At 65.7% G+C, this 56,469-nt stretch carries 46 protein-coding genes and 2 pseudogenes (1 of these 48 cut by a window edge); 28 read left to right on the plus strand and 20 right to left on the minus strand.

The annotated features are described in order from the left end of the window. The 3 genes from ACVWYQ_RS30250 to ACVWYQ_RS30260 form a co-directional block, all read right to left on the minus strand. On the minus strand, positions 1 to 106 hold the start of the coding sequence (locus ACVWYQ_RS30250; RefSeq protein WP_036009608.1) for an aminoacyl-tRNA deacylase. Its footprint begins 365 nt before the window's first position; the window shows 106 of its 471 coding nt (coding positions 1-106); it begins with the start codon at positions 104 to 106; its stop codon lies beyond the left edge, outside the window. A gap of 195 nt (positions 107 to 301) precedes the next feature. After that, on the minus strand, positions 302 to 1,327 hold the full coding sequence (locus ACVWYQ_RS30255) for an alpha/beta hydrolase (RefSeq protein WP_404543821.1): 1,026 nt from the start codon (positions 1,325 to 1,327) through the stop codon (positions 302 to 304). Positions 1,328 to 1,518: 191 nt separating this feature from the next. Further along, entirely contained in the window at positions 1,519 to 2,676 is a 1,158-nt protein-coding gene (locus ACVWYQ_RS30260) for a hypothetical protein (RefSeq protein WP_404543819.1), read from the minus strand. Positions 2,677 to 3,034: 358 nt separating this feature from the next. On the opposite strand from ACVWYQ_RS30260, the gene ACVWYQ_RS30265 reads away from it, so the two are divergent. The 3 genes and pseudogenes from ACVWYQ_RS30265 (at position 3,035) to ACVWYQ_RS30275 (ending at position 6,405) form a co-directional block, all read left to right on the plus strand. Then, positions 3,035 to 4,525: an amidohydrolase family protein gene (locus ACVWYQ_RS30265; protein ID WP_404543817.1), complete on the plus strand. Its 1,491-nt coding sequence runs from the start codon at positions 3,035 to 3,037 to the stop codon at positions 4,523 to 4,525. Between the two features lie 3 nt (positions 4,526 to 4,528). Then, a pseudogene (locus ACVWYQ_RS30270) lies at positions 4,529 to 5,459 on the plus strand (CobW family GTP-binding protein). Positions 5,460 to 5,535: 76 nt separating this feature from the next. Continuing rightward, entirely contained in the window at positions 5,536 to 6,405 is an 870-nt protein-coding gene (locus ACVWYQ_RS30275; RefSeq protein WP_271541368.1) for an urea carboxylase-associated family protein, read from the plus strand. 37 nt (positions 6,406 to 6,442) lie between these two features. On the opposite strand, the gene ACVWYQ_RS30280 is transcribed toward ACVWYQ_RS30275, so the two are convergent. Continuing rightward, positions 6,443 to 6,820: a tautomerase family protein gene (locus tag ACVWYQ_RS30280; protein ID WP_109145972.1), complete on the minus strand. Its 378-nt coding sequence runs from the start codon at positions 6,818 to 6,820 to the stop codon at positions 6,443 to 6,445. A gap of 159 nt (positions 6,821 to 6,979) precedes the next feature. Here ACVWYQ_RS30280 and ACVWYQ_RS30285 point away from each other — a divergent pair, with 159 nt between their 5' ends. Then, a complete protein-coding gene (locus ACVWYQ_RS30285; RefSeq protein WP_404543814.1) occupies positions 6,980 to 7,579 on the plus strand; it encodes a TetR/AcrR family transcriptional regulator in 600 nt (199 codons plus the stop codon). 3 nt (positions 7,580 to 7,582) lie between these two features. Here the strand turns inward: ACVWYQ_RS30285 and ACVWYQ_RS30290 are convergent, their stop codons facing one another. Together ACVWYQ_RS30290 and ACVWYQ_RS30295 are read right to left on the minus strand one after the other, a co-directional pair. Further along, positions 7,583 to 8,050: a hypothetical protein gene (locus ACVWYQ_RS30290; RefSeq protein ID WP_271541371.1), complete on the minus strand. Its 468-nt coding sequence runs from the start codon at positions 8,048 to 8,050 to the stop codon at positions 7,583 to 7,585. A gap of 14 nt (positions 8,051 to 8,064) precedes the next feature. After that, the gene (locus ACVWYQ_RS30295) at positions 8,065 to 8,565 is read right to left on the minus strand and encodes a hypothetical protein (protein ID WP_157285002.1); all 501 of its coding nucleotides are present in this window, start codon (positions 8,563 to 8,565) and stop codon (positions 8,065 to 8,067) included. A gap of 293 nt (positions 8,566 to 8,858) precedes the next feature. Here ACVWYQ_RS30295 and ACVWYQ_RS30300 point away from each other — a divergent pair, with 293 nt between their 5' ends. The 5 genes from ACVWYQ_RS30300 (at position 8,859) to ACVWYQ_RS30320 (ending at position 18,496) form a co-directional block, all read left to right on the plus strand. Next, positions 8,859 to 10,541 (plus strand): methyl-accepting chemotaxis protein, encoded by a 1,683-nt coding sequence (locus ACVWYQ_RS30300; protein WP_157285001.1) that lies wholly within the window; start codon positions 8,859 to 8,861, stop codon positions 10,539 to 10,541. 12 nt (positions 10,542 to 10,553) lie between these two features. After that, positions 10,554 to 11,225 carry an aspartate/glutamate racemase family protein gene (locus ACVWYQ_RS30305; RefSeq protein WP_271541375.1) on the plus strand — a complete coding sequence of 224 codons (672 nt, stop codon included), beginning with the start codon at positions 10,554 to 10,556 and terminating at the stop codon, positions 11,223 to 11,225. Positions 11,226 to 11,372: 147 nt separating this feature from the next. Further along, positions 11,373 to 13,094: an AMP-binding protein gene (locus ACVWYQ_RS30310; RefSeq protein WP_271541376.1), complete on the plus strand. Its 1,722-nt coding sequence runs from the start codon at positions 11,373 to 11,375 to the stop codon at positions 13,092 to 13,094. Between the two features lie 8 nt (positions 13,095 to 13,102). Beyond that, positions 13,103 to 16,408 (plus strand): acetyl-CoA carboxylase family protein, encoded by a 3,306-nt coding sequence (locus ACVWYQ_RS30315; RefSeq protein ID WP_271541378.1) that lies wholly within the window; start codon positions 13,103 to 13,105, stop codon positions 16,406 to 16,408. 234 nt (positions 16,409 to 16,642) lie between these two features. Next, a complete protein-coding gene (locus tag ACVWYQ_RS30320; protein ID WP_456726658.1) occupies positions 16,643 to 18,496 on the plus strand; it encodes a sigma-54-dependent Fis family transcriptional regulator in 1,854 nt (617 codons plus the stop codon). A gap of 165 nt (positions 18,497 to 18,661) precedes the next feature. Here ACVWYQ_RS30320 and ACVWYQ_RS30325 read toward each other — a convergent pair whose 3' ends face one another. Both ACVWYQ_RS30325 and ACVWYQ_RS30330 read right to left on the minus strand, forming a co-directional pair. Further along, on the minus strand, positions 18,662 to 19,216 hold the full coding sequence (locus tag ACVWYQ_RS30325) for a flavin reductase family protein (RefSeq protein WP_271541382.1): 555 nt from the start codon (positions 19,214 to 19,216) through the stop codon (positions 18,662 to 18,664). Positions 19,217 to 19,274: 58 nt separating this feature from the next. Next, the gene (locus ACVWYQ_RS30330) at positions 19,275 to 20,372 is read right to left on the minus strand and encodes an LLM class flavin-dependent oxidoreductase (protein ID WP_128264029.1); all 1,098 of its coding nucleotides are present in this window, start codon (positions 20,370 to 20,372) and stop codon (positions 19,275 to 19,277) included. Positions 20,373 to 20,607: 235 nt separating this feature from the next. On the opposite strand from ACVWYQ_RS30330, the gene ACVWYQ_RS30335 reads away from it, so the two are divergent. From ACVWYQ_RS30335 to poxB, 3 genes are all read left to right on the plus strand, one after another. Continuing rightward, positions 20,608 to 21,522: a 2-dehydro-3-deoxygalactonokinase gene (locus tag ACVWYQ_RS30335; RefSeq protein ID WP_456726659.1), complete on the plus strand. Its 915-nt coding sequence runs from the start codon at positions 20,608 to 20,610 to the stop codon at positions 21,520 to 21,522. A 14-nt stretch (positions 21,523 to 21,536) separates the two neighbouring features. Then, entirely contained in the window at positions 21,537 to 22,169 is a 633-nt protein-coding gene (locus ACVWYQ_RS30340; protein WP_271541388.1) for a 2-dehydro-3-deoxy-6-phosphogalactonate aldolase, read from the plus strand. A gap of 109 nt (positions 22,170 to 22,278) precedes the next feature. Next, positions 22,279 to 24,015 carry a ubiquinone-dependent pyruvate dehydrogenase gene (gene poxB, locus ACVWYQ_RS30345; protein WP_404543805.1) on the plus strand — a complete coding sequence of 579 codons (1,737 nt, stop codon included), beginning with the start codon at positions 22,279 to 22,281 and terminating at the stop codon, positions 24,013 to 24,015. Positions 24,016 to 24,017: 2 nt separating this feature from the next. Here poxB and ACVWYQ_RS30350 read toward each other — a convergent pair whose 3' ends face one another. Together ACVWYQ_RS30350 and ACVWYQ_RS30355 are read right to left on the minus strand one after the other, a co-directional pair. Further along, complete coding sequence (locus tag ACVWYQ_RS30350; RefSeq protein WP_198399827.1) at positions 24,018 to 24,377, minus strand: hypothetical protein; 360 nt, start codon at positions 24,375 to 24,377, stop codon at positions 24,018 to 24,020. Between the two features lie 69 nt (positions 24,378 to 24,446). Beyond that, positions 24,447 to 25,355, minus strand: coding sequence for a PaaI family thioesterase (locus ACVWYQ_RS30355; RefSeq protein ID WP_404543803.1), 909 nt, complete (start codon positions 25,353 to 25,355; stop codon positions 24,447 to 24,449). A gap of 136 nt (positions 25,356 to 25,491) precedes the next feature. Between ACVWYQ_RS30355 and ACVWYQ_RS30360 the strand changes: the two genes are divergently transcribed. Continuing rightward, positions 25,492 to 25,812, plus strand: coding sequence for a hypothetical protein (locus ACVWYQ_RS30360; protein WP_025032108.1), 321 nt, complete (start codon positions 25,492 to 25,494; stop codon positions 25,810 to 25,812). Positions 25,813 to 25,888: 76 nt separating this feature from the next. On the opposite strand, the gene ACVWYQ_RS30365 is transcribed toward ACVWYQ_RS30360, so the two are convergent. Beyond that, complete coding sequence (locus ACVWYQ_RS30365; RefSeq protein WP_404543801.1) at positions 25,889 to 27,364, minus strand: amidase; 1,476 nt, start codon at positions 27,362 to 27,364, stop codon at positions 25,889 to 25,891. Between the two features lie 116 nt (positions 27,365 to 27,480). After that, complete coding sequence (atzD, locus tag ACVWYQ_RS30370; protein ID WP_404543799.1) at positions 27,481 to 28,590, minus strand: cyanuric acid amidohydrolase; 1,110 nt, start codon at positions 28,588 to 28,590, stop codon at positions 27,481 to 27,483. 242 nt (positions 28,591 to 28,832) lie between these two features. Between atzD and ACVWYQ_RS30375 the strand changes: the two genes are divergently transcribed. The 5 genes from ACVWYQ_RS30375 to ACVWYQ_RS30395 all read left to right on the plus strand — a co-directional run bounded on the left by ACVWYQ_RS30375 (position 28,833) and on the right by ACVWYQ_RS30395 (position 34,271). Beyond that, complete coding sequence (locus tag ACVWYQ_RS30375) at positions 28,833 to 31,169, plus strand: Tex family protein (RefSeq protein ID WP_271541399.1); 2,337 nt, start codon at positions 28,833 to 28,835, stop codon at positions 31,167 to 31,169. A 283-nt stretch (positions 31,170 to 31,452) separates the two neighbouring features. Further along, on the plus strand, positions 31,453 to 31,866 hold the full coding sequence (locus ACVWYQ_RS30380) for a hypothetical protein (protein ID WP_456726660.1): 414 nt from the start codon (positions 31,453 to 31,455) through the stop codon (positions 31,864 to 31,866). 97 nt (positions 31,867 to 31,963) lie between these two features. After that, positions 31,964 to 32,656 carry a response regulator transcription factor gene (locus ACVWYQ_RS30385; protein ID WP_404543796.1) on the plus strand — a complete coding sequence of 231 codons (693 nt, stop codon included), beginning with the start codon at positions 31,964 to 31,966 and terminating at the stop codon, positions 32,654 to 32,656. After that, positions 32,643 to 33,752, plus strand: coding sequence for a sensor histidine kinase (locus ACVWYQ_RS30390; RefSeq protein WP_271541402.1), 1,110 nt, complete (start codon positions 32,643 to 32,645; stop codon positions 33,750 to 33,752). The genes ACVWYQ_RS30385 and ACVWYQ_RS30390 overlap by 14 nt, the downstream gene beginning before the upstream one ends. A 99-nt stretch (positions 33,753 to 33,851) precedes the next feature. After that, positions 33,852 to 34,271 carry a hypothetical protein gene (locus tag ACVWYQ_RS30395; protein WP_271541405.1) on the plus strand — a complete coding sequence of 140 codons (420 nt, stop codon included), beginning with the start codon at positions 33,852 to 33,854 and terminating at the stop codon, positions 34,269 to 34,271. Positions 34,272 to 34,975: 704 nt separating this feature from the next. Here the strand turns inward: ACVWYQ_RS30395 and ACVWYQ_RS30400 are convergent. After that, complete coding sequence (locus tag ACVWYQ_RS30400) at positions 34,976 to 35,347, minus strand: response regulator transcription factor (RefSeq protein ID WP_271541407.1); 372 nt, start codon at positions 35,345 to 35,347, stop codon at positions 34,976 to 34,978. Further along, entirely contained in the window at positions 35,344 to 36,210 is an 867-nt protein-coding gene (locus ACVWYQ_RS30405; RefSeq protein WP_271541409.1) for a S1C family serine protease, read from the minus strand. The genes ACVWYQ_RS30400 and ACVWYQ_RS30405 overlap by 4 nt, the downstream gene beginning before the upstream one ends. 191 nt (positions 36,211 to 36,401) lie before the next feature. Between ACVWYQ_RS30405 and ACVWYQ_RS30410 the strand changes: the two genes are divergently transcribed. From ACVWYQ_RS30410 to ACVWYQ_RS30425, 4 genes are all read left to right on the plus strand, one after another. Further along, positions 36,402 to 37,367 (plus strand): VOC family protein, encoded by a 966-nt coding sequence (locus ACVWYQ_RS30410; protein WP_271541411.1) that lies wholly within the window; start codon positions 36,402 to 36,404, stop codon positions 37,365 to 37,367. Positions 37,368 to 37,430: 63 nt separating this feature from the next. Beyond that, positions 37,431 to 38,306 carry a dihydrodipicolinate synthase family protein gene (locus ACVWYQ_RS30415; protein ID WP_157284987.1) on the plus strand — a complete coding sequence of 292 codons (876 nt, stop codon included), beginning with the start codon at positions 37,431 to 37,433 and terminating at the stop codon, positions 38,304 to 38,306. A gap of 167 nt (positions 38,307 to 38,473) precedes the next feature. Beyond that, complete coding sequence (locus tag ACVWYQ_RS30420) at positions 38,474 to 39,592, plus strand: S1C family serine protease (protein ID WP_271541413.1); 1,119 nt, start codon at positions 38,474 to 38,476, stop codon at positions 39,590 to 39,592. A gap of 126 nt (positions 39,593 to 39,718) precedes the next feature. Next, on the plus strand, positions 39,719 to 42,043 hold the full coding sequence (locus ACVWYQ_RS30425) for a xanthine dehydrogenase family protein molybdopterin-binding subunit (RefSeq protein WP_404543792.1): 2,325 nt from the start codon (positions 39,719 to 39,721) through the stop codon (positions 42,041 to 42,043). 243 nt (positions 42,044 to 42,286) lie between these two features. Here the strand turns inward: ACVWYQ_RS30425 and ACVWYQ_RS30430 are convergent, their stop codons facing one another. The 3 genes from ACVWYQ_RS30430 to ACVWYQ_RS30440 are packed head-to-tail and all read right to left on the minus strand — an operon-like array spanning position 42,287 to position 45,505. After that, entirely contained in the window at positions 42,287 to 43,483 is a 1,197-nt protein-coding gene (locus tag ACVWYQ_RS30430; protein ID WP_456726661.1) for an acyl-CoA dehydrogenase family protein, read from the minus strand. A 13-nt stretch (positions 43,484 to 43,496) separates the two neighbouring features. Further along, positions 43,497 to 44,645: an acyl-CoA dehydrogenase family protein gene (locus tag ACVWYQ_RS30435; protein WP_456726662.1), complete on the minus strand. Its 1,149-nt coding sequence runs from the start codon at positions 44,643 to 44,645 to the stop codon at positions 43,497 to 43,499. Positions 44,646 to 44,650: 5 nt separating this feature from the next. After that, complete coding sequence (locus tag ACVWYQ_RS30440; RefSeq protein WP_456726663.1) at positions 44,651 to 45,505, minus strand: enoyl-CoA hydratase; 855 nt, start codon at positions 45,503 to 45,505, stop codon at positions 44,651 to 44,653. 143 nt (positions 45,506 to 45,648) lie between these two features. Between ACVWYQ_RS30440 and ACVWYQ_RS30445 the strand changes: the two genes are divergently transcribed. From ACVWYQ_RS30445 to ACVWYQ_RS30470, 6 genes are all read left to right on the plus strand, one after another. Further along, a complete protein-coding gene (locus tag ACVWYQ_RS30445) occupies positions 45,649 to 46,257 on the plus strand; it encodes a LemA family protein (protein WP_128264016.1) in 609 nt (202 codons plus the stop codon). 201 nt (positions 46,258 to 46,458) lie between these two features. Then, complete coding sequence (locus tag ACVWYQ_RS30450) at positions 46,459 to 47,358, plus strand: TPM domain-containing protein (protein WP_456726664.1); 900 nt, start codon at positions 46,459 to 46,461, stop codon at positions 47,356 to 47,358. A gap of 5 nt (positions 47,359 to 47,363) precedes the next feature. Beyond that, the gene (locus ACVWYQ_RS30455) at positions 47,364 to 47,861 is read left to right on the plus strand and encodes a TPM domain-containing protein (protein WP_157284980.1); all 498 of its coding nucleotides are present in this window, start codon (positions 47,364 to 47,366) and stop codon (positions 47,859 to 47,861) included. Between the two features lie 314 nt (positions 47,862 to 48,175). Next, on the plus strand, positions 48,176 to 49,168 hold the full coding sequence (locus ACVWYQ_RS30460; protein WP_271541507.1) for a hypothetical protein: 993 nt from the start codon (positions 48,176 to 48,178) through the stop codon (positions 49,166 to 49,168). 93 nt (positions 49,169 to 49,261) lie between these two features. Continuing rightward, positions 49,262 to 50,800 (plus strand): hypothetical protein, encoded by a 1,539-nt coding sequence (locus ACVWYQ_RS30465; RefSeq protein WP_404655731.1) that lies wholly within the window; start codon positions 49,262 to 49,264, stop codon positions 50,798 to 50,800. A 79-nt stretch (positions 50,801 to 50,879) separates the two neighbouring features. Continuing rightward, on the plus strand, positions 50,880 to 51,044 hold the full coding sequence (locus ACVWYQ_RS30470) for a hypothetical protein (RefSeq protein ID WP_198399824.1): 165 nt from the start codon (positions 50,880 to 50,882) through the stop codon (positions 51,042 to 51,044). A 197-nt stretch (positions 51,045 to 51,241) separates the two neighbouring features. On the opposite strand, the gene ACVWYQ_RS30475 is transcribed toward ACVWYQ_RS30470, so the two are convergent. The 3 genes and pseudogenes from ACVWYQ_RS30475 to putA all read right to left on the minus strand — a co-directional run bounded on the left by ACVWYQ_RS30475 (position 51,242) and on the right by putA (position 56,362). Further along, on the minus strand, positions 51,242 to 51,889 hold the full coding sequence (locus ACVWYQ_RS30475) for a glutathione S-transferase family protein (protein WP_157284979.1): 648 nt from the start codon (positions 51,887 to 51,889) through the stop codon (positions 51,242 to 51,244). 151 nt (positions 51,890 to 52,040) lie between these two features. Beyond that, positions 52,041 to 53,246, minus strand: a complete 1,206-nt coding sequence (locus ACVWYQ_RS30480) for a CaiB/BaiF CoA transferase family protein (protein ID WP_456726665.1) — start codon at positions 53,244 to 53,246, stop codon at positions 52,041 to 52,043. Positions 53,247 to 53,361: 115 nt separating this feature from the next. Then, positions 53,362 to 56,362: pseudogene (gene putA / locus ACVWYQ_RS30485) on the minus strand (bifunctional proline dehydrogenase/L-glutamate gamma-semialdehyde dehydrogenase PutA). Positions 56,363 to 56,469: the final 107 nt, after the last annotated feature.

Here is a 56,469-nt window from a genome sequence, read left to right on the forward strand (position 1 = left end):
ATGCCTGCGCCGTTCGGGCGGACGTCATGCTGAGTTCGTGCGGGATCACCTCGTACTGGATGTTCTCGGCGGCGAGGTATTTCTGGAGGGTGGGAGCAATGGCCATGGCATCACCTCCGATGCTGAATGGAAACCATCCACCGTGAGGCCGATCCTGCAGTCTCTCGCCATACGATGGGCGGCTGCCTGACTAGAAACTCAGCATAGGTCTTCCATCCGCAAGCTGCAATGCAATTCCCCTGGGAGCCGCAACGGATGTGGGCAGGAGCAGGCTTTTCGCGTGGCCGGCGCAGGCGCTCTCCTACGCGGCCGTGCCGTCGATCGAGCGACGGATCACCCGCTGCACTTCCGTATTCGACAGGAACAGATCGTGGTTGATGATGCCCCAGCCTTCCGCCGACGCATCGACCACGCGCACGCCGAGCCCAGCGATGGCGGCCTTCTCGGCCGCGCCGACCCGGGTCATGCCGCCGGCGAGCTGTCCCGACAGCGCCAGTGCACGATCGTTGGTCGAGGCGATCACCGTGATCTTGCCGGCGAGTGGGCCGATGCGCTGGATCGTCGACGAGAACACGTCCATGTCGATGTCGGGGGCGGCAAACACCACCGCGCCGATCTTGCTCGTCACCGTGTCGCCGTATCGCCCATGGAGCTGGCGCAGGCTTTCGAGTGTCAGCATGGTTCCCATGCTGTGAGCGACGATGTGCACGCGCCCCGCCCCCGGTGCCGACACCAGCGCCGAGAGCACGCGCTCGAAATTATCGCGCGACCACATCGCGCTGTCGCGGTCATAGGCGTAGTCGAACAGTCCTGCCTTGGAAGGCCAGGAGAACGCCATGGTCCGGCCGCGGAACTTGATCCCATTGGAGAGGTGGGCTGCATCCAGCACCGCCGTCTCGAATGTCTGCTTGAAGCCGTGCACATAGATCAGCACGTCCCCGCCGCCGGCCTGCGCAGCGAGATCGCCCGCCTCGGCGGGCACCGGCTCGATCCGGTCGAGACGCCAATCCTCGAGGCCAACCGAGGCGAGGGAAAGTCGGCTCTCATCCGGCGCTGTCAGCTTCGCCCGTGCGATTGTCATGCTCGCGGCGCGCTCCGGCCCGAACCAGGGTTTCGCGCGGGCGCCGTTGACGGGCTTGCGCGTGGTGACGACAAGCAACGTGGGGTCAACGGAGAGCGACGAGGCGTCGTAGCGCGCGCCGGTCGCACCGAGGCCCGCGCATCCGCCGAGCGCGAGCGCGCTGCCTGCCGACAGGAGTCCGCCAAGGACGGCGCGGCGCGAAACGGAAGGACGGCAGTCGCGTTGCAGAAGACGTCGGACGATCACACGGAACCTCAGGGAACTTTGCCCACCGTAACGCCGCCCCGCTAGCTCCCTGAAGGAGAATGGGGGCGAGAAGACGGCAGAGTCGCATCCCGGCGGGTTGTCTTTGCGTCCGAACGAAGGCCAATCGGCTCGCAGAATGGGTGGAGCTCTGCGAGTTACCGCAATCAATCTCAGAGAGCGTCATTTCCGGCTCACAGCAACTCAAGCGCCGTGCGCGACGGCGCGACCGGCAGCCATTGCGGGATGCGCCGCTTGGCAAGCCAGTACGGCCGCCAAAGCAATGTCCAACTTTCGCGGTCGATCGGTGCCGTACCCCAGTCAAATTGCCTCATGTCGATCTGCGATAGATCGTGTTTGTGCAGCCATTGGCGAGCGACCCACCACAATTCGCGCGATACTTCAGCATTGCCGGGGCCTTGGAGCTCGACGAGGTTCGGCAGCGGATCACGGTAGCGGCGGGAGATCCGTAACGTCGCGATCCGCTCGCCGTCTTTCCGGATGCTCCAGAGTCGCGAATGATTGTGTGCGAGGCTGCTGCCAAGGGTTCTGAGGCAATTCCGCATCGCCTTTGCCTCTTCGGTGATGGCGGCAATGCAATCCAGCGGCACGAATTCGTAGCCTGCCATCCGGCCGGGCCGCAGCCACATGTCGGCGATCGGCAGGCGGCCGAGGTTGGTGTGCAAGGCAACGACCGTTCGCCAATCCTCTGCGGCCGAACGTGCGGCATCGATCCCCAGGTCCGGTGTCCACGGCCTCTCGATCAGATCGTGCCCCAATGTCGTCGGTTGAGACGAAAACCACGCCCAGAGACAGATGAACCGCAACCGCGCAGTCCTCACACGCTGCGGCTCGCGGACGAACTCGCGCGCGATCCACACAGTCATCGGCGCATGCGCGAGCTCGGCGGCCTCGGCGATGAGCTGAAGCCAGCACGGCGCGAGCTTGAGTGAGCGCGGAAGGTGGTTCGCGATCTGCCGGCGGAACAGCTCACCGTCAGGCAGGCGCGGGACCGGGCGCGCGAATGCCTCCGGCGGCAGCTTGCGCAGCCACAGGGGCAGATCGGCAGCTGCGGCGGCTTGCGCGAGGGGAGCGCCCTCGACCACGCGTGCGATCGCACGCGCGGGATCGAGCCGTGTCCGCGGAACAGCCAGCGCGAAGAGCAGCGCGGGAAAGCTCGCGGCAAGGTCGGCCAAGCGCGGGTGCTGCAGGGCCAGAGTGCGTACGGCACCCTGGAAATGCGGATGATACCGCCGAAGCCTGCGTTCGAGCAGGTCGGAGCGAGCGGTCACCCGACAAGGGGCCGGCAGGAGATTGGATGTCATGACAACAGGTTCGCGATCGCGGCCCAAGAGGCACCGCGGCACATTCGATTTGATACGGAGCGTTGTGATCTCATCCGGGACTCAATCCCGGGAGGGGCGCGTCAAATATCGCGCGTCGAACCCGGGAAGCGTGCAGTCGTAGACATGGTCGCCTCCAAGAAAGAAAGATTGCGTGCATCCAATAGCGTGGCCTTTGCCGGGATGCAACCCGAGACTGCATCCGCCAGCGCGATCCGGGCATTGGCTGAGCGGCGATATGCATGCTGCGTCGGCTTCAGTGGAGGTGGTCGTCGATCTCAAAATCTGCACTATGCGCGCCGATGCGCCTCCGAAGCTGCTGCCGGGCCTTCGGAGATTTTGGCAATTTGCTTTTCGGAGTGACGAGATGAGCGGTTTGGTGATCTCTGGCGGCCGGGTGGTGGATCCCGCGAGCGGGATGGACGCCGTTGGCGACGTGGCGGTGGTGGACGGCAAGGTTGCCGCCGTCGGCACCGGTCTCGGCGACGCCGAGCGGGTGATCGACGCCACCGGCCTCGTGGTGGCGCCCGGCTTCATCGATCTGCACGCCCATGGCCAGTCGATCCCGGCCGACCGCATGCAGGCGTTCGACGGCGTCACGACGACGCTCGATCTCGAGGCCGGCGTGCTGCCGGTCGCGTCCTGGTATGAGCGCCAGGCACGGAAGGGACGTGTGCTGAACTATGGTGCCGCCACCAACTGGGCCTTCGCCCGCATCGGCGCGATGACGGGCTCCAACGCGGAGAGCTCGCTGGAGGCGTTCGGCAACGCCATGCGCGATCGCCGCTGGATGGACAACGTCGCAACCGATGCGGAGGTCTCGGGCATCCTCGAGCGTCTCGGGCGCGGTCTCAACGAGGGCGGCATCGGCATCGGCATCCTCAACGCCTATGCGCCCGGCGCCGGCGTGCAGGAGCTGACCGCAGTGTGCCAGCTCGCCGCGAAGCAGGACGTGCCCACCTTCACCCATGTCGCCTTCATGTCGCGCATCGACCCAGAGAGCGCGGTGGAAGCCTATATCCGCCTGATCGGCTATGCCGGCGCTACCGGCGCGCATATGCACATCTGCCATTTCAACTCGTCGAGCAAGACCGATGTCGAGCGTTGCCGCGTGCTGATCGAGAAGGCGCAAGGACAGGGCCTGCCGATCACGGTCGAGGCTTATCCTTACGGCACCGGCTCGACCGTGCTGGCCGCCGCCTTCTTCAGTGATCCGGAGTTCGTCGAGCGCAACGGCACCGGTTACGATTCCGTGCAGCGCGTGACCGACGGCTACCGCTTCCACGACCGCGAGGAGCTCTTGAAGGCGCAGGCCGAGGAGCCGTCCTCGCTGGTGCTCTGGCACATCCTCGACACCGACAACAACGCGCATCACCGCGACCTGCTCGACATGTCGGTGCTGTATCCCGGCGGCGCGATCGCCTCCGACGCGATGCCGTGGACGCTGTCGGACGGCTCAACCTACACCGGCGATGCCTGGCCGCTGCCGGATGACGCGACCTCGCATCCGCGCTCGGCCGGCTGCTTCACGAAGTTCATCCGCGAATGGGTCCGCGAGCGCAAGGCCGTGTCGCTGCTGGAAGGCGTGCGCAAATGCGCGCTGATCCCGGCGGAGATCCTCTCGCAGAGCACGCCGGCGATGCGCGCCAAGGGCCGGCTGGCGAAGGACGCGGATGCCGATATCGTCGTGTTCGACTACGAGAAGCTTTCGGACCGAGCGACTTTCACGGCGATGAACCGGCCCTCTGAGGGCGTGCGGCATCTGGTCGTCAGCGGCCAGGTGCTGATCAGCGACGGTATTCTCGATGTGGCTGCGCGGCCGGGCCGGCCGGTGCGGCGCCCAATCGTCGAGAGCTGAGCCATGCCGGTCCCCATTCTCCTGGTGACCGGCTTTCTGGGGGCCGGCAAGACCACGGTCGTCAATCATCTGTTGGCGCATGCGGAGGGGCGGCGGATCGCCGCCGTCGTCAACGATTTCGGTGCGATCAACATCGATGCGGAGCTGATCGCGGGTGCGAGCGACGGCGTGGTCAGCCTTGCCAATGGCTGCATCTGCTGCTCGCTCGAGGGCGATCTGCTCCGCACGCTTTCGACGCTGCTGCGGCGTGATCCCAAGCCCGATTGTATCGTCATCGAGACCAGCGGCGTCGCCGATCCCGCCGATATCGTGCGCAACCTGATGGACCCGGTGATTCTGCGCGAGGCGCAGCTGGAGACGGTGCTTTGCGTGTTGGACGCAGGGACACCGCCTTCGGCTCTGGACGACGCGCTGATGCGGTCGCAGCTGCGCGTCGCCGATATCGTGGCATTGAGCAAGCTGGATCTGGCGGGCGCGGGCGCGGGGGTGCGGATGCGTGACGCCATCCGCGCCCAGCGCGTGCCCGCGGTGGTGGTCGATGCACACCACGGCGAGATTCCGCCCGCGCTGCTGTTTCCCGCCGACGCCGACCGCTCTCCGGCGTCGCGCGAGGTGGGACCGAAACGGCCGGCGGAGGAGCGCTTCGAGGCACTGAGCTGGACCTCGGATAAGCCGGTCTCGCTGCCGCGCCTGCAGCAGGCCATCAACCGCCTTGCGCCGAAGCTGGCGCGCGCCAAGGGCCTGTTCGAAACCATCGAGCAGCCCGGCCGCACGATGGTGTTTCAGTTCGCCGCCGGGCCGCGCGACGCTCGCGCCAGGCGATGCGCCGGCACCGGGCGCGGCGCGGTCGCGGATCGTCTTCATTGCCGAGCTTGGCGTTCTCTCGAAGGCGGAGCTCGATGAAGTCATGGAGGCGTGCGTTGCCGGCGGCTGAGCTGAGGGGGTAGGGTCAACCGCTTCCGCCATTAGCCACCACCTCTCCTCTTGCCGAGTCGATCCGAGGCCGAACTATGCCGCCAAATATCCCACTCGCCCCCGCTGATGCTGCCTCGCGCCGCGCTGCCAAGCCGGCCATCGTCTATCCGGTCGGGACGATGCCCGGGCCGGACATGGCCGCGCTCGAAATAGTCCGCCGTGCTGCGGTCAAGACGCACGAGCTTATCGTGCCCCCACGCGATGCCCGTGCCTTTCGCGTGGCGCGCGGCCAGTTCTTCCGCATCGTCAGCATCGAAGGCCCGCAGGTCGGCGACCTCAATCTCTGGAATGCAGACGATCTCTCCGAGCGCTTCTTCAGCGGCAAGACGCGGGCGCTCCATGGCACGCATGTCGGCATCGGTGACCGGCTCTGGAGCAATATGCCCTATCTTCGGCCGATGGCGACCATCAGCCACGATACGCTTGGCTGGTACGGCTTCGACGCGGACGGTGCCGGCATTCACGATGTGATCGGCACGCGCTGCGATCCCTACACAAATCTCCTGCTGAACGGCACGGCTTACGATTTTTGCTGCCACTCCAACCTGTCCCGCGCCCTCGCCACCGAATTGAAGGCGGATCCGGCCGCAGTGGAGCATGATGTCCACGACGTGCTCAACGTCTTCATGTGCACCGGCTTCACTGGGGACACGCACCAATATTTCATGAAGGCAAGTCCAGTCCGCCCCGGCGACTTCATCGAGTTCTTCGCGGAGATCGACCTGCTCGGCGCGCTGTCGGCCTGTCCGGGTGGAGACTGCAGCGCAACCCATTCCAGCGATGCCGCGGCATGCCATCCGCTCAAGATCGAAATCTTCGAGCCGGATCGAACGGCCCTGAAGGGCTGGACCTGGCCCTCGCCGAGCGCTTATCACCGTCACCACGGTGCGCATGCAGGACGCTGAATCTCAGTCCTCGACTGGCCATCCGTCGCCGTGCACCTCACGCGAACTGCGCGATGCCGTGACCGACGGACCAGTTCTCCTTGGGCGCGTCGAGCACGTTGACGAACACGTCCTCGGGCCTGATCCCCGGGTTCTCGCCGAGCAGGTCGGCGATCCGGCGATACAGCGCTTTCTTCTGCTCGGCCGTGCGCGAGGCGAACACGGTGATCTGGATCAGCAGGGCGTCTTCGCTGCGCTCGACGCCGTAAGCATTGCCGCAGCGGAAGTTGGCCGGCTCATGCTCGGTGATGGCCATGAACGCATCGCCTTCGGGCACGTTCAGGGCCTCGCGCATCGCGCGGTAAAGTCCGTCCAGAATCGCCTGCCGGTAGCTTTGCGGCTTACCAGCGCGCATCGAAATGTGGAGGAGAGGCATCACGCGGCCCTTTGCATGCGGCTCCGGCCGACACGGCGATGTGAACGCCGCCGGCTCGGCCAATTGAGAAAAAACGGACTATCAATCTCGATCGGTTTTTGACACGATGTCGAGAAAGCATGTTCTTGACGGCATGTCAAATATTTTGCGGAGCCAAGCTTGAGACCGCGCGAGTTCGATCATGACGAGGTTCTGCGCATCGCGTTCGACCAGTTCTGGCGCAAGGGCGTGCGCGGCACCTCGCTGTCCGACATTGCGCGCGATGCGGCGGTCCAGCGCGGGAGTCTCTACAATGCCTTCGGCAGCAAGGAGGCGCTATTCCTGCAGGCCTATGAACGCTACGCGGGGGATTATCTCGCCAAGGTGCAAAAGGCGCTCGGGGCAGGTTCCTTGCGCAAGCGCCTCACCGCGTTCTTCGATCTGACCATCACCAATTTCCGCTCGGGCACGCCGCCGCGCGGCTGTCCGACGACGCGCGGGCTGATGGAACTCGGCGGCGCCGAAGGCGAGGGGCTCGACGACAACGCGCGCCAGGCTTTTGCGAACCTGATCTCGCGCATCACCGCACTGCTTCAGGACACGTTGGCCGCTGGCGCGGCGCGGGGCGAGTTCGACGGCAATCCCGCGGCTGCGGCGCTGCACATCGTCACCGTGACGCGCGGCCTCGCCGTGCTCGAGCGTGCCTTCGGGGACGAGCCCCAATTGCGCAAGATCGCCGCGCACACGATCGATCTCGTGCTCGGCAGGAATGGCGGATAGGTGTCAGCACAGCGCGAGCGCGTTGACCGCGCGTGTCGCAGCATCCTCGCCGAAGTCAACGACCTGGCCAACGGTGGATTCGAGCTCGCCCGGCTGCTTGCGGCGCGCGACCGCCAGCAGTCGCATCAATTCCGCCTCGTCCTTGGAAAGGCGCCTGCAGGACGGCGGCATGAAGCACAGCTCGCAGGGCCGCTCCTTGCGCAGGATCCTGACGAGCGCGGCCGCGCGCGCGACCAGCAGCGGACTGTCGGCAATGCCGGGCGCTTCCTCGGCAAAGCGATAGGCCGCTTCCCAGCAATCCGATGCGCCGGTCGCATAGGCCGCTCCGATGAAGCGGAGCAGCGCCAGCGCGAGGCGGGAAAAATCATCGTAGCTGTCGATGTCCGGACGGGTCGCAAGCGCGGCTTGGAGTGGACAGAGCAGCCGCTCACCCGCGTCCGACGTCGCCGCAGAATCGCAACTGGCCCGCATCTTGAACGATCGCGTCAATGCAACGTGGCGCTGCCGACGAACCAGCTCTTCATCGCCGAAATTCCGTCATGCGCGACAGGCGGCTCGTGCCGGTCGGGCAGGACGAGGCCGGCCATGCGGAAGATCGTCGCAAGCCCCAGGACCGGCGCGAGCGCCCAATCGGCGCCGATCGGCGGCAGCCAGCGCTCGAACTGCTCGCGCGCGACATCGACGCGGTCCTGCTGGGCCGCGGCAATCGCGCGCAAGATTCCGCGCTCGCTGTCGGACATGCGCGGACAGGTGGGGCAGTGCACTTCGATCGCGGTATGCGCGGTGCAGGCAAAGATCTCGATGATGGAATCCAGCGACAGCACGGCATCGCCGACGCGAAAATGGTCGTACACCTGCTGGATATCGGCCGCCGTCGGGACGGCGCTTCCGCTACGCGCCTTCGCCCGAAATCCCCAGATGAAGAGCCGCTCCGCCGCACTCAGCGCAGGAAGGTCGACGGGCCTCGTGTATGTCGATCGATGCATTGTGCCTCTGGCCTCCGGCTGCGCTCACGCCAGCGCTGGCGCGGATGATCTGCGCCGATCGTTCTGCCAGAGAGCTCTCCAAGTCAACGCGCGGAGAGACGATGTCGAGGTGTTCTAGATTGGAAGAATTCGTATCTCGGGTGAGGTCGGTCTCGCTTTGTCTCGTGGCCATACGAGCGTGCCGGTCACGTTCCCCGCAAAATTTCGGAGTGTCGGAACCCGAATGCTTAAAGCTTTGCTAAGAGACGCGGGATAATCTGGCATATCAGCCCTTCCAATTCCTGTGAGCACCGATGATTTTCTCCCGCATCAGTTTCAAGCTGGTCCTGATTGTCGGCATCAGCCTCCTCGGCATGATCGCGTTGGCGCCGGTCGCCCTCTCGACCCTGCGCACGCAGATGGTCGCCGACCGTCAGGCCAAGACGCAGCAGATGGTCGATGTTGGCTACGGCATCCTGGCGCACTACCAGAAACTCGAGAGCGAAGGAAAGCTCTCGCGCGAGCAGGCGCAGGCCGGCGCGATGGCCGAGATCAAGAGTCTGCGCTACGACAAGGTCGAGTATTTCTGGATCAACGACATGACCCCCAAGATGGTCATGCATCCGATCAGGCCCGAGCTCGACGGCAAGGATCTCTCCGGGATGAAGGATCCCGCCGGCAATGCGCTCTTCATGGGCTTCGTTGACGTCGTCACCAAGCAGGGTGCGGGCTTCTACGGCTACCTCTGGCCGAAGCCCGGCTTCGACCAGCCGGTCGGGAAAATCTCCTATGTGAAGGGCTTTGCGCCCTGGGGCTGGATCATCGGCACTGGCATCTATCTGGACGACGTCGATGCCGCCTTCCGCCAGAACGCGATGACCTTCGCCTATATTTGTCTCGCTGTGCTGGTCGTGGTGCTCGGCGCCTCCTTCCTGATCGGCCGCAGCGTCACCCGGCCGCTGGCCCGGATCACCGCGCTGACCGAGCGCCTTGCCGCCGGCGACAGCGCCTTCGACGTGCCCTACACCGACCGCCGCGACGAGGTCGGCGGCCTCGCCAAGGCGCTCGCCGTGTTCAAGGACAATGCATCGGCGGTGAGCCGGATGCATGCCGAGCAGCAGGAGTTGAAGCAGAAGGCCGACGAGGAGAAGCGCAAGACCATGACCGATCTCGCCGGCAAGTTCGAGGCGAGCGTGCAGGCCGTCGTCCGCGACGTCTTCGACGAGGCCCGCGCGATGCAGCAGGCCGCGCAGGGCATGTCGGAAACCGCCAACAAGGCGAGCGACCGTGCGAGCTTCGTCGCCACCGCGTGCCAGCAGGCCTCGAGCAACGTGCAGACGGTGGCCTCCGCCGCGGGCGAATTGTCGGCCTCGATCGCCGAGATCAGCCAGCGCGTCGCGCAGGCCGCGACAGTGGCCGACAAGGCCGCCGCCGACGGCCAGCGCACCAACGACACCGTGCAGGGCCTTGCCGCCGCCGCGCACAAGATCGGCGAGGTCATCGACCTCATCAACCAGATCGCCTCGCAGACCAATCTGCTCGCGCTCAACGCCACCATCGAGGCGGCGCGCGCGGGCGAGGCCGGCAAGGGCTTTGCGGTGGTCGCGAGCGAAGTGAAGTCGCTGGCGAGCCAGACCGCGAAGGCGACCGACGAGATCGGCGCGCAGATCACCGCGATCCAGGCCGAGACCAATCAGGTCGTCGGCAACATCGAGAGCATCCGCGCCACCATCATGGAGGTCAACGAGATCTCCTCGTCGATCGCCGCGGCGGTCGAGGAGCAGGGCGCCGCGACGAAGGCGATCGCGCACAGCGTGCAGGAGGCGGCCTCCGGCACCGACCAGGTCTCGCACAACATCTCCGGCGTCACCGATGCGACGGCCGAGACCGGACAGGCCGCCGGCCTTGTACTGCAATCGAGCGGCCGGCTGACGCACAAGCTGCAATCGCTGCAGGACGAGGTCAGCGCCTTCGTTGCGGGCGTGCGGGCGGCTTAGTATAGCGGGAGGATGGGCCAAAACTCCGATCGACGCGCGCGCATCCTCCTGATCAATCCGAACAGCAACGAGGCGACCACCACGATGATGGTGGCGATCGCAAGGTCCGCTGCCGCCGATGGTTTCGATATCGTCGGCGCCACGGCAACGCGTGCGCCCACGATGATCGTCTCGGCGGACGCGCTGGAAGTGGCTGCGCTGGAGGTCGAGGAGATCGCGCGTCTCCGTGGCGGCGAGTGCGACGGCGTCATCGTGTCGGCATTCGGTGATCCCGGTCTCACCGGGATCAAGGCGGCGATGAAGCTGCCCGCCGTCGGCATCGGCGAATCCGCGATGCTGGAAGCCGCCGGGAACGGTCGCCGGTTCGGCGTGGCGACCACGACGCCGTTGCTGAAAGCGAAGATCGATGCATTGCCTGATACGCTGGGCTTGCGCGCAAGCTACACCGGCACGCGCTTCGCCGACGGTGATCCGCAAGAGCTGATGCGCGATCCGGCGCAGCTGCGCGCAGCGCTCGCCGGCGCGGTTGAGGCCTGCATTGTGCGAGACAGAGCGGAAGCGGTCATCATCGGCGGCGGGCCGCTGGGTGAAGCGGCCCACGAGCTTCAGCCGATGTTCGCGGCGCCAATCATCGCCCCGATCCCATCTGCCGTGCGACGGATCACTCGTCTCGTCGCGGCGTAACCTCTGGTTTTTCCGCGCCGCGGCATCGGCCGTGCTGCGGAAAACTGTTTTCCTTGACATCAACTCTGCGGTGCTCGACGTGTAACGAGGTCGAGCGATGCTGCCTTGCGTCCCTCGCGAAAAGAAAAGCAACACGGGAAGGACGTCATGAACACGGGCCTGGACGAGAATGACTACCTCGCCACCTTGCGCGGCCTGTGGGACAAGGCCTGGCCGAAGGGCCTGCCGCGCTCGCCGAACTATCTGCACGGCGAAGTTCCCTTGACGGAATATCTGCGCACCTGGGCGAAGCGGAGTCCGGAGCGGCCCGCGGTGATCTTCTACGGGCATGTGACCACTTATGCCGATCTCGATCGGCAGAGCGATCGCTTTGCGGCGCTGTTGCAGGCAAAGGGCGTGCGCAAGGGCGATCGCGTCGCCGTCTTCCTGCCGAACTGTCCGCAATTCCACGTCGTGTTCTTCGGTATCCTGAAGCTCGGCGCGGTCCATGCCCCCGTCAGCCCGCTGTCGCGCGCGTTCGAATTGTCCTACCAGCTCAATGACACCCAGGCCGAGGTGATCGTCGCGCTCGACCAGCTCATGCCTATCGTTGATCAGGTCCGCGGCGACGTGCGCCTGCGCGAGATCATCGTCACCAGCTTCGCCGATGTCGTGCCGGCGGCGCCTGCCTTTCCGGCACCGGACTCGATCCGCACGCCGCGCGTTGCGGTCTCCGGCGCAACTGATCTCCTGCCGGCGCTCGCGGCACTGCCCGCACCGACCCCGCTGCCGCCGCCTCACCTCGATGATGTCGCTGCGCTCAACTACACCGGCGGCACCACCGGCATGCCCAAAGGGTGCGTGCATACCCATCGCGACATGGTCTACACGGCTGCCGCCAATTACGGCATCTCGATTCCTTCGGACGAGAGCAGCGTGTTCCTGTCGTTCTTTCCGGAGTTCTGGATTGCGGGCGAGAATTCCGGTCTGATCTTCCCGCTGTTCTCGGGCGGCACGCTGGTTCTGCTCGCGCGCTGGGACGCTGTCGGCGCGATGGCGGCGATCGACAAGTACAAGGTCACGATGACGGCGATGCCGGTCGACAGCGCGGTCGAGATGATGGACCATCCGCGCTGGAGCGAGTTCGACCTGTCGTCGCTGCAACAAGTGCGCGTGGTCTCCTTCGTCAAGAAGCTCAACGCCGGCTATCGCAGGCGCTGGAAGGACCTCACCGGCACGATCCTGATGGAGGCGGCCTGGGGCATGACCGAAACCCACACTTCCAATACTTTCACCGCTGGCTTTCAGGACGGGGATTTCGACCTCAACAGCCAGCCGATCTTCGTCGGCCTGCCGGTCCCCGGCGCCGAGTTCAAGATCACCGATTTCGAGACCGGTGCGCTGCTGCCGCTGGGAGCCGAAGGCGAGATCCGCGTGCGTACGCCGTCGCTGCTCAAGAGTTACTGGAACAAGCCCGAGGCGACGGCGGAATCGCTCGTCGACGGCTGGTTGCGCACCGGGGATATCGGCACCATCGACGAGGACGGTTTTCTGCACTTCCTCGGCCGGCGCAAGGAGATGCTGAAGGTCAAGGGCATGAGCGTGTTTCCGCCGGAGATCGAGGCGTTGCTGGGGCAGCATCCGAAGGTGCTGGGCTCGGGCGTGGTCGGCCGTGATGATCCGGACAAGGGCCAGGTGCCGGTCGCTTACATCCAGCTCAAGCCGGAAGCGATCGGCACGGTCTCAGAACAAGAACTGCGCGCCTGGTGCGCCGAGCGCATGGCCGTCTACAAGGTTCCGGAAGTCTGCATTATCGATGGGCTGCCGTTGACGGCAACGGGCAAGGTCAGGAAGCAGGACCTCAATCCAAATCCTCCTGCCGTCCAGTGAGAGAGACGATGTCGTTCAAGAAGCTCCTGATCGCCAATCGCGGCGAGATCGCCATCCGCATCGCACGCGCGGCGGCCGATGCCGGCATTGCGACGGTCGCGATCCATCCTGCCGACGATGCGTTGTCGCTGCACGTGCGCGTTGCGGACGAGGCGATCGAGATCCCCGGCCGCGGCGCACGGGCCTATCTCGACGTCGACGCCGTGGTGATGGCGGCGAAGAGCGCGGCGTGCGATGCCGTGCATCCCGGCTACGGTTTCCTCAGCGAGAACGCGGCCTTCGCGAAAGCCTGCGCCGACGCCGGAATCACCTTCGTCGGGCCGAAACCCGCTGCGCTCGAGCTGTTCGGCGACAAGGTTGCGGCACGTCAGCTGGCGAAACGCTGCGGCGTGCCGATCATTGCCGGCACCAGCGGGCCGTCGAGCCTCGAGGAGATCACGGCATTCTTTACCTCGCTCGGCAGCAGCGCTGCGATCGTGATCAAGGCGATGGCGGGCGGTGGCGGCCGTGGCATGCGCGTGGTGGAGAACGCGTCCGATCTTTCGGAAGCCTATGCGCGCTGCCAATCCGAGGCCAAGGCGGCGTTCGGCTTCGAGGGCGTCTATGCCGAGCGGCTGATCCGGCAGGCGCGCCACATCGAGGTCCAGATCATCGGCGACCGCCATGGTGCGATCTCCCATCTCTGGGAACGCGAATGCACCATCCAGCGCCGGCACCAGAAGCTGATCGAGGTGGCGCCGAGCCCGTCATTGAGCGATGCCCTGCGCGGCCGCATCATTGAGGCGGCAAAGCAGCTGGCGGGTGCTGCGTCTTACGACAATCTCGGCACGTTCGAGTTTCTGGTCGACGGAACCGCCGAGGACAGCTTCGCCTTCATCGAGGCCAACCCGCGGCTCCAGGTCGAGCACACCGTCACGGAAGAGGTGCTCGGCGTCGATCTCGTCCGCGCCCAGCTCGTGGTCGCCGCAGGCAGCACATTAAGCTCGCTCGGTCTTGCGCAGGCATCGATCCCGAAGCCGCGCGGCCATGCCATGCAGCTTCGCGTCAACATGGAGACGCTGGACGTGTCAGGCGCCACGCATCCGACCGGTGGCGTCCTAGCCGTGTTCGAGCCGCCGTCGGGGCCCGGCGTCCGCGTCGATAGCTTTGGCTATGCCGGCTACAAGACCAGCGCCTCCTTCGACTCACTGCTGGCGAAGGTGATCGTGCACACGCGGAGCGAGGCTTGGCATGATGTGGTCGCGAAAGCCTCGCGCAGCTTGCGCGAGTTCCGGATCGACGGTGTCGTCACCAACATTGCTTTCCTTCAGGCGGTGCTCGCGCATCCCGATTTCAGGACCAACCGTATCGCGACTGATTTCATCGACCGCAACATCGCCAGGCTCGTGGAAGCATCGGATGGCGCCGCCAAGCCGCTTTACTTCGCCGCGTCCGAGTGCGGCGCCGGTCACGGCGCGGAGGTGCACGTCGCGCCAGCCGTACCCGAAGGCACGGTGATGGTCGCGGCGCCGCTGCAAGGAACCATCGTCACCATCCAGGTGACGGAGGGCGAGATCGTCCGCCCGGGCCAGCAGCTCGCCGTGATCGAGTCCATGAAGATGGAGCACCTCGTCATGGCCGAGCAGGGCGGCCGGGTGATGAAGCTCATCGCCGGCGACGGCGTCACGCTGATGCATGGCGAGCCGATCCTCTATCTCGAGCCGCTCGACGTCGCCGCCGACAGCACGACGGCGGAAGCCGATGTCGATCTCGACCATATCCGCCCCGATCTCGCCGAGCTGATTGCGCGCCAGGCGAACACGCTCGACGAGAACCGCCCCGCTGCAGTCGAGCGGCGGCGCAACACCAACCAGCGCACCGCGCGCGAGAACGTCGCCCAGCTCGTCGACGACGGCTCGTTCATGGAGTACGGCAGTCTCGCGATCGCGGCGCAGCGCCGCCGTCGCAAGCTCGACGATCTCATCAAGAACACGCCGGCCGACGGCCTCGTCATGGGCGTCGCCACGGTCAATGCCGAGAAGTTCGGGCCTGAAGGCGCGCGTTGCATCGTCGTCGCCTATGACTACACCGTGCTCGCGGGCACGCAGGGCCACATGAACCACAAGAAGATAGACCGCATGCTGACGCTGGCGGAAGACTGGCGCGTGCCGCTGGTGTTCTACGCCGAAGGCGGTGGCGGCCGGCCCGGCGATACCGACCGGCTCGGCATGACCGGCCTCGACGGCCCGTCCTTCGTGCAGTTCGCGCGGCTCTCGGGCCTCGTGCCTGTCGTCGGCGTCGTTTCCGGCTATTGCTTCGCCGGCAACGCCGCGATGCTCGGCTGCTGCGACGTCATCATCGCCACCAAGAACGCTTCGATCGGCATGGGCGGTCCTGCCATGATCGAGGGCGGTGGCCTCGGTGTCTATCATCCGGCCGAGGTCGGCCCCGTATCATTCCAGTCGCCGAACGGCGTCATCGACATCCTGGTCGAGGACGAGGAGGAAGCGACCCGCGTCGCGCAAAAGTATCTGTCCTATTTCCAGGGCGCAGTGACGGCGTGGGAGGCCGCCGACCAGCGCCTGCTCCGCCGCGCCATCCCCGAGAACCGCCTGCGTGTCTACGACATCCGCAGCGTGATCGACCTCGTCGCCGACAGGGATTCCGTTCTGGAGCTGCGCCGCGACTACGGCGTCGGCATGATCACGGCGCTGGTCCGAATCGAAGGCAAGCCGTTCGGCCTGATTGCCAACAATCCGCGCCATCTCGGCGGCGCCATCGATGCCGACGCCGGCGACAAGGCCGCGCGTTTCCTCCAGCTCTGCGACGCCTTCGATCTGCCTGTTGTCTCGCTGTGCGACACACCTGGCTTCATGGTCGGCCCGGAGGCGGAGAAGACCGCGATCGTGCGCCACGTCTCGCGCATGTTCGTGACCGGCGCCAGCCTCACCGTGCCGCTGTTCGGCATCGTGCTGCGCAAGGGCTACGGTCTCGGCGCGCAATCGATGATCGGCGGCGGCTTCCATGCCTCCTTCTTCACCGCGGCCTGGCCGACCGGCGAGTTCGGCGGCATGGGCCTGGAAGGCTACGTCCGCCTCGGCTTCCGCAAGGAGATGGAGGCGATCGCCGACCCCGAGCAACGCGAGACCTATTACCGCAACAAGGTCGCCGAGCTCTATGCCAACGGCAAAGCGGTCTCGATCGCCTCCGTGTTCGAGATCGACAACGTCATCGACCCGGCCGAGACGCGGCGCTGGATCATGGCGGGCTTGCGCACGGTGCCGAAGCCCGAGCCGAGGACGAAGAAGAAGCGGCCGTGCATCGACACGTGGTGAGGGCGGTGCAGCAACCCGATGCTTGAGGCAAATCCATATCAACGCCGTCATGCCCGGGCTCGTCCCGGGCATCCACGTTCTTTCGCGCGCGCTGCACTACGTGGATGGCCGGGACGAAGCCCGGCCATGACGGCGCCGAGATATCGCGACCTACAACTGCGTCCCGGTTCCCGATTGACATCCCCGCCTGTGGTGCCAGACTTTGCACAATAATACAGGGTGGAGACGTCCGCGATGGCCAGCCTCTCGGCCTCGAACCATGTCGCCCGTGTCTTGTCCGTCGCCAATCATGTGGCCGACGTCGATGCCTCTTCGCGGATTGCCGATTCCTGGCGGCGCTCCCTGATCAGCCACAAACTCGATCCGGCCCGTCGGGGCCCGCCGCAGACGCTGACCGCAGCCGAGATCCGCCGCGTCGCCCAGCCCATGGAGGCGACGATCCGGCTGGCCACGTCCGAGCTCGAGGATCTCGCCCGTGTGCTGCGCGAGGCCGGCTATTGCGTCAATCTTGCTGATGCCAACGCGACCATGCTGTTCAGCCGCTTGCCGGGCGAGGCCGACACGGAGATCTTCCTGCGCTGGAAAGTCTATACCGGCTCGAATTTTTCCGAGGCCCATGAAGGCACCAACGGGCTTGGCACCTGCCTTGCGGAGCAAAAGCCGATCTTGGTTCATCGCGACGAGCATTTTCGCGAGCAATGGGGCATCTTCTCCTGTGCGGTCGCGCCGCTATTCGATCCCGTCGGCCGCATCGCGGGCGCCGTCAACATCACGTCTTGCCGGGATGATCTCAGCCGCGCCGCGCATCAGCTCGCGCTCGCGGTCACGATGCAGGCGACGCGCCGCATCGAGGGCGCGATCTTCCGCGACCATTTCCGCAATGCCTGGATCGCGACCGTGCCAGGCGACGGCGGTAGCGGCCTGCTCGCCTATGACGACGATCGCCGCGTCGTCGGCGCATGCCGATCCGCGCGTGCATTGCTGGGCCTCACCGACGGCCTGATCGCGTCCGGCATCGACCTGTCGCGCTACATCAAGTTCGATCATCACGCCGCGCGCGACGCAGAAGACATAGTCCAGCTGCGCCGCGCCGATGGCAGCCCATTGGGGCAGGGGCAGATCGCGCCGCCGCAGCGCGCGCGGCCGCTCACCAAGCGTCGCGATCCGCCCGTCGATCGCTTCGACGCCTTGCACCGGCTCGCCGGCGGCGATCCCGGCCTGATCGGAAGCGTGAAACGGCTGATGCGCATCGGCGACCACAATCTGCCGGTGCTGCTGCATGGCGAGACCGGCGTCGGCAAGGACGTGTTCGCGCGGGCTATTCACGGTGCGAGCAACCGCGCGCGCAACAATTATGTCGCGCTCAATTGCGCGGCGATGCCCGAGAGCCTGATCGACGCCGAGCTGTTCGGCTACGAGGCCGGCGCCTTCACCGGCGCGCGGCGCGAGGGCTCGAAGGGCCTGATCGTGCAGGCCGACGGCGGCACGCTGTTCCTCGACGAGATCGGCGACATGCCGATCGGCTTGCAGACGCGCCTGTTGCGCGTTCTGGAAAACCGCGAGGTCTGGCCGCTCGGCGCGCTCAAGCCTGTCGCGGTCGACATCCGCCTGATCAGCGCCACGCATCGCGATCTCGGCCGCATGGCGGAAGCGGGAGCCTTCCGCGCCGACCTCTATTTTCGCCTGCGCGGCATCGAAGTGCGCCTGCCCGCCTTGCGCGAGCGTGCCGACCGCGGAGACATCATCCGCCAGATCGCGCACGAGGAGGCGCCGAACTGCCGGCTCTCGGAAGAAGCCTGGTCGCAGCTCGCGGCCTACCCGTTTCCCGGCAACATGCGCCAGCTCCGCCACGTGCTGCGGCTCGCCGGCCGCACGGCGGAAGATGGCGTCATCACCGATGCAGATCTCGATCTGCCGCCGTTTGCTGGACGGACGGAGCCTGATCTCGAAGCAGCCGAGCGTGCGACGATTGTCGCGGCGCTACGTGAGCATGGTGGACGCGTGACGGAAGCCGCACGCGCATTGAAGCTCAGCCGCGCCACGCTGTATCGCAAGATCAAGCAGCTGAAGATCGAAACGGCACAGTAGCGCTCGATCCGCGTGCGGCAAGAAAGTTGAGAGGTCTCTGCCGCGAACGCAGATGTCGTAGGGTGGGCAAAGCGAAGAGTGCCCACCGCTCTTGTCGTGATGTTTGATCGGAGGTGGGCACGGCGCAAGTGCGCCTTTGCCCACCCTACAATGTCGGCGCAAGGCCTACGAAAAATCCGTCCAGCTCAGATGGCGTGAATCGAGGTCGCCGACTGTCACGATCTCGCGCATCTCTTGTGGCGTGTGAAAACTGCTGCGCAGGTACACCAGCGGCCGCGCCGTATCCGCATGCGACACGCTGCGGACCTCGCCGACGAAGATCGAATGCGTCGTCGTCTCGAACTCCTGCGCCAGCACGCAGTCGAACGCGGCCACCGCATCCGTCAGCACCGGCGCGCCGGTCACGCCACGCGTCCATTGCCCGAAGGCGAAGCGATCGTCGCCGTTGACGCCCTTCTGGCCGCTGAAGGTGAGGGCGAGCATCGCGTGATCCTCGTGCAGGAAGTTGATGGCGAAAGCACCTTCCTCGCGGATGCGCGCATGTGCGCTGGCGTTGCGGTTGACGCAGACGATCAGCGAGGGCGGCTTGTCAGACAACGAGCAGGCCGAGGTCACTGTCAACCCGGTGCGCTTGCCGTGTTCGGCACCGACCGTTACCAGCGCCACGGCGCCGGCGCATTGACGCATCGCCTGCTTGAAGTCCTTCGCGTCCACCGTCACGCGGAAATCTCCCAGAATTGAAGCGGGTGCGACACGATCGCGCCGCACCCGCTGAGCGTCAAGCCGCCTTCTTCGCGGAGCCGAGATGCGCAAGGCGCGGCATCACCTCGTTCTTCAGCAGCGAGAGCGAGTGGTGCCAGGCCTCGGCCTTGTGCTTGTAGTCGAAGCCGAACACGAGCAGCACGCCGAAGCCGCCGACCTCGTCGTAGATCTTCTCGATCTTCTCGGCGACCGTCGCGGGCGAGCCGACGATCCAGTTCCGCTTGGCGCAATATTCGACCGTGACGTCGCTGTCTGGCACATCGGGCGCGTGCTTCAGATAATCCTTGAAGCCGAAATGCCCGAGCAGCGGCAGGAAGTACTCGCTCATCATCCGGCCCATCATGTCGCCGGTCGAGAGCTTCCAGGCCTCCTCGTCGGTGTCGGCGACGAATACCTCGCGCACCAGGCGCCAGTCCTGGCGGTTCGGCTTGCGACCGGTCTTGGCCGCCCCGATCTCGACCGAGTCCCAGTGGCTGGAAACATAGGCCGGGTTGAGGTTGAGGCTCATCGGGATGAAGCCGCGCTCGCCAGCGAGCTTGAGCGTGTCCGAGTTCTTGGAAAGGCCCGCAACGCCGATCGGCGGATGCGGCGCCTGCAGCGGCTTGATATGAGGCTTGAGGAAGTCGAACATCGTGTCCGGCTTGGTCACCGTCCAGTACTTCCCCTTGTGGGTGAAGGGCGCCGGCTCGGTCCACAGCTTCAGGATGATCTCCAGCGCCTCGCGCGTCATGTCGCGGTTCTGCCCGCTCATGCCGTCGACGTTGAACATCGCCCAGTCGCTCGGCAGCCCGCTCGCCGCCACGCCGAAATTGAGCCGGCCCTCGGAGAGATGATCGAGCATGGCGACGCGGTTGGCGAGCTCGGCCGGGTGATGATAGGGCAGCAGGAAGCCGCCCGGCCCGATGCGCAAGCGCTTGGTCTGCATCAAGGCCTGCGCGATCAGGAGGTCCGGCGTGGGATTGGGTTCCCAGGGCGCGGTGTGGTGCTCGCCGACCCAGGCCTCCTGATAGCCGAGCTCGTCGAGCCAGCGCATGACCTGCAGATCCCAGTCGTTCCCTTCCTTGAGGCCGCACTCCGGCGGATGCGAAGGCATCGTGAAATAGCCGATCTCCATGGATTTCCTCATCTGATGTTGACGCGTCTTGTCGCGCGTTGACGGAGTTGGGTGATGAACCTTGTCGAGTGATGAACCTTGAGCAAGCGGTGTGCCAGCGCGGCGGAGCCTCAAAATGAAGAGAAAGGGCTGGTTTGCCCGCGCAATAGCCGGTATCTCGACGGAAGCCTGCTGGACATCGTCTCATGTGTCGCGAGACGGCGTCTTGACCATGAGACGAGGACGAGACCTGAAAATGACCGAACCCGCCTATGTCGCGGTGGACTGGGGCACCAGCAGCTTCCGGCTCTGGCTGGTCGACCGCGCCGGTCAGGTGCTGGCCGAGCGCCGCAGCGGTGAGGGCATGCTGGCGGCGGCGAAGACCGGCTTTCCCGCCGTGCTGCAAGCGCATCTGGCCGCGGTCGAAGCGCCCGCGCATCTACCGGTTCTGGTCTGCGGCATGGCCGGCGCCAAGACCGGCTGGGTCGAGGCCGGCTACGTCGACACGCCGGCAAAGCTCTCAGCCGTCCTGAAACAGGCAGTGCGCGTGCCGGGCGAGGCGCGCGACATTCGCATCCTGCCGGGCATCGCCCAGCGCGATGCCAAGGCGCCGGACGTCATGCGCGGCGAGGAGACGCAATTGCTCGGCGCGCTCGGCCTCGATGCCGCGGGCGAGGCGCTGGTCTGCATGCCCGGCACGCATTCGAAATGGGTGCGGTTGAAAGACGGCACGGTCGAGCGCTTCTCCACCTTCATGACCGGCGAGCTGTTCAGCGCCGTCTCGCGCGAGACGATCCTGTCGCTCGCGGTCGCCGGCGCTGATGACGCCGAAGATATCGCGAGCTTCAAGGCAGCCGTGAAGGCCGCATTCGATGCTCCGGCCTTCGCCGCCAACTTGCTGTTCACTGCACGGTCGCGACAGCTTCTGTTCGGCGGCACGCCGGCCGCGGCGCGCGAGACGCTGTCGGGCACGTTGATCGGTGTGGAGCTCGCGGCAGGGCTCTCCGGCACGGTGCCGCAAGCGGGCGTCCAGCTGATTGCCGCAGGGCGGCTTGCGGTGCTGTATCGGCTGGCATTCGAGGCGCTCTCGGTAACCGCAAAGCCGGTCGATGCGGATGAAGCCGTCCGCCGCGGCCTGTCGATGGCGGCAGCCGCGATCTGGACGAAGTAGAAGGACTGCGAGAGATGAGCGTTCCCTTTCCGCCGATGCAGCGGCCGCTGGTCGCGATCCTGCGCGGCATCAAGCCTGAGGAGACCGAAGCGATCGTCGGCGTCTTGGTCGAGGCCGGCATGACCGCGATCGAGATCCCCCTGAATTCACCCGATCCGTTCCGCTCGATCGCGCTTGCCGTGAAGCTCGCGCCATCAGACGTGTTGATCGGCGCCGGCACGGTGCTGACGACGGCAGATGTCGATCGTCTCAACGATGTCGGCGGCAGGCTGATGGTCTCGCCCAATGTCGACACCGAAGTGCTGGCGCGCGCGCATCAGCATCGCATGGTGACCATGCCCGGCGTGTTCTCGCCGACCGAGGCGCTGCTGGCGGCGCGCTCGAGAGCCTCGAGCCTCAAATTCTTTCCGGCGAGCGTGCTCGGCGCTGCCGGTATCGCCGCGATCCGCGCCGTGTTGCCGGCAGGCGTGATGATCGCCGCCGTCGGCGGCGTCTCCGATCAGAATTTTGCCGAGTACATCAAGGGCGGGGTGACCGCATTCGGGCTCGGCTCCAGCCTCTACAAGCCAGGCATGACAGCAGCAGATGTCGCAGCCCGCGCAGAGGTGACAATTGCTGCATACGATCGGGCAATTGAGAAAGATTGAGCCGGCAATAAACTAGCCGTAATCCTGACATGGTCTATTCTGCCATATGGTGGCGCGATGCCGACATGCGCGCATCGTGGTACGCGATTGGCTGAATCAGGAGACCGACATGGCGATCAACAACGTGGCCGATCTGTTCGTGGCAACGCTCGAACAGGCCGGGGTCAAGCGCATCTACGGCATCGTCGGCGACAGCCTGAACGCGCTCACCGAGGCGCTGCGCCGCCGCGGCACGATCGAATGGATTCATGTCCGGCACGAGGAGGTCGCGGCCTTCGCGGCGGCCGGCGAAGCCGAGATGACCGGGAGCCTCGCGGTCTGCGCGGGCTCCTGCGGCCCCGGCAATCTGCATCTGATCAACGGCCTGTTCGACGCGCATCGAAGCCGCGTTCCCGTGCTGGCGATCGCGGCGCAGATCCCGACCGCCGAGATCGGCGGCGGCTATTTCCAGGAGACGCATCCGCAAAATCTGTTTCGCGAATGCAGCCATTATTGCGAGCTGGTGTCGGACCCGAGCCAGCTGCCTTACGTGCTGGAGAACGCGATTCGCGCGGCGGTGGGCTTGCGCGGCGTCGCCGTCGTCGCCATGCCCGGCGATGTTGCGTTCCGGAGTCCTCCGAAGCGCGCGTTGTCGACGACGCGCGGCCTTGCACTGGCTCCGCCGAAGGTCGTGCCGCAGCCGGACGAGCTGAAGGCGCTCGCCGATCTTCTCAACGGCGCCGAACGCATCACGCTGTTCTGCGGCCGCGGCTGCGCCGGCGCGCATGCGCCTTTGATGCAACTCGCTGAAGCGCTGAAGAGCCCGATGGTGCACGCGCTCGGCGGCAAGGAGCATGTCGAATACGACAACCCCTATGACGTCGGCATGACCGGCTTCATCGGCTTCTCCTCGGGCTACGCCGCGATGCACGGCTGCGACGCGCTGGTGATGCTCGGCACCGACTTCCCCTACAAGCAGTTCTTCCCTGATGATGCCAAGATCGCGCAGATCGACATCCGCCCGGAAAATCTGGGGCGGCGCTGCAGGATCGATCTCGGCCTCGTCGGCGACGTCAAGCTCACCATCGAGGCGCTGCTGCCGCTGCTCAAGACGAAGACGCAGCGCAAGCATCTCGACGACTCCGTCGCGCATTACAAGAGAGCCCGCGAAGGCCTCGATTCGCTAGCCAAGGGCACGCCCGGAGCCAAGCCGATCCATCCGCAATATCTCGCCAAGGTCATCAGCGACCACGCCTCCGACGATGCCGTCTTCACTGCCGATGTCGGCACCCCGACGGTGTGGGCGGCGCGCTATCTCGACATGAACGGCCGCCGCCGGCTGATCGGCTCCTTCGTGCACGGCTCGATGGCCAATGCCATGCCGCAGGCGATCGGGGCGCAGGCTGCGCAGCCCGGGCGCCAGGTGATCTCGCTCTCCGGCGACGGCGGCTTCACCATGCTGATGGGCGACCTGATCACGCTAACGCAAGAGAAGCTGCCGGTGAAGGTGGTCGTCTTCAACAACGGCGTGCTCGGCTTCGTCGCGCTGGAGATGAAGGCGGCTGGCTTCGTCGACACCAATGTCGACCTGGAGAACCCGGATTTCGCCGCGATGGCGCGCGCGATGGGCATCTTTGCCAAGCGCGTCGAGGATCCCGGCGAGCTTCCGGGCGCGATTAAAGAGATGCTGGCGCACAATGGGCCGGCGCTGCTCGACGTCGTCACCGCCAAGCAGGAGCTGTCGATGCCGCCGACCATCACGGCCGAGCAGATCAAGGGCTTCAGCCTCTGGGTGCTCCGCGCGGTGATGAACGGCCGCGGCGACGAGGTGCTGGACCTCGCGAAGACGAATCTTTTGCCGCGGTGATATCAGCCGGCGCGGTGGTTCACCTCTCCTCGTCGAGGAGAGGTGAAAGTCTGCCAGTGCAGCACGATGCCGATCAGCAGCGCCGGCAGAAAGCCGAGCGCGATCAGGAAATGCGGCAGCTGCTTTGGCGAGATGAGGGCGATGGCGATATCGGAGATCAGCCACAGCGCTGCGAACATCACCGCAAAATCCGTTCGCGGGCAGCGCAGGTAATAGAACACGGCGGTGATGACGATGGCCGGGCCAATCGCGATGCCGATCATGACCGCGGTCAGCTCCTTCGGCGTCAGCGTGTCGAGCACCATCGATGCCAGCAGCCAGAGTGCGGCGAACATGGCAACGATGTCGAGCGGATGCCGCAATCCAATTCCTCTGGCGAAAAGGCGCGCTATCGTTGGGGCCGGAGCTGCGGCCGTCAAGTCAAAATGGGCTTATTCCTCGTCACTTCCAGGCGTCGGGCGCAGCATGAAGTGACCGAAAGCGGTGGCGATCGGCTTCAAAGCATCGTCCTGCCAGGCCCGCGCCTCGAAGGCGACGATACGTCGGCCCTGCTTCACGATCGAGACGTCGGCAAACGTGTCGAGCGCGCGTCCGGAGCGCAAGTAGTTGACGGTGAGGCCGATCGGCTTGGGCGGTGCGGCAGCGCCGAGCTCCCGCGCCACCCCGATGATGGCGGTGGTTTCGAGGAACGCGCCCGTCATGCCGCCGTGAATCGCGGGCAGGATCGGATTGCCGATGATCTGCGGCGAGAACGGCATCGTCAGCGTGCCGTCATCGTTGACGCGGATGCCGAGCGCGCGCGCGAACGGGCTGCGCGCAAAGGGACCGTCCGGATCCGCCGGCGCCTCCAGCGTCGGGATGCTGCGTGCATCCATCCGGCGGTCGGCGAGCATGTTGGTGCGGTTGGCGCCGATCATGAAGCAGGCGGTTGCAGTCGCGACCGGATCTTCTTCGGACTCCTGGTAGGCGGTGGAGCGCACGAAGGCGATCGAGCGCGTGGTGCGGTAGCACACCGAATGCGCCTTGATGTCGAGGCCGGGCGTCGCCGGCTTCTGATAGTCGATGCGCAGATCGAGAGTCGCGATCGCGCGGGTGCCGTCGAGCGCAAGTTGCACCGCCATGCCGCAGCTCTCGTCCAGCATCGCGGTGACGACGCCGCCATGCAGCACGCCGGTCTCGGTGTCGCCGACGAAGACCGGTCGATAGGGCAGGCTGGACCACGCCTCGCCAGGTGCGAAGCGGTCGAGCTGGAGCCCGCTGATATGGCCGTAATCGGAGCGGCGGCCCTTGATGGCCTCGGCGAGTTCCTCGAAGGCAAGCGTGGTCGGCGTGGTGCTCATGGGGACCTTCTAGACCAGTGTCGGCCCTCGCGCAAAACCCCGAATGAGCCCCGCACCGGGCGGTTAGGTCTCGACAGGGCGCGCCGAAGCGCCGATGGTGGGCGCTTCGTTCGTCGATGAACTGCAAGGAGCGCCCATGGCCGACCCCGAAACGCCCTCGACCGCCCAGGGGCCCGTCACCATTTCCACCTCCAGCGCCGAGCGGGCGCCGATCATCTATTTCGACGGCGCATCCTGCTTCGGCCACCACAACGGCGCGATCCAGATCGAGCTTGCCGCAAACCTGTTGATGCCGGTCGGCGCCGCCGTCAGGGTCGACGTGGTCCAGACCGCGCACTTACGTTGCAGTGTCGCCGCGGCGCTGGCGTTGCGCGAAGCCCTCGACAAGGCGCTCGCAATGTATCAGCAAGGTCAGAAGCAGCCGGTGGCGGAGGAGATACCGGCGGTGAAGAACTGAGATCGCACGCCCGATGATTTTGATTGACTCGGTCTGACGGCGAAACGCGATCACCTTCCCGCATTGACCTGTTATCTCACGCCTTCGTCACATGCACCTTCGCGGTCTTGCCGCCGTTCCACTTGCCGTCGAGCGCGCGCTCGATCTGGGCGGCGAGCTGCAGCAACAGACCGTCATTGGCCTGCTTGGCGATCGCCTGGATGCCGAGTGGCAGGCCGTGGTCTTGCGCTGCCATCGGCAGCGAGATCGCCGGCATGCCGCAGAGATTGGCGAGCGGCGTGAAGGCGAAGAAGCGCCACAGATTGTCGAACCAGTCGCGCACATCAGGGTTGTCGGAGATGGTGAGATATTCCCTGGTGCCGACCTTCGGCGTCGGCAGCGCCGTGATCGGCGTCAGGATCACGTCCCATTGCTCGAAGAAGCTGCCGAAGCCGCGCGAGGTCGTGTTGAACACGGCCTGCATCTTCGCCCGCTCGGCAAAGCTGGTGTGGCGCCCGGCTTCCCAGATGCGGATGTTCATGGGCTCGATCAGATCCTCCGGCGGCTTTTCCAGTCCGCGCGCAGCGAGCATGTTGGAGATCACCACCGCGAAGTTCGAGATGTAGCAGGTGGTCTGCGCCTCGAAGGCGGCGGGAAGGTCGATCTCCGGCAGTGCATAGTCGACGTGATGGCCGAGGCCTTCGAGGAAGCGTCCGGCCTTCTCCAGCTCGGCAGCGAGCTCGGGCGTCGCGGTGTAATTGCCCCATGTGTGCGACAGCGCGATGCGAAGCTTGCCGGGATCGCGCTTGATCATCTCGGTGTAAGGCTGCGCCGTGGTCCAGAACGGCATGAACTCGCCGGGCGCAGGCCCGCGCGCATGATCGACGAAGGCGGCGGTGTCGCGCACCGAGCGCGACTGGCAGCCCTGGATCGAGACGAGGCCGGTCAGGTCCGACATGTGCGGCGCCAGCGAGAACACGCCGCGCGACACCTTCAGGCCGATATTGCCGTTGACGCCGGCGGGAATGCGGATCGAGCCGCCGCCGTCGGTTGCATGCGCGATCGGCACCACGCCTGCGGCGACCATCGCGGCGCTGCCCGCCGACGAGCCGCAGGTGGTGTAGTCGGTATTCCAGGGATTACGCGTGACGTAGACGGCAGGATTATCGGCCGACGAGCACACGCCGAATTCCGGCGTCGTGGTGCGTCCGATCAGGTTGAGCCCGGCCTGCCGGAATTTACCGGTCAGGAACGTGTCGGCGCCGGCGCGATTGCCGCGCATCAAGAGCGAGCCCATCTCCTGCAGCCGACCCTTCATGGTCGGCCCGAGGTCCTTCATCAGGAACGGCAGGCCGGCGAACGGACCTGCCAGATTGGCGCCGTCCTTGGCGGGGTCGGCGATCACGTCCTCGAACAGCTCGACCACGCCGGACAGCACCGGATTGACCTTGGCAACGCCCGCGGCGGCCTGCCGCGCCAGCTCCTTCGCCGTCAGCTCGCCCTTGCGGACGCGCCCCGCCAGCGCGACGCCATCGTGCTGCGTCCATTCATTCCAGCTCATCGGCAAAGTCATGAAGTCAAATCCCCTCAAGATCGCGGCGTCACCTTTTTCGCAACGGCCCGCGTGAATCAACCGAGGCGCCACGAGGGGCAGGGTTGCGCCCGGCGGAGAGGTCGGGCTGTCGGCTATCAATCCGACAGTCGTGCGATCGCTGCAACCGGGCCGCCGCCGGCCGGCCCCTGATGCTCGGCGCCGCCGGACACGTAGACCGCGCCAGTGCCGGCAAGGCCCGCGATCAGGCCGCCGACCGCTGCGCGGGCGTGGCGTGTCGAGCTGATGTCGGTGTCTTCAAGCATGGTGTGGCGGAAGCCGCGCACGGCGCCATCAGGCGAGGCCTCCGCCTTGGCGAAGATGTTGACGAGCGTGCGGCCCGCGGTGGTTTGCGGCCCAGCGCCAAGCCCGACGCTGTTCAACGCCAATAGCACCGCCGAGGCGTCGATGGCATCCTCCATCACGGCATGCCCGATCACACACGCGCTTACCGATGACGCCGAATTGCCGAGCACGATGACGACGTTATGCATCAGCTCGATCCCCGACGAGGTCGAGGCCACCTTGGAGAAGAGATCATAGCGCCGCAGCACGTCCTCATCGCCGAGGTCGGAGCCGATCTCGCCGAGCGCGACCGCAACGCCAAGCGCGGACGCGCCGCGCGAATAGGCCATCGAGCTGTAAGCGCTTGTCGTTGCCGTTGTGTTGCCGCGGGCGTTTGCCGCCGCAACGCGCTCGCTGGTCAGCAGCGGGCACTTGATCTGCACGAAATGAACGTCCGTGGGATCGTTGATGCCGGCATCGGCCATGGCGGCTTGCACGGCCTTCGCTGTCTCGGCGATTTGCGCGGCGCGGCCGAGCTCCTCAGGCAAGAAGTCCCGCGTGTGCGCCATGCCGATGCTGAGGCGCTTGCTGGACAGACCTGCCGGGCGCTCGGCCTCGCTCCGTGTGAACACCGTAAGATGCGGACTGAGCACGCCCTCGGTGCCGCCGGACATCACGAATGCGATACGCTGCTCGACCGCCTCCGCCGACAGGCCGAGCTTGGGCGCCAGCGCCATGCAGAGCGCGGCCACCGCGTACTCCCGGGTAAAATCGTTGACGCCGCCATTGCCTTCCGTCTTACCGAGAATGGCGAGAATCGAGTTGGGATCGATCGCGCCTGAAACGATCAAGTCCATCAGGCCGGAGACGTCGCCGGGTCCCGTGGTGGCGATCCTGAAGACGCCGACCGATGTGGTACGCATGATTGGTCCTCGTGCGGAGAGTTCATTGGCCCGGCGGGAGCAAGCAGGCGCGGAACGCGGGGCCGATGTCAAGTCGCCGCGCCCCCACGAATGTGGCGAGATCGCATCGGTCGGGCAAAAAATCCTCTGTCGACGGTTGCGTACCGCACCTTGATGAATCAACCTTGGTTGGTCCATAAGCGGCGTCCCGCGGCCGGTGGTTCGCCCCTGCGCCCGCGTGCTTGGATTAGAGGGAATCTCGCGTGGCCAACATCAACCAGAAAATTGCGCAGGAGCTTGGGGTTCGCGCCGAGCAGGTCGAGGCGGCGGTAACGCTGCTCGACGGCGGCGCCACGGTTCCCTTCATCGCCCGCTACCGCAAGGAAGCGACCGGTGCGCTCGACGACGCGCAATTGCGCACTCTGGAGGAGCGCCTGGTTTACCTGCGCGAACTCGAGGATCGCCGCAAGGCGATTCTCGAATCGGTCCGCGAGCAGGGCAAGCTCGATGCGGCGCTCGAGGCCTCGATCATGGCCGCTGACAGCAAGGCCCGCCTGGAGGACATCTATCTGCCGTTCAAGCCGAAGCGCCGCACCAAGGCGGAGATCGCCAAGGAAGCCGGCCTCGAGCCGCTCGCCAATCAGCTTATGGCTGAACCCGGCAATGATCCGAAGGTCGTGGCGGAAGGCTTCATCAACGCCGAGAAGGGCGTCGCTGACGCCGCTGCCGCGCTCGACGGCGCCCGCGCCATCCTGGTCGAGCGCTTCGACGAGGACGCCGATCTGATCGGCGCCCTGCGCGAAGAGATGTGGACCAATGCGCGCATGGCCTCCAAGGTGCGCGACGGCAAGAAGACCGAGGGCGAGAAGTTCGCCGACTATTTCGATTTCTCCGAGCCGCTGACAAAACTGCCCTCGCACCGCATCCTCGCGATGTTCCGCGGCGAGAAAGAAGAAATTCTCGACCTGCAAATTCAGCCCGAGGCCGAGGCGCCGCCGCCGGGCGTGCCGAGCGCCTATGAATTGAAGATCATGAAGCGGTTCGGCATCGCCGACCTGAAGCGCCCCGGCGACCGCTGGCTGATCGACACCGTGCGCTGGGCCTGGCGCACCAAGATCCAGGTGCATCTCAATATCGATCTGCGCATGCGGCTGTGGAACTCGGCCGAGACCGAGGCCGTGCGCGTGTTCGCCTCGAACCTGCGCGACCTCCTGCTCGCCGCGCCCGCCGGCACCCGCGTCACCATGGGGCTCGATCCCGGCTACCGCACCGGCGTGAAGGTTGCCGTCGTCGATGCCACCGGCAAGGTGGTCGACACCACCGCGATCTATCCGCACGAGCCGCAGCGGCAATGGAACGAGTCGCTGGCGACCCTCGGCCGGCTCGCGATCAAGCACCGCGTCGAGCTGATCGCGATCGGCAACGGCACCGCCTCGCGCGAGACCGACAAGCTCGCCACGGAGCTGGTCAAGGGTCTGCCCGAGCTGAAGATGAACAAGATCGTGGTGTCGGAAGCTGGTGCGTCGGTCTATTCGGCTTCGGCCTTCGCCTCGGAGGAGCTGCCCGGCCTCGACGTCACCCTGCGCGGCGCGGTCTCGATCGCGCGGCGCCTGCAGGACCCGCTTGCCGAGCTCGTCAAGATCGAGCCGAAGGCGATCGGCGTCGGCCAGTATCAGCACGACCTCGGTCAGGCCAAGCTCGCCAAATCGCTCGACGCCGTGGTCGAGGATTGCGTGAACGCGGTCGGCGTCGACGTCAACACCGCCTCCGCGCCGCTGCTGGCGCGCGTCTCGGGCGTCGGCTCCGGCCTCGCCCAGAGCATCGTGGCGCATCGCGATGCCAACGGCCCGTTCAAGTCGCGCAAGGCGCTCAAGGACGTGCCGCGGCTCGGGCCGAAGGCGTTCGAGCAGTGCGCGGGCTTCTTGCGCATCCTCGGCGGCGAGGATCCGCTCGATGCCTCCGGCGTCCATCCCGAAGCCTATCCCGTGGTGCGCCGGATTCTCGAAGCGACCAAGAGCGACATCAAGGCGCTGATCGGCAACAGCGACGTCGTGCGCACGCTGAAGCCGAAGGATTTCGTCGACGAGACCTTCGGTCTGCCGACCGTCACCGACATCCTGCGCGAGCTCGAAAAGCCGGGCCGCGACCCGCGTCCGGCGTTCAAGGCGGCAGTGTTCAAGGAGGGCGTCGAGGAGATCAAGGATCTCAAGAAGGGCATGATCCTCGAGGGGACCGTGACCAACGTCGCCGCCTTCGGCGCCTTCGTCGACATCGGCGTGCACCAGGATGGTCTCGTGCACATCTCGGCGATGTCCAAGACCTACATCAAGGACCCGCGCGAGGTGGTGAAGCCCGGCGACATCGTCAAGGTGAAGGTGCTGGACTTCGAGGTCGCCCGCAAGCGCATCTCGCTCACGCTGCGCCTCGACGACGAGGTCGGGCCTAAGAAGGACGCGCCGGGCATGCAGCGCGACAACAATCAGCGCAACGCAAGCCGCATGACGTCGGCGGCGCCGCGCAAGCAGGAATCTTCGGGCGGCGGCGCACTCGCCGAGGCGCTGCGCCGCGCGGCGGAGAAGAACGGCGGCAAGCGGGCGTGACCTCTTAACCTCTCCCCGCTCTTTGCGGGGAGAGGTCGGAATTCGCTCCATCCACGTCGTCATTGCGAGCGCAGCGAAGCAATCCAGAGTGCTTCCGCGGAGGGATTCTGGATTGCTTCGTCGCAAGGGCTCCTCGCAATGACGGGGAGAGAGCTGGGACTACCCTCCCTAACTCCCGCGTCAGAATCTGGCGCATTTGTAAGTTGAAGCAACGCTCCCGTTCTCCTCATCTGATCCTCCTCGTGCGGCGCCGAGACCGCCGCACTGCAAGGAGGACGCTTCGATGAACAACAGGTTTCTTAAGGGCCTCACGGCGAGCGTGATCGCGGCCATGATGGCGGTCGCGTCACCGGCGCTCGCGCGCGGCGGCTTTGGCGGTGGCGGCCATTTCGGCGGCGGCATGCACGCCGGCAGCTTTGGCGGCATGCGGGCCGACGGCATGGGCGGTGCACGCTTCGCTCATGTCGGCAGACCCGGCTTCGGCGGGGCGCGGTTCGCGCACGCGCCGATCGGGCCGCGTTTCGCCGGCGCGGGCTGGCATGGCCGTCACGGCTTCCACCATCACCATCATTTCCGTCGCTTCGCTGTCTTCGGCGCGCCCTATTTCTACACCGGCTACAACGACGGCTGCTGGCGCAGGAGCTGGACGCCCTATGGGTGGCAATGGGTCAATGTGTGCGGGGGCGGTTGGTACTAGCATCGCCGTACCGCACCATTGTCGCGATCGCCACCGGGCGGTTCCGTCCAGCCCCGGAACGGGATAGTCTGGTGGCGATTGTCGCGCGGAGTGTTTCATGACCGGAGGTCACCGTCGCATCCTGGTCGTCGAAGACGATCCGGAAACCGCAGGCCAGCTCGTCGAGGAGCTGACGGTTTCGGGCTACGACGTCGACCTCGCCGCCAATGGCCGCGAAGCCCTCAATCAGGGCGCCGCGCGCGACTATGCGGTGATCACCATCGACCGCATGCTGCCCGATATCGACGGCATCAGCGTGATGCGCCAGCTGCGCGACGACGGCATTGCCGCCCCCTTCCTGATCATCTCCGCGCTCGGCGAAGTCGACGACCGCGTGCGCGGCCTGCGAGCCGGCGGCGACGACTACCTCGTCAAGCCGTTCTCCTTCACGGAATTGCTGGCGCGGCTCGAGGCGCTCGGTCGCCGCAGCGAGACCATCGCCAAGGAAACGCTGCTGCGCGTCGGCGATCTCGCCGTCGACCTGATCGCGCGCAGCGCCTCGCGCCGCGGCCGCAAGATCCCGCTGCTGCCGCGGGAGTTCCAGCTGCTCGAATATCTCGTCCGCAACGAGGGCCGGGTCGTCTCCCGCGCGATGCTGCTGCAGCACGTCTGGGACCTGCATTTCGATCCCTCCACCAACATCATCGATGTCTATGTCGGCCGGGTCCGCCGCAAGGTCGACGATGCCCAGGCCTATCCGCTGATCCACACCATTCGCGGCATCGGATATTGCCTCCGTGCTCCTGGTTAAGACGCTCCGGTCCTCGACCTTCCGCCTGGCGCTGATCGCGATCGCAGCGTTCGGGCTGATCGTCGCAGCGATCATGGCTTACGTCTATTTCGGTACCTTGGCCTATGTGGAGAGCCGGCTCGGTACGGTCGGCGATCATGACGGCTTCACCGGCATGATCGAGCTCGCGATGGCCGCCGTCGCCGCGCTGCTGCTGGTGCTCGCCGGGCTCGCGGCTGTGCTGGTGACGCGTCGCACTGTGGGGCGGATCGAGCAGATCAACGCCACGAGCCGCGCCATCATGCTCGCAGGCCTCGACCAGCGGATTCCCTTGCGCGGCAGCAATGACGAGTGGGATCGCGTCGCCGAAAACCTCAACCAGATGCTCGACCGCATCGAGACGCTGATGGGCGAGGTCAAGCAGGTCAGCGACAATGTCGCGCACGATTTGCGCACGCCGCTGACGCGCATGCGCGGCCGGCTGGAGAAGGCCTATCACGCGCCGCGCAACAGCGAGACGGATGCCGCGCTGATCGGCGACACCATCGCCGATCTCGATGCCGTGCTCGGCATGTTCGCCTCCATCACCCGGATCTCGGAGATCGAGACCCGCGCCCGCACCGGCGCCTTCCGCGTGCTTGATCTTTCCGAGATCGCCGCCGAGGTGGTCGAGCTCTACGATGCCGCTGCCGAGCAAGTTGCCACGCACCTCAGCCTCGATGGTGACCACGAGGTCGCGATCACCGGCGACCGCGACCTCTTGTTCGACGCCATCGCCAATCTCGTCGACAACGCGATCAAGCATGGCCGGAAGGGCGGGCAGGTGATTGTGAGCTGCCGCAGGGCCGACGGCGGTGGGGTGATCTCGATTATCGACGACGGTCCTGGCATTCCCGCCGAGCAGCGCGAGCATGTCTTCAAGCGCTTCTACCGGCTCGAGCAGAGCCGCTACACGCCGGGCAATGGTCTCGGCCTCAGCCTCGTCGCCGCGGTCGCGCGGCTTCATGGCGCCGAGATCGCGTTGCGCGACAATTCCCCGGGCCTGAAGGTCGAGCTCCGGTTTCCGCCTACCAACGGCCAGGTGGCGCTCGCGAGAAGGTTCGTTGCTGCGGAATAAGATGCTCTTGTCTAAGTCAGGAAAAGCAACTAAAAGTAGATTTTGTTTTGTGTGTCGCGCTGAATTGCGGCTCTTTGCCTAGCTCATTTGGAGGCAGAAATGTTTCACCTTGAGCCTATATCGACGACTAACATTATAAGCATCGTTCAACTGTTTGCAGTTGTCGCTGGTTTCTATTTTTCCTGGAGGACACTGGCTCTGGGGCTTCAGAACGCTCAAGCCCAGCTCTACAATAATATGTTGGTTCAGGGGCGAGATTTGCAGCGCAAGTTCATGGATGATTTGGTTCCGGAAGATCAAAAGACCAAATTTTTTATGGGTGTTATTATTGCATACTATGCGAGTTGCTTCGAGCTTAGAAGGGTCCTCCACTTGCCTGAATCTGCCGTGAAGCTGCTGGACAATGATGTCCGGGAGTCGATGCGCGAACCCCCATTTAGGCAGAGATTTGAGGAGCTCAGGAATCTGCATAGTCGCGAGTTCGGTGAATATGTTGATCGCCTTCGGGGGGTGTCATGACATTCTTCGCGAACGCCGGGGTCAAGTGGCCGTCAGTTGAGTCTCAGCTTCGTCAAGCCGGCACAAATGCTCTGTCTGGAGGTGCGGAACTTTGGCAATTGTTTTCTAGAATTGAGAGTTGGGAGTTCGATCGAGTTGATACCGTAAACGACGAAGACGAGATCAAGCATCGTTGTGTGAATGCCTTGGGAAAAGCGGCCGACGCATACTCGAAAAGCCTCGATGGTATAAGTCCGCTCTTGGTCGATGGCTTGACTCCCGCGGAGCTTGATTTGGCCTCGATTCCTCGACGATACTACGATGGGTATGACTATCCTTATCTAGGAGGGAGCATTAATATCCCTGATCTTTATGCTGAGCTGGTTACACGGATTAGGAATCTTGCATCGTTAGTTAGGACCTTTGACTTGAGAAACGACCGGAATGATCTAGCCCTTCAGGTCTTTCGTGCAATGCAACAGTGGGAGCTGATCTCGTTGCTCGCTCGGCTCATCGCCGTAGTGAATCGCCGCCCGAACGCGCTACGCAGTTCCGAGTAAAGCGTCTTTTGGGACCTGATACAGTGGTAGTCTTGAATAGTATGAATCGGCAGTGAAAGCCGTCGTCGACGCAGTAGCGTGAAGCTGATTCTTTTGACATTAAAGCGCGATTCCTGATGCCGCCGCGCTCCTTTTACGCCGCGGGTTGTATAGCTTGGAGAGCGCTCAAAGCTCGATCACGCCGCGGCGTGCCGCATGCGCGACTGCATCGGTTCGCCCGGTGGCGTCGAGCTTGTCGAGCAGCGAGCCGACATGGAATTTCACTGTGTGCACGGAGATGCCGAGCTGACGCGCGATCATCTTGTTGGAGGCGCCTTCGGCCATCAGCGCCAGCACATCTAGCTCCCGCTGGGTCAGCGCGATGTCCGCAGGGCTGATGCGCGGATCGCGGGCGATGATTGTCGCGGCGGCCTGCTCGCCGGGCGCGGCAAGGCGAAGCCCGGCGACATTGCCGAGCAGGGCCGCCAGGCGATCGGCGAGGGTGGGATCGTCGATCTCGAGCGACAGTACGATCTCGGCCGTCCTGTCCTCGCTCACGCCTCCGGCCTTTCGCCGACCGTGACCTTGAAGCTGACCGGCTCGCCGCCACGGTGCACGGCGACGTCGACCACCGCGCCGACGCTCGCCGGTCCCAGCGTTCGCGACAGTGCGCGCACGCCCGAGAGCTTCTGGCCGTTGACCGCCACGATCACGTCGCCCTGGCGGATGCCGGCCGCGGCCGAAGGCCCGGTCTTGTCGACATTCATCACCATGGCGCCGATGCCGTCGTCGAGCCGCACCGGCTGCAGCCCGAGGCCGAGATAACCGCGCGCGATGCGGCCGCGCGCCTCCAGCTGGGGCGCGACACGCTCGATCGTCGCCGTCGGGATCACCAGCACGCGCCGCGGCCCGAGCACGGCCATGCCGAAGGCTTCGCCCGATGCATCGAGCGCGAGCCCGCCCTGCTGGCTGCCGCGCAGGCGGACGTCGAGCTCGATCCGCGCGTCGATGTCGCCGCCCCGCAAGGAACGCCAGCTCTTTCCGGATGCCGACACCATCCCGAGCGCCGCACTCGGTGTCTCCCGGTTGGTCGCGACCACGACCGACAATACGCCCAGCGGCGGGACGGTTGCGGCGAGCTTGACCGGCGCGACCGCGGCCTCAGTGCGCAGCAGCGCGATGTCGGTGGTGTGGTCGCGGCCGGCGATCGTGGCAGTGACCCGACTACCGTCGGCGAGGCCGATCTCGACCTCGCCCTCGTCGGCGAGGGCCTCATCGGCGGTGATGATCAGGCCGCTCTTCCAGGCAAAGCCGGTCGCGCGAGCGCGATGCGAATGCACGGAGACGACGGACGGCGCGGTGCGCGCCACAATGTCCGCGAGCGCGGACGACAGTGAGGACAGGGGACTAAGATCAGTCATGGCGGGCTCCCGTAAGTTGTCCTCAATCTGGGATGCCGCGGGCGATTGCGAAACTGGCCGGGTGGCCAGGACCAGTACGGCCTCCGCAAGACCACGGCCGACGAACATGTGATTGGGAGCGCCTCACGGGAACGTGTAGCAATCCCAAAATTGGGCCATATGGCCTCAAGATTTCCAGCGAGCCCTGACTGATGACCATCGACTTGACCCGCCGTACCCTGCTGCAGCTCGCCGGCGCCACCTCGCTCGCCATGGCCGCCGCAGCCGCGGCCCGTGCCGAGGGCACAGCGCAGGGCGGCGGCCCGACCTTTGCCAGCCGTACGCCGATGCGGGTCGGCATGGTGACGCTGCGGGTGAAGAATCTCGACAAGGTCGCAGACTATTACCGCGACGTGATCGGGCTCACCGTGATGGAGCGCTCGGCGGTAGCCGCAAAGCTCGGCACAGGTGGCATCACGCTGCTGGTGCTGGAGGCCCGGCCCGATGCCGCAATCGAGCCGCGCAACGCCGCCGGCCTCTACCACACCGCCTTCCTGATGCCGACGCGCAAGGATCTGGCGCGCTGGCTGGTTCATGCCGCCTCGCACCGCGTGCCGTTGTCGGGTTTCGCCGATCACCTCGTCTCCGAATCCGTCTATCTCGACGACCCCGAAGGCAACGGCATCGAGGTCTATGCCGACCGCGACCCCTCGCAATGGCAATGGAGCGAGGGCAGCGTGAAGATGGCGACCGACGAGCTCAACATCCCCGACCTGCTGTCGCTCACCAATACGCGCGTTCCCGATTATGCCAAGGCGCCGGATGGAATGCGCATCGGCCACATGCATCTGCGCGTCGGCGATCTCGCCCAGGCCGAGAGCTTCTATCACGGCACGGTCGGCCTCGACCCGACCCGCCGCCGCAGCGGCGCCGCGTTCCTGGCATCGGGCCGCTATCACCATCACCTCGGCATGAACGTCTGGCAGAGCCAGGGCGCCGGCCAGCGCGACGATTCCACGACCGGTCTTGCCTGGTTCTCGCTGGTGATGGCGAAGCCGGAGCTGCTCGCCGCGCAGGAAGAACGGCTGCGCAAAGGCGGTGTGAAGGTCACGGCGCTTGCGGATGGGGTGGAGGCGATCGATCCCTGGGGCACGCGGGTGCGTCTGCTCAGGGTTTGATCGCCGGCGCTGGCATTGGTAATAGCGGTCAGCCGCAAACCAATCGACCGGGATCAGCGCCGCATGTCCGAATTCCACGGTGTCTTTCCGTATCTCGTCTCGCCCATCGATGCCGACGGCACGGTGCGAACCAACGTGCTGGCAAAACTCTGCGACGACCTGATCGGCGCCGGCGTGCACGGGCTGACGCCGCTGGGCTCGACCGGCGAATTCGCTTACCTCAACGCCGCGCAACGCACAGCGGTCGTGCAGACCACGATTGAGGCCGCGCAGGGGCGCGTGCCTGTTATCGCCGGCGTCGCTTCGACCGCGACGGCGGATGCGGTGGCGCAGGCGAAAGCCTGCCAGAAGTGTGGGGCCGACGGCATCCTTGCGATTTTGGAGGCGTATTTTCCGCTGGCCGATGCGCAGGTCGAATCCTACTTCCGCGCCATCGCCGATGCCGTGGACATTCCCGTCGTCATCTACACCAATCCGCAATTCCAGCGCTCCGATCTCACCCTCGACGTCATCGCGCGCCTCGCCGAGCATCCGCGCATCGGCTACATCAAGGATGCCTCGACCAACACGGGCCGGCTGCTCTCGATCATGAACCGCTGCGGCGACGCCTTGCGCGTGTTCTCCGCCTCCGCCCACATTCCGGCCGCGGTGATGCTGATCGGCGGCCGCGGCTGGATGGCGGGACCCGCCTGCATCATCCCGCGCCAGAGCGTGATGCTCTACGACCTCTGCACCGCCGGCCGCTGGGACGAGGCCATGGCGCTGCAGCGGCGGCTGTGGCGGATCAACGAAGCCTTCGCCCGTTTCAATCTCGCGGCGTGCATCAAGGCCGGCCTTGCGATCCAGGGCTATGACGTCGGCGGCCCCATCCCGCCGCAGGCGCCACTGACGGCCGATGCGCGCAAAATCGTGGAAACGGCGCTGCGCGAGCTGGAATAGCTCGCCACGCGGCAATATGCCCCGGCACCCGTGCCAGGCGGAGAATGGTCCTTACCTGAGCGAGAAACTTCCGCTCGTTTGCGACGTTGCTGCGTAAGCGAGATCCTGCCACTTCATGCATGTGCATCTCACAGCCCGCATTCAGCACAAGACACGGTGATCACCCAATGAATCGTCGCTATGCGATTGCCGCTGCAGCCTTCGCCGCCCTGCTGCTCGCCGTCACGGCCGCGAAGATCCTGCATGTACCCGTCTCGTATGTCCCATGGGCGGCGCCCTCCGCACGTGCCGTAGAGCCGCGCGGCCCTCTGTCGGACGGCGAGAAGGCGACCATCGACATCTTCGAGCGCGTATCGCCGTCGGTCGTTCAGGTTGCGGCCAGGTCGGCGGCAAGTCCCCTGGCAAGTCCCCTCATGGGCGAGGAGAGCCAGGGCGGTGGCGGCGCCTCCGGCACGGGCTTCGTCTGGGACCGCGACGGTCATCTCGTGACGAACAATCATGTCGTCGCCAATGGCGGCGAGATCGCGGTGCGGTTTGCATCGGGAGAAGTGGCCCAGGTCGACCTCGTCGGCACGGCTCCCAATTACGATCTCGCCGTGCTGCGAATCCGCAGCGTGCGCCAGCTTCCGGCTCCGATCGCGCTGGGCAGTTCGAGTGACCTGAAGGTCGGGCAATTCGCCTTCGCGATCGGCAATCCCTTCGGGCTGGATCAGTCGATGACCTCTGGCATCATCAGCGCTCTCAAGCGCCGGCTCCCCACCCATGCCGGCCGCGAGATCGCCAACGTCATCCAGACCGATGCCGCGATCAATCCCGGCAATTCGGGCGGGCCGCTGCTGGATTCCGCCGGCCGGCTGATCGGCGTCACCACGGCGATCATCTCGCCGTCCGGCTCGAACGCCGGCATCGGCTTCGCGGTGCCGGTCGACGTCGTGAACCGGATCGTGCCCGAGCTGATCCGCAATGGCCGGGTGCCGACACCAGGCATCGGCATCGTGGCCGCCGGCGAGGATGTGTCGACCCGGCTAGCTGTCGAAGGGGTGATCGTGGTGCGGACGGCCCCCGGCAGTCCTGCCGAGCGGGCAGGGATTCGCGGTGTCAACTTTTCCACGGGAGCGGTCGGAGACATCATCACCGCGGTGGAAGGCAAGCCGGTGCGGCGCCTTGCCGACCTGACCGATGCGCTGGAGCAGGCCGGGGCCGGAAAGACCGTTCGGCTCACGGTCAAGCGCGGATCGGACACCCGTGACGTGAATGTAGGCATCGTCGATATCGACCGGTCCTAGCCGCTCGATCCGCGCGTGCAAGGGGCTCCGACGCGCATTGCAGATGCGCCGGGGCTCGGTTGTCTGGCGCGCAAAATCGGTTAAAACCGCCGCCGTCGTTTTTCCCGATCTCGAGGATACAGCGGAATGAACATTCTTCCCAGCAATTTGCGTTTCGGAGCGGGGCAGCCCGTCAAGCGTTTGGAAGACCAGAGGCTGCTCACCGGGAAGGGACAGTTCATCGACGACAGCCCTGCAGACGGCGCGCTGTGGTTGCACGTGCTGCGCTCGCCGCACGCCCACGCCAAGATCGTCTCGATCGACACCAGCGCCGCGGCTTCGATGCCGGGCGTTGCAGCGATCTACACCGGCGCGGACCTCGTCAAGGACGACATCGGCACCATCCCGACGCTGAACATCTTCAAGCGCCCGGACGGCAAGCCGATGACGGTGCCGCCGCGCCGGCTGCTCGCCCACGAGGTCGTCCGCTACGCCGGCGAGGCCGTGGCCGCAGTGGTGGCCTCCTCGCGCGTGGAGGCGCAGAGCGCGGCGGAGGCGATCGCGGTCGAATACGATGTGCAGCCCGCGGTGGTCGATCCCGTCGAGGCGGTGAAATCAGGTGCGCCCGTGGTGTGGCCGGAGGCGCCCGACAACATCGTCGGCGCGATGTCTTACGGCGACGCCGCGAAGGTGGACGAGGCCTTTGCCAAGGCCGCGCATACGGTCGAACTCGATATCGTCAGCCAGCGTCTCGTTCCGTCCGCGATGGAGCCGCGCTCGACCATTGCCGAGATCGACAAGAAGTCCGGCCGTCTCCTGCTGCACGTGCAATCGCAGACGCCGGCCTCGACCCGCGACGTGCTGGCGGAAGCCGTGCTCAAGCGCCCGAAGGACAGCGTCCGCGTGCTGGTCGGCGACATCGGCGGCGGCTTCGGCCAGAAGACCAACCTCTATCCCGAGGACGGGATCGTCGCCTATGCCGCGACCAAGCTGAACAAGAAGATCCGCTGGCGCGGCGACCGCACCGACGAGTTCGTCGGCGGCACCCACGGCCGCGATCTCACGTCCACGGCGTCCTTCGCGCTGGACGAGAAGGGCAAGGTGTTGGCCTATCGCGTCAAGTCGATCGGCTGCACCGGGGCCTATTCCTCGGGCGCGGCCAACATCATCCCGCTGGTGCTCGGGCCGTTCGTACAGACCGGTGTCTACGACCTGCCGCTGGTGCATTTCGAGGTGAAGTCGGTGATGACCCACACCGCGCCGGTCGGAGCCTATCGTGGCGCCGGCCGCCCCGAAGCCGTGTTCATCGTCGAGCGCCTGTTCGACGCCGCTGCGCGAAAAATCGGCATGGACCCGCGCGCGATCCGCAAGGCCAATTACATCAAGCCGGCGCAGCTGCCCTACACCAATGCGGCCGGGCAGGTCTACGATTCCGGTGCCTTCGCGCACATGCTCGACCGGGCCGTGAAGCTTGCCGACTGGGACGGCTTCGCCGCGCGCAAGAAGGCGGCGAAGAAGAAGGGCCTGCTCTACGGCCGTGGCCTCACCTCCTACATTGAGTGGACCGGCGGCCGCGCCCACACCGAAAAGGTCACGCTTCAAGCGACCTCGCAAGGGCGCGTCGTGCTGCATTCCGGCACCATGGCGATGGGGCAGGGCTTGCAGACTACCTACACCCAGATGATCTCCGACACGCTCGGCATTCCCATGGACAAGATCGACGTGGTGCAGGGCGACACTGATCTCGCCATGGGCTTCGGCAGCGTTGGTTCGCGCTCGCTGTTCGTCGGTGGCACGGCGGTCGCGGTCTCCTCCAACGATCTGATCCAGAAGGCGCGCGAGAAGGCGGCGAACGTGCTGGAGACCTCGGTCGAGGACATCGAATATCAGGGCGGCATGCTCACCGTGGTCGGCACCGACCGCCGCATCAGCCTGTTCGATCTCGCCGAGAAGGAGAGCGGCGCCAAGCTCAGCGTCGATTCCGAAGGCGAGGTCGATGGTCCCAGCTGGCCGAACGGCACGCATATCTGCGAGGTCGAGATCGACCCGGAGACCGGCGTCTCCAAGGTCGTGCGCTACACCACGGTCGACGACGTCGGCGTCGCCGTGAACCCGATGCTGGTCACGGGGCAGATCCATGGCGGCGTCGCTCAAGGCATCGGCCAGGCGCTGTATGAAGGCGTGTCGTATGATGCCGACGGCCAGCTGCTGACCGCGAGCTATCAGGATTACTGCATCCCGCGCGCCGACGACGTGCCGCCGATCGTGGTGACGCTGGACGATTCCGCACCCTGCCGCACCAATCCGCTCGGCGCCAAGGGCTGCGGCGAATCCGGCGCCATCGGCGGCCCGCCCTGCGTCACCAACGGCGTGATGGACGCGCTCGCCGAGCTCGGCATCACCCAGCTCAACACGCCCCTGACGCCGCAGAAGATCTGGCAGGCGATCCGGGACGCGAAGGCGGCGGGGTAAGTGCGCTAGCTGTTGCGCAGGCTATTGCACCAAACTCAGCTCGTCGTCCCGGGGCGCGCAAAGAGCGAGCCCGGGACCCATAACCACAGGGCGGAGTTTGGAGAAGACTCGTAGTGACCAGCTCACCCCATAACCTCTCCCTGGGGTTATGGGTCCCCGCCTTCGCGGGGACGACAGCGCAGATCGGAGCACGGGCGCTCGCCATATCCCGGATCGCGCTGCGCTCCATCCGGGCTACGAGTCCTAAATCCCCAGCATCATCTTCGCGATAATATCCCGTTGGATTTCCGAGGTGCCGCCGAAGATGGTGTAGGCGCGGCCGTTGAGATATTCCGGCATCACCGTCAGCATCTCGTCAGGCGTCGCCGGCTCGTGGTTGAGCCTGTAGAGCGGGCGCATCGGCTCGACGGCGAGCGCATCGTGGCCGATCACGTCGGCCCCTAGCCGCGTCACGGCCTGGCGGATCTCGCTGTTGCGCAGCTTCAGGATCGACGACACCGCGCCGGGGTTTTGCCCTGTCTGCAGCGCCGAGAGCACGCGCAGCTCCGTCATCTCGAGCGCGTCGATGTCGACCTCGACCTCGGCAATCCGCGTTGCGATATCGGGAGTGTCGATGGCGCGGCCCGTCAAATCGGACTCGGCGAGATCCGCGATCGCCTTCAATCCTTCGCGTAGCTTGGCCGAGGCGATGCCCGCGCCGCGCTCGAACTCCAGCAGATATTTGCCGTAGGTCCAGCCCTTGCCTTCCTCGCCGACGCGATTGGCGACGGGCACGCGGACGTCGTCGAAGAACACCTGGTTGACCTCGTGATCGCCGCCGATGGTGAGGATGGGACGGATGGTGATGCCCGGCGTCTTCATGTCGATCAGGATGAAGCTGATGCCGTCCTGCTGCCGCGGCCCGTCGCTGGTACGCACCAGCGCGAACATGCGGTTGGCGTGATGCGCGTGGGTGGTCCAGATCTTGGTGCCGTTGATGATGTAATCGTCGCCGTCACGCACCGCGCGCGTCTTGAGGGATGACAGATCGGAACCGGATCCGGGCTCGGAATAGCCCTGGCACCAATAATCCTCACCCGAGAGAATTCGCGGCAAGTAGAAATTCTTCTGCTCGGGGCTGCCGAAGCCGATGATGACAGGCCCGACCATCTTCACGCCCATCACGTTGACGTTGGGCACGCCGGCGCGGGCGCATTCAGTCTCGAAGATCCAGCGCTGCGCCGGCGTCCAGTCGGGGCCGCCATATTCGACCGGCCAGCCCGGCGCACCCCAGCCTTGGCGGTGCAGCGCGCGCTGCCACGCCATCCCGATATCAGGATCGGAGAACACCGATGGCGTCAGCGCGGTCGCGCGCTTCATCTCCTCGGTGAGATTCTTGGCGATGAAGCCGCGCACCTCGCTCTGGAAGGCGCGCTCCTCGGCATTGAACGACAGGTCCATGAGGCGCTCCTTGTTAAGCAGAGATGGCCCTGCGGCTGAGCTCGGCGTGGCGGGCATAGTGATGCGCGCTGCCGCCGAACAGCGTGTCGAACGCGACGAGCCGCTTGAAATAGGCGCCGACCTCGAGCTCCTCGGTGACACCCATGCCGCCATGGAGCTGGATCGACTGCTCGCCGACGAAGCGCGCGCATTTGCCGATCTTCGCCTTCGCGCCCGAGGCTGCCCGGGCACGCTCGATCGGCGCGCTATCGGCCTTCAACGCAGCCCGCAGCGCCATCGAGCGCGCCTCATCCACCTGCATTGCCATGTCGGCGAGGCGGTGGCGGATCACCTGGTTGGCGGAGAGCGGCCGGCCGAATTGTTTTCGGATCTTGGTGTATTCGAGCGTGGTGTCGAGCAGCGTCTGCATGATGCCGACAGCTTCCGCACCGAGCGCGGCCATGGCGCGATCAATCGCCCATTCGATCGCGGGCACGGCGTCGCTACCGTCGCCGAGCAGGGCGTCTTCCGGCAGATGCGCGTCGAACAGCTCGATGTTGCAGGCGCGTCCGCCGCCGAGGCGCGGATAATCGCTGACGACGAGGCCTGACGTCGTCGCCTGCACGAGGAACAGGCCGATCCGCCCCGAGGGGCCCCGATGATCGTGGATATGGGCGGAGACGATGATCTCGTCGGCGGCATGTCCGTCGAGCACGGCGATCTTGCTGCCGGAAAGGCGCCAGCCTTGTCCGGTCTTGTTGGCGCTGGTCGTGACCTTGGCAAGATCGAACCGGGCGGCGCGCTCCGAATGCGCCAGCGCAAGCTTCAGTGATCCGTCCGCCACCTTGGGCAGGCTCGCCTGCTTCTGCTCGCTGGTGCCGCATCTGGCGATCAGCGCGGCCCCGAGCACGACGGTTGCGACATAAGGCTCAGAAACCAGGCCCCGGCCGAAGGCCTCCATCAAGATGCCGATATCGACCGCGCCGCCGCCGAGCCCGCCGAACTCTTCCGGAAGCGGCAGCGCCAGCCAGCCGAGCTCGGCGAATTGCTTCCAAACGGCCGGGCTGAAGCCGAGCGGATCGTTCGCGATTCTGCGGCGGTGTTCGGCATCGTAGCTTTCGGCCACGAATCGTTCCGCGCTCTCGCGCAGCAACTTTTGCTCGTCACTGAGATTGAGATCCATCGCGTCTACTCCGCGGCGGCCGGCGGCTTGCGCACGGAGGGATGCAGGCCGGATGGATCGACGATCATGCCGAACTCCTGGAGATTGTGCGCGTGGCAGAGCTGATGCAGCGCGAAGGCCTGGTCGATCGCGGCCGGCTGGCCCATGACGTCGACCGAGCGGTTGACCGCCTCCTTGGTCAGCTTCAGCGCGAAGGACGGTTTTGTCGCGATCCTGCGCGCCAGCTCCAGCACGCGCGACGAGAGCTCGGCGGGCGGCACGATCTGGTTGACCATGCCGAGCTGGTGCGCCTCCTGCGCGCTCCAGCTGTCGGCGGTGAACAGGAACTCCTTGGCCTTGCGTGGCCCCAGCTCCCAGGGATGCACGAACCATTCGACGCCGCACACGCCCATGGTGACGACGGGATCGCAGAACTGCGCATCGTCGCTGGCGACGATGAGGTCACAGGCCCAGGCCAGCATCAAGCCGCCGGCGATGCACTTGCCGTGGACCTCGGCAATGGTGGGTTTTGCCAGATTGCGCCAGCGCCGGGTGATCTGGAGATAAATTTCCTGCTCGCGCGCGAAGCGTCCGTGGGCGTTCGGCTCGGCAAAACCGCCCCAATTTCCGATCGGCGGGAAATCGACCCCAGCGGTATTCTTGTCTCCGGGGCGCAGGTCGTGGCCGGAGGAGAAGTGCGGCCCGTTCCCGGCGAGAATGATCACCTTGACCGCATCGTCCTGCACCGCCGCGTCGAAGGCGGCGTTGAGGTCGTAGGTCATTTGCAGGTTCTGCGCGTTGCGCGCCTCGGGCCGGTTCATCACGACACGGGCGATCGCCGGCTCAGGCCGTTCCACGAGGATGGTCTCGAACGAGGACATCGCGTTCCCCCTGGTGTTTCCGCTCTTGTTTTGCCGGAGTTGACTATGTCGGCCGGTGCGAGGCAAGAGGCTTGCGTCAGCCGGCTGCTTTTCTCAGGCGCGCAATCTGATAGTTTGCGCCGGATTCCACCGGGAGAAATTTAATGCGCAAGATCCTGACCGTGCTGGCCGCCCTGGCCTCGCTGAGCCTGACCAATTGCGGCTACAACGCGATCCAGAGCGAGGACGAGCAGATCAAGGGCAATTGGTCCGAGGTCGTGAACCAGTATCAGCGCCGCGCCGATCTCGTGCCCAATCTCGTCAACTCGGTGAAAGGCTTTGCCCAGCAGGAGAAGGACGTGCTGCTCGGCGTCACCAATGCACGCGCCAAGGTCGGCAGCATCCAGGCGACGCCGGAGGTGCTGAACGATCCCGCCGCGTTCCAGAAATTCCAGGCCGCCCAAGGCGAGCTTTCCAGCGCGCTGTCGCGCCTCCTGGTCGTCACCGAGAACTATCCGCAGCTGAAGTCCGACGCCCTGTTCAAGGATCTGATGTCGCAGCTCGAGGGCACCGAGAACCGCATCACGGTGGCGCGCAACCGCTACATCAAGGCGGTGCAGGATTATAACGTCACCGTCCGCTCGTTTCCGACCAACCTCACCGCAATGGCGTTCGGTTACAAGGAGAAGCCGAACTTCACGGTCGAGAACGAGAAGGCGATCTCGACCGCACCGAAGGTGGACTTCAATCCGGCACCGTCGCCGTCGAAGTAGTCGCGTTCGGCCCCGATGCGCGTCCCACCCACCACGGTCATTCCCCGCGAAAGCGGGGAATCCAATATGCCGCGGCCTCTCCGTATCCCGCCGGCGTCTCTGGAATACTGGATCGCCCGGTCCCGGCTTCGCCAAGGCTACGCCGAGGCTCGCACGGGTGCTCGGCGCGCCGAAGCTTCAGCGAAGGCGGCAAGCCGGGGGATGACAGCGAGGGTGTGGTGCGCGGTGATCGTTGCAGCCCTCCTCCTCACCTTTGCCTTCCCCGCCCGCGCCGACGTCGCCGTCCCCCAGCTCAGCGGCCGTGTCGTCGATCAGACCGGCACGCTCTCCAGCAGCGACATCGCCACGCTGACGCAAAAGCTGCGCGAGTTCGAGAACCGCAAGGGCAGCCAGATCGCTGTCCTGATCGTCGCGACAACGCAGCCGGAGACGATCGAGCAATTCTCGATTCGGGTCGCTGAGGCCTGGAAGATCGGCCGCAAGAAGGTCGACGACGGCGCGATTCTCGTCGTCGCCAAGAACGACCGGCATTTGCGCATCGAGGTCGGCTACGGTCTCGAAGGCGTGCTCACCGACGTCACCTCCCGGCGCATCATCGACGAGGCTATCACCCCGAAATTCAGGAGCGGCGATTTCGCCGCGGGCATCGGCGCAGGCGTCGACCGCATGATGCGGGTGATCGACGGCGAGCCGTTGCCGGTACCCTCGCGCAGCGTCAACTTCGCCCACAATAATCTGGATGATCTGGTGCCGGTGTTTGCAGTGGCGCTGTTCGCCTCGATCGGCGTTGGCGGGTTCTTCCGCGCGGTCCTGGGGCGGCTGCTCGGCTCATTTGTGACGGGCGGCATCATCGCAGCCGTGACCTGGCTCATCCTGGGCTCCGCCGCGCTCGCGGCGGCTGTCGGCATCCTTGGCTTTATCGTCGGGTTTGTCGCCGATCTGTTTTCGGCGATCACGCCGGGCACGGGCCGTTCGCGCGGCGGTTCGTGGTCGAGCGGCTCCTCCGGCGGATGGAGCAGCGGATCGTCAAGCAGCGACAGCGGCGGCTTCAGCGGCGGCGGGGGTAGTTTCGGCGGCGGCGGCGCCTCGGGGAGCTGGTAGCGGTCATGAGCATCAAGCGCATTGCCAGACATCTCGTGCAGCATCATTGGCGCGCGAAGCAGATCTTTCCGCAAGCGGTGCTCGACCGCATCGAGCAGGCGATCAAGCGCGGCGAAGCCACCCATTCCGGCCAGGTCCGCTTCGTCGTCGAAGGGGCGCTCGACGGCCGTCCGCTGTTCCGCAACCAGCCGGCCCGCGAGCGCGCGCTCGACGTGTTCTCGCATCTGCGCGTCTGGGACACCGCCCACAACAATGGCGTTCTGATCTATCTCCTGCTCGCCGACCGCGACGTCGAGATCATCGCCGATCGCGGCATCGACGCGAAGGTCGGCGCGGAGGGTTGGGAGACGATCTGCCGCGCGATGGAGGCCGAGTTCAGATCGGGCCGGTTCGAACGCGGCGTGATCCATGGCATCGAGGCCGTCTCGCGCGAAATGGCAAAGCATTTTCCCAAGCAAGGGCCGCATGCGAACGAGCTGCCGGATGCTCCCGTCGTGATGTGACGGATAGTGATGTGGTCGGAGCGCGTGCGGCGCGCTCCGTCATTGCGAGGAGCCCTTGCGACGAAGCAATCCAGACTGCCTCCGCGGAGCTGCGCTCGCAATGACGCCATGGGGGGCCATTCCGCCCCCGTTCATCTTCCCCCGATTACGAACTGTTTCACGCCCGCCACACCGGTTCCACTTTCCCGGCCCAATTCGGCCCCGGATGAATTCCTAAAATTTCGGTAAGCGGGTCCCGAGGTAAGGATTTCGCAAGCAATGAAAGTTACCAAAAGGTCAACCGAGACTGGAGTATTTGAGCCGTGAGCGAACCAATGCCCGAGCAGGCTGCCCAGGATTCCGCTGCCGTCGACGCGGCAGCGCCGCAGGCCATCGAGGCTGCCGCGGGTATCGAGGCCCCCTCGATCGCCCCCGATCACGAAGCGCCGCCCAAGCCCGATCCGGTCAAGGCGGACGCCCCGAAGATTGAGCCGCCGCGGATCGAAGTGTCGAAGTTCGAAGCCACTGAGGCCAGGACCGAGGCAAAGGCTGAGCCGAAGCACGGCAAGCTCATCGTCATGCCCCCCGCCGACCGCGCCTGGGAGCGCGAGGAGTTCGCCCCGCATGGGAAGGCGGACGAGCCGCGCGAAGCCGGCAGCAAGCGCCGGCTGTCGGCGATGGCCGCGGTGGTGGCGATTGCCGCCAGCGTCGGCGCGATCAGCGGTGCGCTTGCGACCGCCGGCATGATGCGTTTCGCCGCACCCGCCCCGGCTCCTGTCCAGGTCGCCGACACCAGCGCGCTGGATGCGTCCGTCGCGCGGATCGATGCCGACCTCGTCGCACTCAAGGCCTCTGTCGAGCAGAGCTCGAAGACCGGCCTCACCCAGTTCAACCGGGCCAACGACCGCCTGGACAAGCTCGAGAAGGCGCAGGCCGAGCCGCTGGCCAGGATCGCAAAGCTGTCCGAGACCGTCGACAAGCTCCGCGCCACGCCGCCCGCCGCGCCCGCGCAGGCCGCAGCAGCGGTGCCCAAGGAGACCACCGGCTCGATCGCGCCGACCCAGCCCCAGACTCAGGTCGCGACCGCGGCGGCCGCACCGGCCCCGGTCGGCGCAGCGCCCAAGACCGAAGTCGGACGTCTGCCGACGATTGAAGGCTGGCGGCTGCGCAACGCCAGCAACGGCGGCGCGCTGATCGAGGGCCGCGACGGCCTGTACGAGGTCTATCCCGGCGATCCCATCCCCGGCGTCGGCCGTGTCGATGCGATCCGCCGCCAGGATGGCCGCTGGGTGGTCGTCACCTCAAGGGGGCTGATCGTCGGACGCTGAGCCTCCGATATCCGACTTTCGAAGAGGCGCTTCACCGCGATGTGAAGCGCCTTTTCGCTTGAATAGGCATGCTTGCGCGGTGTTACCTCAGGCATGGGCCGCGCCTTGCGAATTCTCGTTGCTGTTGCCGCATTGCTGGGCGGTGTCGTTTCGCTCCTAGCAGCGGAGAGCACTGCGCTGACGCGCGGTACCGCGATCACCGATCCCGCTCTCCTGCGCAAGCTCGACCAGAACAACACGCTGACGATCTCGCGTCTTTTGTCGCCGCAGCAGAGTTCGGACGTCCCGCTCACGACCGAGCGGATGTTCGCCGCGCTGCCGCAGCTGAAAGCGATTCTGCCCGCGATCGATGCGGAACTCGAACGCTACATCGCCTGGTACAAGACGACCTATCCGGGTGAGACCATCGGCGTCGGCGAGGGCTTCGACGCGCAATTGTTCGATCGGGCCAATCTGAAATCGCGCGAGGCGCGCTTCGTGCTGGCCGGCATCGTCAATCGCATGGACCGTGCCTATGTCTCGGAAGAGTCCTGTGGCGAGATCCGGCTGATCTATCGTCTCGCGCGGTTCGATGGCGGGCCGGATGGCGGCAAAACCGCAACGCGCCTGCCGATGACGTTCAACCTCGTGCTGAAGGCGCGCGACGCGCGCCAGACGGATGCGAGCGGCAAGCCGATCAACTGCGCCGAGATCGCGCGGCGCTGGCTCGACAACGGCGACTGGCAGGGCTTGATCGGCAGTCGCTTCCCGCCTGACGACGCCATGCTCGACAGCATCGAGACCAACATCCAGGTCTCGGTCGCGCCGAAATCGGCGCTGCACGATTTCCGCTCCGACTATCTTCTCAAGGTGTTCAAGTACGACGCCGCCACCAGGACGTTCGAGGAATCGACGCTGGAGAACCAGATCGACCGCGACCGCATTCTTGCCGACGATGCGCTGCGGCGCGACTTCAAGGCTTGGCTGCTCGCGCCGGAGAATTTGCGCGAGTTCGATCGCGGCACCGTGCTGATCCCGGAGAAATTCCTGGCCAAGGTCGCAATTGTGCCGACCCCCGCCGGCCTCGACGCTTCAGCCTTGCAGCCGGAGTTCGGCTTGATGCAGGGGGAGGGCAAAGGCGATCCCGTCTTCACCGACAATGACGTGGTCGGCGCGCTGAAGCAGGCGGCGGCACGCGGCCTCGACATGCAGAACGTCCGTTCGGTCGCAGGCTTCCAGCGCCGTCTCAACGACATCACCTGCGCCGGCTGTCACCAGGCCCGTGGCATCGGCGGCTTCCATTTTCCGGGCGTCGATTGGCTTGCGGACAGACCGTCGAATGTCGCCATCGTGGCCGCCTCGCCGCACTTCTTCGGCGACCAGCTCCGCCGCCGCGACATCCTGACCGCGTTCGCGGCCGGAAAAACCCCTGATTTCTCACGCGGATTTGCCAGTCGGCCACAGACCCGCGGCAGCAGCGAACTGGCCGGCAGCGAATATCAGGACGGCTGGGGCGCGCATTGTTCCCTGCAAGATGCGGGATCGGGAGCGCCGGACAGGAGTTTTACGTCATGGAGCTGTGCTAACGGTCTGACCTGTCAGGCTGCCGCGGCCTCGCGCCGCATCGGCATGTGCTTCATCAAGACACGTTAGCGCGTGATCCAGGAAAAGTGTGGAGCGGTTCTCCGAAGGATCACGCGCAAGATAAAGTCTCAAGCGATTTGGATGACCCATGACGGATACCGGCGAAGCCAACAAGGCGCGCAATCGCGAGATCGCGCGGAACGAGGAAGCCAAGCAGGTTATCGGCAGCGCCCGCGTGAGCATCTGGGCCGTCGCGGTGGCCGTCATCGTCGGCGGAATTCTGTTCACGCTGGGCTGGCTGTCGCTGAGATAGCTCCGCAAACTCTTCGACCGAAGGCCCGGAGCGAGCCGCGGGTTTACCTCTCCCCGCTTGCGGGGAGAGGTCGAATTCGATCGCCGATCGAATTCGGGTGAGGGGGTACAGATCCCTCGACGAACTCACATGTGGAGAGAGGCCCCTCACCCCAACCCTCTCCCCGTAAGAACGGGGCGAGGGAGAAGAGAGAGTCCTCACGTCGCGTAATTCGTCATCCGTTTTCCCGGCAGCAGCTCGTAGGCCGGCTTCCAGCCGGGTAGCGCGGCCATGCGGCCGAGCCAGGCGTGGATGGCGGGATAGCTCGCCGCAAAATCGAAGCCGTGCTCGTCGCTGGGATAATGCAGATAGGCCATCATCGAGATGTCCGCGACCGTCGGCCTTGCGCCGATCGCGAAAGCATTGTGCTGGAGATGGCCGTCGAGGATGCCGAGAAAGTCCTCGAGCCGCCGGCGGAAATGCTTCAACACCTGCGGGTCGTTCTTCTCGGTGAAGGCGCGCATGAAGCGGTAGGTCGCCATATAGCCGGTGAGCTTGTGGTTGTCCCAGAACAGCCAGCGCAGCAGCTCGAACTTCTCGTCCTCCGTCTCGGCGCCGAAGCGGCCGTATTGCTCGGCCAGCTTCAGCAGCAGCGGTGCGGTCTGCGTCATCTTCACGCCGTCGATCTCGAGCACGGGAATCTCGCCCATCTCGTTGACGGCCTTGCGCCACTCCGCCGTGCGCGTGACGCCGCCGGCGAAATCGGTCCACACCGGCTCGAACGTCTCGCCGCAGAGCGTCAACATTAGCGCCAGCTTGTAGCTGTTGCCGGATTCGGGGAAGTAGTGCAGGCGGTAGCTGGGCATGGGACCTCGCGAAGCGTGTTGTTGCTGCGATTATAAGCGAGATCGCCCACGCCGTCATTGCGAGCGCAGCGAAGCAATCCAGCAATGCGTCCGCGGAGACACTCTGGATTGCTTCGCTGCGCTCGCAATGACGGGGTTAGAGCGCGCGCTCTTAACCGACCGCCCCCGAGCCCCGCAGCTGCTTGATCGCCGCCTCGTCAAATCCCGCCCCGCGCAGAATCTCGTCACTGTGCTCGCCCACCGCGGGCGGCTTGCGCGGCTGCACCTTCTTGGCGCCGTCGATCCAGATCGGACTGTTGATGGTGAGCATGGTGTCGTTCTCGAACGGCACCAGCACCTCGTTGTCGAGCATCTGCTTGTCGTTGGGGATGTCGTCCAGGATGGCGACGACGCCGAACACGAGGCCATTGCCGTCGAGGATTCTTCGCCATTCGGCGAGATCCCTGGTAGCGAAGGTCTCGTCCAGGATCTTGATCAGGTCGACCGAGCGGGCGTGACGGTCGGCCTTGGTGACGAAGCGGGGATCGTTGATCAGATCCTCCCGGCCCAGGCATTTGGCCAGTGTCGGAAACTGCTTCTCCTCGTTGAGCAGCGACAGGATTAGCCAGCGGCCGTCCTTGCATTGGTAGTGGTTAGCGACTGCGTTCAGCGCGCGCTCCCGCGGGCGCCGCTCGCCGAACTTGGCGCCGCAGAGTTTTGCTTGCGCCAGCACGCTCGCCGCCCACACCCCGTTCGCCATCAGGTTGGACGAAACATGCGAGCCCTTGCCGGTCTTCTCGCGCTGATACAGCGCGGTGACGATCGCGCCGTAGAACGCCATGGCGCAAGGGTGGTCGCCCATGCCCGCGACCGAGCGGGCCGGCGTGGTGTCGGTGTCGGCGCGGACGAGATCCATCAGGCCGGAGCGCGCCCAATAGGCATTGCTGTCGAAGCCAGGCTTGTTGGCTTCCTCGCCCTTTTCGCCATAGCCGGTGAAGGAGGCGTAGATCAGCCGGTCGTTGAGATGGGCGAGGTGGTCATAGGTGATGCCGAGCTTGGCGCGCACCGGCGGCGGCATGTTGGTGATGAAGACGTCGGCCTCCGCCACCAGTCTATAGAGCACGGCCTGCGCTTCCGGCTTCGACAGGTCGAGCCCGATGCTCTTCTTGTTGCGTGCCTCCAAGAGCCAGGCGAAATTGTGCTCGCCTGAGGGATAGCCCGGCAGGTTCGGCAGGTTGCGATAGGGGTCGCCAGTGCCGGGCGGCTCGACCTTGATGACGTCGGCGCCGAAATCCGACAGCACGGTCGCGGCCGCGGGCGCTGCGATGAAGCTCGCGCAGTCCAGAACCTTCAGGCCTGCAAAAATGCCCTTCTCCATCGCGGCGTCGCTCCCTTGCTTCAGTCGTTTCCCGCACGCTGGAATTGGCGCGGGCAGGTAGTGGGAGCATTAGACCGATGTTTTGCCGGGATGCAACGGCGCCTGGCGCAGGGCCTCACTCCTCCCCCGCAAGCAATGCGGCATTGCCGCCGGCCGCAGCCGTGTTGATCGTCACGGTCTGCTCGGTGGCAAAGCGCGCGAGGTAGTGCGGGCCGCCGGCCTTGGGGCCGGTTCCGGACACGCCGCTGCCGCCGAACGGCTGCACGCCGACCACGGCGCCGATCATGTTGCGGTTGACGTAGATGTTGCCGACCTGGACGCGGTCGACGATGGCCTCGATGGTGTCGTCGATGCGCGAATGGATGCCGAGGGTGAGCCCGTAGCCGGTGCGCGCAATCGATTGCAACACACGTTCGAGGTTCTCCGCGCGATAGCGCACGACATGCAGGATCGGGCCGAACACCTCTTCGGTGAGCTGACCGGCCTCCTTGAGCTCGAAGATATGCGGGGCGACGAAGCAGCCATCCGGCGCGGCGCCTGCAAAGTGCAGCCGCGCCTCGCGCTTCATCCGCGCGATATGCGCATCGAGGCGCTGCTTGGCCTCGTCATCGATCACTGGACCGACATGAGTCGCGACATCCGCGGGATCGCCGATCTTCAGTTCGCGCGCGGCGCCCGCGATCATCTCGATCATGCGGTCGGCGACATCCTCCTGCGCGAACAGGAGCCGCAAGGCCGAGCAGCGCTGGCCTGCGGAGCGGAACGCAGAGGTCACGACATCGTCGGCGACCTGCTCGGGCAGTGCGGTCGCATCCGCGATCATGGCATTGATGCCGCCGGTCTCCGCGATCAGCGGCACGATCGGCCCGTCCTTGGCGGCCAGCGTCCGGTTGATCTGGCGCGCGACTTCGGTCGAGCCGGTGAAGACTACTCCGGCGACATCAGGATGCGCGGTGAGGACGCCGCCGATGCGGCCGTCGCCGGTGACGAGATGCAGCGCGCTTCTGGGGATGCCGGCCTCGTGCAGCAGGGCAACGGCGTCGCGCGCGATGCGCGGCGTTTGCTCGGCGGGTTTCGCCACCACGCTGTTGCCGGCCATCAGCGCCGCGGTCACCTGGCCAAGGAAGATTGCGAGCGGAAAATTCCACGGCGAGATCGCGACGAACACGCCGCGGCCGCGCATGGCGAGCACATTGCTCTCGCCGGTCGGGCCGGGCATGGCGGCATCGTTTCCGAACAGCTTGCGGCCCTGCGCGGCATAGTAGCGGCAGAAGTCGGCGGCTTCGCGCAGCTCGGACAGAGCGTCGTCGAGCGTCTTGCCGCCCTCGGCTTGCAGCAGCGCGATGAAACGGGCGCCGCGGCTTTCCAGGAGATGCGCGGCCTGCTCCAGCGCCGCGGCGCGCGTGCCTGCAGGCGTCCGGCTCCAGCTGCGAAAGCCGGCGCGCGCAGCCGTCACCGCCGCGTTGGCCTGATCCGGTGTTGCGTCAGCGACAGGCTTAAGCTCGGCCGCCGCGGCCTTCACGTCCGTCAGCAGCCGGTCGAGTGCGGCACGCTCACCGAATTCGACGCCACGCGAATTGCGCCGTTCCGGCGCGAACAGATCTGCCGGCAACGGTATTTTGGCATGAGGCGCCTGTTGCGGCCGGCCAATGGCATCCGCCGGCCGCTGCAGCAGCGCCGTGACAGGCACGCGATAATCGGCCGCCTGCGCCACGAACGAGGAATTGGCGCCGTTCTCCAAAAGCCGCCGCACCAGATAAGCGAGCAGGTCGCGATGGCTGCCGACCGGCGCATAGGTGCGGTAGGCGATGTCAGGATGATCCTTTGCGAGTTGCTCGTAGAGCGCTTCGCCCATGCCGTGCAGGCGCTGGAACTCGAAGCCGCCGCCATCAGTTGCGAGCTCCAGCACGGTCGCGACCGTCAGCGCGTTGTGGGTGGCGAATTGCGGGAAGATGCGCGGCCGCAAGGCGAGAAGCTTCGTCGCGCAGGCGACGAAGTTCAGATCGGTCATCGCCTTGCGCGTGAACACGGGATAGCCGTCGAGCCCGCGCTCCTGCGCGCGCTTGATCTCGGTGTCCCAATAGGCGCCCTTGACGAGGCGCACCATCAGCTTGCGGTCATGCGCGCGGGCGAGTTCATCGACATAGTCAATCACCGCGCTGGCACGCTTCTGATAGGCCTGGATCGCGAGGCCAAATCCGTCCCAGCCGGAAAGCGATGGATCGGCGAGCGTCGCTGCGATCACGTCGAGCGACAGCTCCAGCCGGTCAGCCTCCTCGGCATCGACGGTGAAGTTGAGGTCATGCGCCTTGGCGCGCCGCGCAAGGTCCAGCAATAGCGGCACCAGCTCGGCCATCACGCGGCCGCGGCTGATCGCCTCGAAACGCGGATGCAGCGCCGAAAGCTTGACCGAGATGCCGGGGCGGTCGGGCAGGGGATGGTTGCCCGAAGCCTTGCCGATCGTGTCAATCGCGCTGGCATAGGCGTCGAAATAGCGCTTGGCATCGGCGGCCGTTCGTGCGCCTTCGCCGAGCATGTCGAAGGAATAGCGCGGCTTCTGGCCGGAGCGCGGCCGAGCCCGCTCCAGCGCCTGCCCGATGGTCTCCCCTAACACGAAATGGTTGCCCATCAACCGCATCGCCTGGCGCGTCGCGGTGCGCACCGCCGGTGCGCCGAGCCGCTTCACCAGCCGGCCGATGGTGCCGTCGGGCGTCTCGCCCGGCTGGATCACCCGCGCCGACAGGCCGAGCGCCCAGGCCGAAGCGTTGACCAGGAACGCGGTGGACTTGGTCTCGTGATGGATGAAATCGCCCTCGCCGAGCTTGTCCTCGATGAATTGGTCGGCGGTGCGTGCATCGGGCACGCGCAGCAGCGCTTCCGCCAGCACCATCAGCGCCAGCCCCTCCTTGGTCGAGAGCGCGAACTCCCGCAGCATGTCCTCGACCCCGCCGAGCCGGTCGTCGCGCTTGCGGATCGCCTCGATCAGCCGCGTCGCCGTGCGGTCGATCCGGGCCTCCTGGGCCGGGACGAGATGCGAGGCCGGCAGAAGCTTTGCGGCGATCTCGGAATCATCGGGGAGCGTAAGGCGCGGAGAAGGGGGGCGGGATGTTCGGCATGGCGTGTCCTGTGGCTGAAATCCAGGATAAGGCCCGCGTGACCGTAGTTCGATAGACAATTTAGCCAGTTTGCCTTAGAAAATGAAGAGCATTAGCCACTTGGCCAC

Source organism: Bradyrhizobium sp. USDA 3397 (genome assembly GCF_054060965.1).

Excerpts from the sequence above, each read along its gene's own strand:
- ACVWYQ_RS30265 (WP_404543817.1), top strand. The coding sequence starts at position 3,035 with ATGAGCGGTTTGGTGATCTCTGGCGGCCGGGTGGTGGATCCCGCGAGC.
- ACVWYQ_RS30275 (WP_271541368.1), top strand. The coding sequence starts at position 5,536 with ATGCCGCCAAATATCCCACTCGCCCCCGCTGATGCTGCCTCGCGCCGC.
- ACVWYQ_RS30280 (WP_109145972.1), bottom strand. The coding sequence starts at position 6,820 with ATGCCTCTCCTCCACATTTCGATGCGCGCTGGTAAGCCGCAAAGCTAC.
- ACVWYQ_RS30290 (WP_271541371.1), bottom strand. The coding sequence starts at position 8,050 with ATGCGGGCCAGTTGCGATTCTGCGGCGACGTCGGACGCGGGTGAGCGG.
- ACVWYQ_RS30295 (WP_157285002.1), bottom strand. The coding sequence starts at position 8,565 with ATGCATCGATCGACATACACGAGGCCCGTCGACCTTCCTGCGCTGAGT.
- ACVWYQ_RS30300 (WP_157285001.1), top strand. The coding sequence starts at position 8,859 with ATGATTTTCTCCCGCATCAGTTTCAAGCTGGTCCTGATTGTCGGCATC.
- ACVWYQ_RS30305 (WP_271541375.1), top strand. The coding sequence starts at position 10,554 with ATGGGCCAAAACTCCGATCGACGCGCGCGCATCCTCCTGATCAATCCG.
- ACVWYQ_RS30310 (WP_271541376.1), top strand. The coding sequence starts at position 11,373 with ATGAACACGGGCCTGGACGAGAATGACTACCTCGCCACCTTGCGCGGC.
- ACVWYQ_RS30315 (WP_271541378.1), top strand. The coding sequence starts at position 13,103 with ATGTCGTTCAAGAAGCTCCTGATCGCCAATCGCGGCGAGATCGCCATC.
- ACVWYQ_RS30320 (WP_456726658.1), top strand. The coding sequence starts at position 16,643 with ATGGCCAGCCTCTCGGCCTCGAACCATGTCGCCCGTGTCTTGTCCGTC.
- ACVWYQ_RS30330 (WP_128264029.1), bottom strand. The coding sequence starts at position 20,372 with ATGGAGATCGGCTATTTCACGATGCCTTCGCATCCGCCGGAGTGCGGC.
- ACVWYQ_RS30335 (WP_456726659.1), top strand. The coding sequence starts at position 20,608 with ATGACCGAACCCGCCTATGTCGCGGTGGACTGGGGCACCAGCAGCTTC.
- ACVWYQ_RS30340 (WP_271541388.1), top strand. The coding sequence starts at position 21,537 with ATGAGCGTTCCCTTTCCGCCGATGCAGCGGCCGCTGGTCGCGATCCTG.
- poxB (WP_404543805.1), top strand. The coding sequence starts at position 22,279 with ATGGCGATCAACAACGTGGCCGATCTGTTCGTGGCAACGCTCGAACAG.
- ACVWYQ_RS30355 (WP_404543803.1), bottom strand. The coding sequence starts at position 25,355 with ATGAGCACCACGCCGACCACGCTTGCCTTCGAGGAACTCGCCGAGGCC.
- ACVWYQ_RS30360 (WP_025032108.1), top strand. The coding sequence starts at position 25,492 with ATGGCCGACCCCGAAACGCCCTCGACCGCCCAGGGGCCCGTCACCATT.
- ACVWYQ_RS30365 (WP_404543801.1), bottom strand. The coding sequence starts at position 27,364 with ATGACTTTGCCGATGAGCTGGAATGAATGGACGCAGCACGATGGCGTC.
- atzD (WP_404543799.1), bottom strand. The coding sequence starts at position 28,590 with ATGCGTACCACATCGGTCGGCGTCTTCAGGATCGCCACCACGGGACCC.
- ACVWYQ_RS30380 (WP_456726660.1), top strand. The coding sequence starts at position 31,453 with ATGAACAACAGGTTTCTTAAGGGCCTCACGGCGAGCGTGATCGCGGCC.
- ACVWYQ_RS30385 (WP_404543796.1), top strand. The coding sequence starts at position 31,964 with ATGACCGGAGGTCACCGTCGCATCCTGGTCGTCGAAGACGATCCGGAA.
- ACVWYQ_RS30395 (WP_271541405.1), top strand. The coding sequence starts at position 33,852 with ATGTTTCACCTTGAGCCTATATCGACGACTAACATTATAAGCATCGTT.
- ACVWYQ_RS30405 (WP_271541409.1), bottom strand. The coding sequence starts at position 36,210 with ATGACTGATCTTAGTCCCCTGTCCTCACTGTCGTCCGCGCTCGCGGAC.
- ACVWYQ_RS30410 (WP_271541411.1), top strand. The coding sequence starts at position 36,402 with ATGACCATCGACTTGACCCGCCGTACCCTGCTGCAGCTCGCCGGCGCC.
- ACVWYQ_RS30415 (WP_157284987.1), top strand. The coding sequence starts at position 37,431 with ATGTCCGAATTCCACGGTGTCTTTCCGTATCTCGTCTCGCCCATCGAT.
- ACVWYQ_RS30420 (WP_271541413.1), top strand. The coding sequence starts at position 38,474 with ATGAATCGTCGCTATGCGATTGCCGCTGCAGCCTTCGCCGCCCTGCTG.
- ACVWYQ_RS30425 (WP_404543792.1), top strand. The coding sequence starts at position 39,719 with ATGAACATTCTTCCCAGCAATTTGCGTTTCGGAGCGGGGCAGCCCGTC.
- ACVWYQ_RS30430 (WP_456726661.1), bottom strand. The coding sequence starts at position 43,483 with ATGGACCTGTCGTTCAATGCCGAGGAGCGCGCCTTCCAGAGCGAGGTG.
- ACVWYQ_RS30435 (WP_456726662.1), bottom strand. The coding sequence starts at position 44,645 with ATGGATCTCAATCTCAGTGACGAGCAAAAGTTGCTGCGCGAGAGCGCG.
- ACVWYQ_RS30440 (WP_456726663.1), bottom strand. The coding sequence starts at position 45,505 with ATGTCCTCGTTCGAGACCATCCTCGTGGAACGGCCTGAGCCGGCGATC.
- ACVWYQ_RS30445 (WP_128264016.1), top strand. The coding sequence starts at position 45,649 with ATGCGCAAGATCCTGACCGTGCTGGCCGCCCTGGCCTCGCTGAGCCTG.
- ACVWYQ_RS30450 (WP_456726664.1), top strand. The coding sequence starts at position 46,459 with ATGACAGCGAGGGTGTGGTGCGCGGTGATCGTTGCAGCCCTCCTCCTC.
- ACVWYQ_RS30455 (WP_157284980.1), top strand. The coding sequence starts at position 47,364 with ATGAGCATCAAGCGCATTGCCAGACATCTCGTGCAGCATCATTGGCGC.
- ACVWYQ_RS30460 (WP_271541507.1), top strand. The coding sequence starts at position 48,176 with ATGCCCGAGCAGGCTGCCCAGGATTCCGCTGCCGTCGACGCGGCAGCG.
- ACVWYQ_RS30465 (WP_404655731.1), top strand. The coding sequence starts at position 49,262 with ATGGGCCGCGCCTTGCGAATTCTCGTTGCTGTTGCCGCATTGCTGGGC.
- ACVWYQ_RS30470 (WP_198399824.1), top strand. The coding sequence starts at position 50,880 with ATGACGGATACCGGCGAAGCCAACAAGGCGCGCAATCGCGAGATCGCG.
- ACVWYQ_RS30475 (WP_157284979.1), bottom strand. The coding sequence starts at position 51,889 with ATGCCCAGCTACCGCCTGCACTACTTCCCCGAATCCGGCAACAGCTAC.
- ACVWYQ_RS30480 (WP_456726665.1), bottom strand. The coding sequence starts at position 53,246 with ATGGAGAAGGGCATTTTTGCAGGCCTGAAGGTTCTGGACTGCGCGAGC.